The sequence below is a fragment of the Candidatus Spongiihabitans sp. genome, assembly GCF_965237845.1.
Classification (GTDB): domain Bacteria; phylum Pseudomonadota; class Gammaproteobacteria; order Arenicellales; family Poriferihabitantaceae; genus Spongiihabitans.
Genome location: NZ_OZ250154.1, coordinates 1,036,456 through 1,094,126, shown reverse-complemented (window position 1 = coordinate 1,094,126; position 57,671 = coordinate 1,036,456). Strand labels below are relative to the sequence as shown.

Here is a 57,671-nt window from a genome sequence, read left to right as displayed (position 1 = left end):
CTATGTTGACCAAGGCGGCAAAGGCATCATCCAGGGCGCGGTTGACACCGACGCGTTCAGCAGCTTCATCCTCGCCGACGGCATGATCGGCGACTCGCTGATTAACGCGATCGGCGATGACTTGAATGGCACCATCGGCACCGTGCCCGGTGGCGCCGATGATGCGGCCACCCGCTTCCTCGACCACGCCAAACGCAACGGCGTTGACGGCGACGGCCCGTTCCGCGGCGAATCGTATGACGCCGCGGCGTTGTTGATGTTGGCGATGCAAGCCGCCGGCTCGTCCGAGCGCGCCGATATTCAGGCGAAAATGATGGCGGTAGCCAACGCCCCGGGCGAGGAAATCGCGGTCGGTGAACTGGCCAAGGGCTTGCAAATCCTGGCCGATGGCGGCGAGGTGGACTACACCGGCGCGACCAACGTTGAATTCAACGAAGTTGGCGAAGTGTTCGGCTCGTACAAGGAACTGGAAATCAAAAACGGCGAATTCGAGACCATCCGGGTGCGATAAACCGGGCCCGATAAGCCGACCGTAGCAACAAAAACCCGGCAACGTCCGCCGTTGTCGGGTTTTTTAGCGCCCTTTTATTTCAGATGGAATCTAACGCCGGTCGCACTTGCTGCATACAATAGCGAATGTCCCACCTCCGTGTCTGTGAACCTGGTTTTCTAGATTTTTATCAACCAATCACATAAAGAAACCACTTGATCTTCATTTGTCAGATTGGCTCCGTTTGATAAAACATGATTGCTTAATTGCTGATATATCTCTTTCGCCATAGCACTTTCTATTGCTGCACCTATGAAAAATGTATGAGGGTTGCAGTCCACACCGGCAAAGGCTGTCCGAATTCTCTCCAGTGCTGAATTCGCAGTTTTCCAATGCTCGTCCGCGCCCGCCGGGTCTATCCCACCTTTCAGTTCCCCCAATGCAAGATATTTTTTTGGTTTGTAGTGCGCGGAATTTTTATTTTCCCCAGAAATTATTTCATTTGGAGCGCAATCGAATAAGCAAAGATCAACATTCTTTCTTACTATAGGCACTGTCAGGTTGTAAGCCAGAGTACGTTTTGCTTTTCCAAATACCCAATATAATCCTTTAACGCGCTTCTCTATATCTGGCTCATCATGTGATGCCATCCATTCTCTGCTTCTTGAATCCAAATACTTAAACGTCACCCCTCTTACAGCGAATATGGATATAAGCATCCTTGTAAACCGCCATTCACCTAGTTTGCCTGCAAGATTCCTCATGCTACCGCCCAAGGAGTCTCCTCTTGTAAGCAAAAATCGATAAACCAACTCATCCACAAAATGCTTTCCAGAAGGCTTTAGAAATTCCTCTATGAGACCTGCAATGGCTTTGTTTTTATCTGATTCCAGAAGATGATTCTTTGCTTTATCAGAAATACCTGCTGCTACAAGCAAAGCATTTTGTATTTGACTTATAGCTAGCAAACCCTCTGGTTTTGTTGCTTTTACAGAAAATGCTCTCAGTGCTTTGGCCTCTTCAATAAAAGGCGTGGCCTTTCTGGTTTTCTCCAACGCCAAGGATATAAAACCGGCTCTTGTCTGTTCGTAGGGAGTAATGAGGTTTTTGTATGATTTTAAATGGTTTTTGAATGGCATTTACGCCACCTTTTTCCACACATAGACACATTTTCTTAACGCTTCTCGTCCATGCTTGCCCATTTGTTGAGAACTGTTTCCTTTCCCCTGAGGAAGAACAAGTATATTTTCAATGCAAAAACCCAAGTCTTCAGCTATTTTCGACAAAAGCGTGTCCACGGAAATTGCAGCCCCCGCATATCTAACATTGTCATTAACCATAAACATCAGACCATCTTTTTTCAGCACACGATAGCACTCTTGAACGACACAAGCCATTTCATGGAAATACCCCCTCACCATCCGAGCAATGCCATTGTTATTAAGTTCATTTCTACTTTTCTTATAATCTAAATAATCGAGTATTTCTTGCAATAAAGACTGGTTGTTGCAAACATCTATGGCTACTTTCCATTTTTCATTAAAAGAAAAAAGTTCTTTTGCCTTGTTTTCAACTGTGCAGCTTATCATCGCCTGTCGCAATGACCCTAATTCGCTTTCGGTGATTCCCAGCAATGCATGCTCTAATGCATAGGTTCGTGTGTAATCGTAGCGGTTGCAATAAGGGGGCGAAGTGATTATCCCTGAATAAGATCTGCTTTTCAGTGTAGGGAGAACGCCTAAACAAGATCCTTTTATTATGCCAACCTCTCCAGCCTGAATGTCTTGCGACTTAAATGAAAACAAATCCTTTCTATTATCACCAAGAGACATATCATTTTTTATTTCCTCTAGTTTGATTGATATGGCCTCATCGAATGACAGAATCTTTCCTTTGTCAAAAGTGTTTTTTCCATTTCCTCGACCGGATCTATAATCCCAACGAAGGAATTGCCCGTCTTTTCTTGTATAGCTTATTGATTCAAGAACGCACAGAAGCGCAAACAACAGTGTTTCTTTTAGTTCTGAGCCTTCGTATTCAAGTTCGTTTAAGTATCTTTTTATTTTATGGTGTGTTTCTTTTGAGTATGCGCCATCTGCTATGCGAAGCCTTTCAAAATCTTTAGTTTCGCCAGTAGCATTCCATGATTTCTGCAGTAGCCAACGCTCCAACCCCGAAACAATGTTCTGCTTATGCTTGCCTCTAGCAAGGATATTTGCTTCTATGATTTTTTGGCCTACAGGTAATACTTCTATACCTTCGGAGTTGTAGCCCAGCGAGGAACATGCAAACAATGCCGTTCCTGCACCAGCAAAAGGATCAAGTATTCGCCCTTTGCTGACACTATATTTGCGAAAAAGATATTCGACTAAATCAGCGGAGAATGCTTCCTTGTACTTGTACCATCTATAATGTGTGCGGGTTTTATTTGCTTGGAAACTGACGAGTTTCCGAGTCAATATCCTATCAACTACAAGTGCTTCAGAAAAGCGGCTAGATAAAGATGTATCCAGATCTTCTATTTGCGCCAGGAAATCATCGTCATCATAAACTTCTTTGGTGTTCTCTACATTTTGTGCTACATTGACTGACATTCTTAATGCATCTCCTTGACAGGCTACTATCTCTTTTTGGCGCAAGCCGCAAACTGTGTCGCCACGTGAAATTCATAAACAGCATTTAAGTATACCATCATACACCAAGCAAGAGGGTTTTGGTCTCTTGCTTCGGGATGCCCTACAGGGAGCAACATGCTTATTTTCTTACGATATGTGGACTGCGACACCTGCTATTCCAGTAGGCCGCGCAAAAATAGGGATGTTACTTCGCATCAAGGAAACCCCGGACTAACGCCGCCTGACCACTTCCGGTAATATCCCGCCGGGGCTGAAGCGCATCACCAGCAACAGCACCAAGCCCATCAGGAACAGGCGCATGTGCTGGGCGCTGTTCATCAGGTGGATTCTCACTGCATGGTCCTCGCCGAGCCAGTTGGTGGCGTTGTCGATCAGCCACAGTCCCGCCGGTTCGGCCTCGATCCAGAAAAACCAGACCAGGAATCCGCCCAGCACCGCGCCGAGGTTGTTGCCGGAACCGCCGACGATGACCATGACCCATATCAGGAAGGTGAAGCGTAGCGGGTGGTAGGTGCCGGGGGTGAATTGTCCGTCGAGCGTGGTCAACATGGCGCCGCCGATACCGATCACCGCCGAGCCGAGGATGAACACCTGGCGGTGGCGCGCGGTGATGTTTTTACCCATCGCGTTAGCCGACACTTCGTTGTCGCGAATCGCGCGCATCATCCGCCCCCACGGCGAGTTGAGCGCGGCGGAACTCAGCAACAAAATAATCACCAACACGCCGGCGAACAGTCCGGTGTAACATAACTTGACCAACAGACTCGAGTAGTCGATCACCAGTTTGTTGAGCGCGTCGAGGCGCGCACCGGCTGCCAGCGACACCAGTTCGGCGGCGTTCAATTTTTCCACCGCGTCGATAAACCACGGCGTTTGCTGCAGGTCGATTTCATATGGCACCGGACGCGCAAGCCCAGTGACATTTTTGACACCTCGGGTCAGCCAGTCTTCGTTTTTCAAAAACGCAATGATGATTTCGGAGATGCCGAGGGTGGCGATGGCGAGATAATCCGAGCGCAGTCCGAGGGCAACTTTGCCCACCACCCAAGCCGCACCAGCGGCAAACAAACCGCCCACCGCCCAGGAAACAATCACCGGCAGGCCGAGGCCACCGAGATAGCCGTGCTTGGCCGGGTTAACCGCCTCGATGGCCGCTACCGCCGGATCATAAAAATAGCGCACGGCAAAATAGCCGAGCGCGATGAGCACACCCATGCAAACCAGCCGCAACTTGCCCTTCGGCAAGCGTCGGCGCAATAAAACCGCGCCGGCGATGGTGGCGATGCCGCACGCCGCCGCCAGTAGCAAGCCACCACCGCCGGCCGCCCAGGCGCCCGCCACCGGCGCTTTGGAAACCAGCACCGCAGCGACACCGCCGAGCGCGGCGAAGCCCATGATGCCGACATTGAACAACCCGGCATAGCCCCACTGAATGTTCACGCCGAGCGACATGATCGCGGAAATCAGGCACAGGTTGAAAATCGCCAGCGCCAGCGACCACGATTGCCCGATGCCAACCAGCAACAGCAGCGCCGCCATGACCGCGAAGGCGATGCTCGCGCGCAGCCGATTGCTGGCGGCGGCGCTCATAGCGCTCACGCCGTTGACACTGTTCATCCTGCCCTCCCGCCAAAGATGCCGGTCGGGCGCACCAACAGCACCACCACTAAGATGATGAACGACACCGCGAACTTGTAGTCGGTGGACAGCAGTTGCATCAACCCTTGCGGCTGCCATTGCTCCGGCAGCAGGTAGATCAGAAATTTTTTATAGGCGTAGGTAATCATCACTTCGGAGAACGCGATGACGAAGCCGCCGACGATGGCGCCGACCGGTTGGCCGAGACCGCCGACGATGGCGGCGGCGAAAATCGGCAGGAGTAATTGGAAGTAGGTGAACGGCTTGAAACTTTTGTCGAGACCGTAAAGCGTGCCGGCGATGGTGGCCAGCGCAGCGGCCAGTATCCAGGTGACCATCACCACGCGCTCGGGGTTGATGCCCGACAATAGCGCTAGGTCTTCGTTATCCGAAAACGCTCGCATCGCCTTTCCGGTGCGGGTTTTTTGCAGAAACCAAAACAGCGCGATCACCAGCAGGATAGCAACGACGATAGTCAGTCCCTGAGAAGCCTTGATGCTCAAGCCTTCGCTCAGTCCGCTCATCTGCTTGAAATCCCGCGCCCTGATGATGAACCGTTCACCGTCGGCAAATTGCTGGTCGTTGGGGCCGATGATAAAGCGCACGATGCCGTTAATCATGAACATCACGCCGACCGAGGCGATCACGAATACCACCGGCGGGCTTTTGTTCAGGCGGTAATATCGGTATACGGTCTTGTCCACCACCACACAAAGCACCGCCGCGGCGGCGATGCCAAAGGGCAATCCGAGCAACGCCGTGGGCAATGGCGCAATACCGATTCCCTTGGACTGCAACCACCAGGTTGCGAGGATGGTTGCCATGGCGCCAAAAGCCATGGTGTCGCCGTGGGCAAAGTTGGAAAACCGCAAAACGCCGTAAACCAAGGTGACGCCGAGGGCGCCGAGGGCCAGTTGCGCACCGTAGGACAACGCCGGAATGATGACGAAGTTGGCCAGCAACACCAACGCGTTGAGAAAATCGCTCATTATCGACCAGCCACGGGAAAAGGCTTGCGCATTTCAGGTTTGAGCAACCGCAGCAGCGCGTTCAGCAGGGCGCCCAATTCCGGCATCGGCTATCCCCCGAGAAAAGACTTGCGCACTTCGGGGTTGGCGAGCAGCGCCGCACCGCTGTCGGTATGGCGGTTTTCGCCGATGACCAGCACATATCCGCGGTCGGCGATGTTCAGCGCCTGACGCGCATTCTGCTCAACCATGAGCACGGCGACGCCGGTTTCTCGCACCTCCAGGATGCGCTCGAACAGCTCATCCATCACGATCGGCGACACGCCGGCGGTCGGCTCGTCCAACATCAACACCGACGGCTGCGTCATCAGCGCACGCCCGACCGCCACTTGCTGTCGCTGACCGCCGGACAACTCGCCGGCCGGTTGGCGGCGCTTTTGCGCGAGCACCGGGAACAGTGCAAACACCTGCTCCATAGTGTCTGTGAAATCATCGTGCCGCAGATACGCGCCCATCTCCAAGTTCTCCTGCACCGTCAAGGAGACGAATACATTGGCGGTCTGCGGCACGAAGGCAATGCCGCGCGCCACGCGCGCCTGCGGGGTGAGGCGGATGATGTCTTCGCCTGCGAGTTTGACGTTGCCCTCGCGCAGTTTCAGTAGCCCGAGCATGGCTTTCATGGCGGTCGATTTGCCGGCGCCGTTGGGTCCGACGATGACCGCGATCTCGCCCTGGTCCACGCCAACCGTGCAGCCTTTGAGGATATCGGCGCCGCCATAGCCGCCGGTCATGTTTTCGCCGCTGAGAAAACTCATGCCGGCTCCGGTTCGGGTTCCGACCGTGTCGGCGGTAGAGGCGGAGACGGCTTCGCAGGTTTGTTCTTGAGTCCGCGGCCGAGGTAGGCTTCAATGACCTGCTCGTTGGATTTGACCTGCTCGGCGCTGCCTTCGGTCAGCACCGAGCCTTCGGCCATCACGATCACCGGGTCACACAGGCGGGAAATGAACGCCATGTCGTGTTCGATCATGCAAAAGGTATAACCGCGCTCGCGGTTGAGGCGGATGATGGCATCGCCGATGTCGTTCAGCAGGGTTCGATTAATGCCCGCCCCGACTTCGTCCAGCAGCACCACCTTGGCATCCACCATCATGGTGCGGCCAAGTTCGAGGAGTTTTTTCTGGCCGCCGGAGAGGTTGCCGGCGCGGGCATCGGCAACCTGCGACAGGTTCAAAAACTCGATCACCGACTCCGCCTGCTTGCGAATCTTCGCATCCTGCCGACACACCTTGGGGCGTTGCAGCCAGGCGTTGGGCAAACGCTCGCCGGCCTGCCCGGCCGGCACCATCATGAGGTTTTCCAGCACCGTCAGGCTTGAGAATTCGTGCGCGATCTGGAAGGTTCTGAGCAGCCCCCTGGCGAATAATTGGTGCGGTTTAAGGCCGGTGATGTCTTCCCCATCAAGATAGATATGGCCAGATGTCGGGGCGTAAACCCCGGCGATAACATTAAACAAGGTGGTCTTGCCGGCGCCGTTGGGGCCGATCAATCCGGTGATCGTCCCCTGCTGTATCTCAAGGGTGGCGTTATCGACGGCCTTCAAGCCGCCGAAATGCTTGGAGATGGAATCTATCCGAATCATGCGTGGGTGGTTTGGCCCTGGGGCCGGTTTTTTATCCTCTTAACAGTCTCACATGTATATGAGCCCGGACAGCCACAAATTATTTATTAGAATCGTCGATATTAGCTTATGCGCAGGCACTACTTAAAATATGTAGTTTTATATCTTCCCATACACACCGTACTTTGTCTTGCCAATTTTTTCTATGTGCTTTGGGGTAAAACAACCTGGAACAAAATGTTGATCTATCGTTTACAAATTCGCCAACAATGAATGAAAAATCTTGATCATTCACATCATGATCTAGAGACTGCAATACAACATCTTTACTTTCACAATTACTTAATATTTTTTGGGTATACATTATAATTTTCAGATAATCATCTTTTTCCAAAGATTTGCATGCAAAAAAGCCGGCTAAATGTGGGGTGATTCTATGAACAATGGAATATTGATATTCAAAGTCTATTAACAGCTGATCAAATATAGACATTTTCAGATATTTTTCCGTCAATATATGACGTTGCATTCCAGTAATTTCTTCAATATGCCATTCTTTAGTCAAATCTTTTTTGAATTTTTTTGTTCCCAGAAAGAAGGGGGGTTTTTTGGAGTTACACAACCAAAATGAATTAAAGCACTCAGCAAAGTTTACCGAATTTACATCCGCCAAACTAACTAATATTTTTTCCAAGTCTGATATTGATTGTATTCGAGATTCGATCAAGTAGCCCCGAACCGATATAAATATATCACTCAGAGAGCATGGCGTATAGTTTATAAATGATGCCTTTGCTAAATTTGCATCATTTACGGTCACCCACTCTAAAAAATCTTCAGCTTCCATTTATACTCTCCTTTTAATATAATCGGTCATCATTTCGAATGGGTTTTTACTGTCAGGCAAAAACATTTTTTGGTAGTCATATTCTTGGAATTTTTCTTCCTTCCTTCCACCTTAGAAACTCTTCGTATGGGGGCGGAGGATTCCGAGGACGACCTCCAAGACTAATCAGCGGGGTCATTGGTTCAATATGCCTCCTATAGGCTTCCGCATTTTGCTTGGAATCAAAAAGTTTGGAACTAATCGCCATATATCGGCTATTATTCCTATATGTAACGAGACACCATTTGGCATCAACTGGAGATTCTTCATGATAAATGGTCGTTGAAACTCGATCACCTTCAATGGTTGTGATACCTTTACAGATGTACAGGACATGCATCCTGTCATCTCTGTATAGTTCGCCGTCAAATTCGGTAAATTTCATCGTTCTATTCGGGTTAGTTACAATCATTCTGACTTGACATTTCATGGGCTGTGGCTCGCAAAATCGCTTTGCCCTTTTCTATCAACTCACGCTCATCAAAAGGCTCATATTGTTGCTTAATCGCCTCCAATTCTGGTGTGAGAGGTTGTTTCCAACCTTGGCGGTTGCCTTGCTGTTGGTCGACATGGGAATCGAAAGAGTCGCGGTAATTTCTTAAAGTGTGGACATTAACTTTTAGTTTATCCGCCAAATAGGAAAGGGCTTCCGACTGATTGAAGTTGTTTCCCGTGATTGAATTGACAAATGGGTAATCATATTTGGACATGCTGTAGGCAAAAAACAGTATGTTTTTCCTCGCCTCCCCACTGGTTCTGGCACTCCTCTTGCGCGCAGTATGTCTCGCTGGTAGCGCTTCTTGCCAACTCCCCTGCAGAGTATTTAGGCATTCGTCTAGGTTAGACTTGATGCGCTTAATATGCTGGGAGGCAACCTTGTCTTGCAAGACGTGATCGAGCAGTTCTGACCGACAATCTTCGAGCAATCGTTGTATGTGGGTCTGTACGGTTGGGGTGTTCATGGTATGCCTCCTTCAAGGAAAAAGTTTAGAAAAGTTCAGTAATTACATAGAATACATTGTTCAATACATTATTTCAATACATATTTACATAAAAATTACATTATTCATAGCAAATACGTCACCAACACCCGCCTATGTCCGGCGTGACCAGCGCGGCGTCGAGCCCGAGGGTGGCGTTTATAACCCTCTCCTCTACGGAACCCTCCCTTACACATCCTACGGAACATCCCCTGCGGATTAGGGTCCGCACTCAGGGGTTGCACAGACGCATATAGCGGTACTCAAAAACGGACCCAAATTTGCCGCTTTCAATCAACCTGTTATAAAATCTGGATTAACCATGTGGTAGGCTCTGGTACTACAATAATCAGACTGGAATTATTATTTTTCCTTCTCGACAAATTCCCTGCCATTTGTTACTAAGCGCCTGTTCAAAATGATCGAGGAAATAACATGCTAGTAGGTATCCCAAAAGAAATCAAAAACCATGAATATCGGGTTGGCATGACGCCAACCAGTGTTCGTGAAATTATCAAGCATGGCCATCAAGTCGTGGTTGAAACCAAGGCGGGCGTCGGCATCGGCGTGGCGGATAGTGACTATTCCACTGCGGGCGCCACCATCCTTGATAGTGCAGCGGAAATTTTTGCCAAAGCGGATATGATCATCAAGGTCAAGGAGCCTCAGGCCGTAGAGCGCGCGATGTTGCGCGAGGGTCAAATACTCTATACCTATCTGCATCTGGCGCCTGATCCAGCACAAACCAAAGACCTAGTGGAGAGCGGCGCAACCTGTGTGGCTTATGAAACGGTGACCTCAGCATATGGCGGACTGCCCCTGCTGGCGCCGATGTCCAAGGTGGCCGGGCGCATGTCGATTCAGGCCGGGGCCTATTGTCTCGAACAACCCCACGGCGGATTGGGTATGTTGCTGGGCGGTGTTCCCGGCGTTGATCCGGCCAAAGTTGTTGTTCTGGGCGCTGGCGTGGTCGGCACCCATGCTTGTCATATCGCGGTGGGCATGGGCGCAGACGTTTGGGTGTTGGACAATAACCCAATTTCCATCGAAAAACATTGGCAGCAGTTTGGGCGTTCAACCAATTCGGTATTTTCGACCGTCGATGCGCTTGAGCAACACGTTGTTAGTGCAGACCTGGTCATCGGCGGGGTACTCATCCCCGGCGCCGAAGCACCGAAGTTGGTGAGCGCGGCGATGGTGCGCGACATGAAACCAGGCTCGGTCATCGTCGATGTCGCCATTGACCAGGGTGGTTGTTGCGAGACCTCGCGGGCAACCACCCATGCCGACCCGACCTATGTAGTGGATGATGTCGTACACTATTGTGTTGCCAATATGCCGGGCGGCGTGCCGCGCACATCAACCTACGCGCTCAACAATGTTACCCTGCCGTTTGCGATTGCATTGGCAAACAAAGGGGCAAAACAGGCGATGCTGGACGACCTTCATTTGCGTAACGGCTTGAATGTACACGCGGGAAAAATCACCTGCCGCGAAGTAGCGGAAGATTTAGGATATGAATACGTAGAGGCGGGCGCGGCGTTGCAGGGTTAGGCGCCGCACTAAACCGCATTATAAAGAATAGTCAACTAATTTTTGAGGAAATAACAAATGACGAAAATGACCACTTCCGAAGCCTTTGTGGAAACCATGGCGGCGCACGGCGTGACCGATATATTTGGAATCATGGGCTCGGCTTTTATGGATGCGATGGATATATTCGCGCCTGCCGGCATCCGCCTGGTGTCGGTGGTCCACGAGCAGGGGGCCGGCCATATGGCTGATGGCTATTCCCGGGTAAGCGGCCGACATGGCGTGGTCATCGGCCAGAACGGTCCGGGCATCAGCAACTGCGTTACCGCTATCGCCGCGGCCTATTGGGCGCATTCGCCGGTGGTGATGATTACCCCGGAAACCGGCACCATGGGTCAAGGCTTGGGCGGCTTCCAGGAAGCGAATCAGCTGCCGATGTTTCAGGAATTTGTGAAGTATCAGGGTCATGTCAACAATCCGAATCGTATGGCTGAATATACCTCCCGCTGTTTTGATCGCGCTCATTCCGAACTCGGGCCGACCCAATTAAATATTCCTCGTGACTATTTTTATGGGGATGTGGATATTGATATTCCACAACCCATGCGGCTGGATCGCGGCCCAGGCGGAGAAGACACCTTGAACGAGGCCGCGCAAATGCTGACCAACGCGAAATTTCCAGTGATCATTTCCGGCGGCGGCGTGGTCATGGCTGACGCCGTTGCACAATGCAAGGCGTTGGCAGAGCGTCTTGGCGCGCCAGTCGTCAACAGCTATCTGCATAATGATTCATTCCCGGCAAGCCATCCACTCTGGTGCGGCCCACTCGGCTACCACGGTTCCAAAGCGGCCATGTCGCTGATCAGCAAAGCCGATGTGGTGGTGGCCTTGGGCACTCGTCTTGGACCTTTCGGCACCCTTCCCCAGTACGGCATCGACTACTGGCCGAAGGATGCAAAAATCATTCAGATCGATGCCGACCACAAAATGCTGGGATTGGTTAAGAAAATTTCAGTCGGCATTTGTGGCGATGCCGGCGCTTCAGCGCAGGCGCTGCTTGCTCGAATCAATGACCGAAAGCTGACCTGCGATGCCAGCAAAGATGCGCGCGCCACTGAGATTGATGCCGATAAGGCTTCCTGGGAAGCCGAGTTGAATGAATGGATTCACGAAAAAGACGGCTATAGCCTGGACATGATTAAAGAACAAGAGGGTGAAGCGGGTAATTGGCTGCATCCGCGGCAAGTGTTGCGTGAACTCGAAAATGCCATGCCGACTGATGCTATGGTCTCTACCGACATCGGAAACATCAATGCCGTTGCCAACAGTTACCTTCGGTTTGAAGAACCGCGCAGTTTCCTGGCGCCGATGAGTTTCGGTAATTGTGGTTACGCGCTGCCGACCATAATCGGCGCTAAATGCGCCACCCTCTCCGAAAACAAAAATCGCCCGGCCATCGCCTACTCCGGCGACGGCGCATGGACCATGAGCATGACGGAAATTATCACTGCGGTTCGCCACAACATACCGGTGACTGGCGTGGTGTTCAATAACCGCCAATGGGGCGCCGAGAAAAAGAACCAGGTGGATTTCTATGGTCGCCGTTTTGTCGCCGACGATTTGAAAAATCACAGTTTCGCCGGAATCGGGCGCGCTATGGGTGCCGAAGGCATCACCGTAGATCAACTTGAAGATGTCGGCCCGGCATTGACCAAAGCGGTTGACCTGCAAATGAACCACGGAAAAACCACGGTCATCGAAATCATGTGCACTCGGGAACTCGGCGATCCATTCAGGCGAGATGCGCTAAGCAAACCGATTCGGCATTTGGCGAAGTACAGGGATTATGTGTAGCGGCGCGGGTGGCGAAAGGCGGTAAAAAATATCCCTAACAAACTTTTCACATTGACGCCCGCGCGTATCCGGGCCGCCTTCCTGCCGGCGCTGTTGTCGGCGTTGCTCGCGGTCGGCGGTTGCGTCGCCAATCCGGTGACCGGCAAGAAGGAACTCGTACTCATCTCCACCGAGACCGAAATTGAGACGGGTCGGGAACACTACCTTCCGGCACAGCAAGCCGAGGGCGGGCGCTATACGGCGGATGCGGTGCTCGGCGAATATGTGACTTTCGTCGGCGAGCGCATGGCGGCGGTGAGCGATCGTGCGTTGCCCTATCAATTCGTGGTTCTCAACAACAGCACGCCAAACGCATGGGCGTTGCCCGGCGGAAAAATCGCGGTCAACCGCGGCTTGCTGGTGGAACTGGATAACGAAGCCGAACTCGCCGCGGTGCTCGGTCACGAAGTCGTGCATGCCGCAGCAAGACACGGGGCACGTGCCATGCAGCGCGATATTCTTTTCTCGACTATCCAACTTGGGGTTGCGCTCGCCAGCGAAGATTCCAAAAACGCCGATTACGCCGTCGGTGCCGCTCAATTGGCGCTCGGACTCACCAATTTAAAATATGGCCGCGATGCCGAACGTGATTCGGACTACTACGGCATGAAATACATGCATGCCGCTGGCTATGACACCGCAAGCGCGGTGACCTTGCAGGAAAAATTTGTTGCGCTCTCCAAAAGCCGCAAAGACAACTGGATTAGCGGACTGTTTGCCAGCCACCCGCCCTCCGCCGAACGGGTCGCGGACAATCGCCGGGCGTTGGCGACGTTCCCCGGCGGCGGCATGGTCGGGCGTGCGCGTTACCGGGAACATCTTGCGCATCTGCTCAGCCGCAAGGACGCTTACGAACAAGCCGACCGCGCCCGGGAACTGCTCGATTCGGATCCACGCGCCGCGCTTCAAACGATCAACGCCGCAATCCAAAAAGAACCTCGCGAGCAACTATTTCACGGCATAAAGGGACATGCCCTGGCGTATCAGGAGCATTATCAGGAGGCACTGCGTGCATATGACACCGCCATCCAATACGACCCGCATCCGGGCTACTATGAACACTTTTTGGGGCGCGGCCTCGCGTATAAAAACCTCGGGCAAAACACCCGCGCGCAGGCTGACCTTGAACGCAGCAACCAACTGTTGCCAAACGTCCTGGCGAATTTTCATCTGGGCCATATCGCGGCGAAAAAAGGTGACCGCGAAAACGCCAAGAAGTATTTCCTGACGGCCGGTGACGCGGGCGGCGAGATTGGCGAAAGTGCACACAGGATTTTCACCATGCTGGACATCGCCGACGCGCCGTGGCGGTATGTGGACGCCGAAATTCTCTTTGGAGAAGACGAATTGTTCATCGAGGTGCACAATAAAACGCCGTATCCGCTTCAACACATATCGCTGGGCGTCAACGCCGACATAAACGGCCGGACCCACCGGCGCAAACCATCCCTTGCTCGCCTTGCGCCTAACGCCAAAAAGAAAATTTCCGGCGGCGTTCGCTACCGTGAAGAAGACGAAGTGGAAGTCGGGGTAGAGATTCTCGGGGCGAAGATTGCAAACTAACGGGCGAGTGCAACAGGCGTGGCTGATGGTCGGGTGATCTGATGTCCAAAAGAAATCATTCACAAAACCAGCGGCGTTCTGACCTCGCTGGCGGCTTTTGTCGCCGTCGTGAGCGGCATTACCGTTTCCGAAAGCTTGGCGGCCGAGCGCAAAATTTTGCGTGAACGATTATTTAAGCAGCCGTTAACCCTTTTCAACCAAAACTGTCTCAGGCGTGGGTTTTTGTGTCTGATTCTGCGCGGAAATCGCGCTTGCAATCATCAGCAATATGATAAGCCGATAAATGAAAAAAGCATTTAATGAATTCAATCAGCCACATTATCAAGCAAGCCAAGGCAAATCCGAAAAGGATTGTTCTGCCCGAGGCCGGCGACCTTAGGGTTATTGAAGCCGCTTCATTAATCTCTCAGCAAGGGCTGGCGCAAGTCATTTTAATTGGAAACCGCTATGACGTGTCGCAGTTGGCGGATAGCCATAATATCGACCTGTCCAATGTAGAGATCGAGAATCCCGAAAAAAAAGGCGGGCAAAGCGAGAACGCCGAAAAATATATCGATGCCCTTTTTCAAGCGCGCCAGCATAAAAAAGAGCGGATTAAAAAAAGCGGGCACAAAAACCTCACGCTAGACCAAGCACGCGAACAGGTTGCCGACCCGCTGATTTTTGCCGCGCTCAAAGTGATTAGCGGCGATGCCGACGGGTTTGTCGCCGGCGCGATAAACACAACCTCCGATGTGGTAAAAACAGCGTTGCAACTGATTGGCATGAAACCGACCTGCAAATTGGCGTCCAGTTTTTTTTTAATGCAGCATGACTTGGCCCATCAGGCCATCCAAGGCACCGCCATTTACGCAGACTGCGCATTGGTCATTGACCCTGATGCCGAGCAGTTGGCCAGCATTGCCATCGCCTCGGCGGATAGCGCAAAAAATCTGGCCGGGTTGGAGCCAAAAGTTGCGCTGCTTTCTTTTTCAACGGCAGGCAGTGCTAAGCATGCGCATGTGGACAAGGTAATCGAAGCGGGAACAATAATCAGCCAAAAAAGACCCGATATCACGCTGATGACAGAAGTGCAATTTGATGCGGCAATTGTTGCCAATATCCTGAAACAAAAAGCACCGAATATCTCCGTTGATGCGCCTGCAAATGTGTTTATTTTTCCCGAATTACAGTCCGCAAATATCGGCTATAAAATAGCGCAGCGCATTGGCGGCGTGAACGCGGTGGGGCCGATACTGCAAGGGCTTAAACACCCGGTTAATGATCTTTCTCGCGGATGCGGCGTACAAGATATTGTGCAATTGGTTGCGGTCACCTCGGTGCAAGCCTGCTCAAATGAAAATCGAATTTAAGACCCTGCATCTTGAGAAGCGTTTCCCCCTGGCTATCAGTCGCGGAGTAAGCGCCGGCTCTGTCAATCTTTTTGTTTCTGTCACTCATCAGGGAATTACCGGTTGGGGTGAATTATCTCCCGGAAAAAGCGAGGGCGCCGCCACCGCAGAGCAGGCGCAAAATATGTTGACCGAGTTTTTCGATGAGGATTTAAGTGGATTATCCATTCATCAAATCCAGCAACGCGGTCGCGAGCAAAACATCGCCGCCTGCGCGTTAGCTGGGCTGGATATCGCGCTTTGGGACTGGCTTGGTAAAAAAGCCAATCTACCCTTGTATCGACTGCTCGGCATCAGCAAACCCAGCGTACCGACATCGGTAACGATTGGCATAAATCCTCCGCAGGTAGTCAAACAGCGTGTTCCCCTGTTACTCCAAGGCACCGGAATTAAATCACTAAAGATTAAACTCGGTTCTCCCGAAGGCATTGAAGCAGACCAGACTATGTTTATGCAGGTCGCAGAAAGCACAAAACCTTATGACGTTAACGTGCGTGTCGATGCCAACGGCGGCTGGAGCGTCAAAGATGCTATCTTTATGATGAAATGGCTGGCCGAGCGCAATACCGATTACGTCGAGCAACCGTTAGCCGAGGGACAGGAAAGCGAACTCCATGCCATTTTTAAAAATCGGCCGTTGCCTGTTTATCTGGATGAGTCCTGTCGCTACTCCAAGGATATCGTCAAATGGGCCGATGCCGTGGACGGCGTTAATCTGAAATTGATGAAGTGCGGCGGTATCACTGAAGCATTACGCATAATTTCCGTGGCGCGCGCGTTTAACTTAAAAACCATGATCGGTTGCATGGGCGAATCATCGATGTCTATTTCCGCTGGCGCGTCGATAACCGGGCTTTTGGATCACATTGATCTGGACTCCCACCTGAACCTGGCGCCTGACCCTTGCTCTGGTGTCGAGTTAATTGACGGCATTGTTGTCCCTAATGACTTGCCCGGGCATGGCGCCAGTATCAATCCCTGAAAACTGTATCTCTAAAAATGCTGGGGGGAAATCAAAAAATCGCGATTTACATGGAAAGCAATCTGAACAGCGACTATGGAAAAATGGGTGTTGGTGTTATGCGCTATATGGAAAATCCGATTGTCTGCGTAATCGACTCAACCCACGCCGACAAGAAAGTTAATCAAGTATGCGAGTTGCCTTTCGGATACCCGGTGGTAGATTCCGTTGACGCCGCCTCAGAGTTGGGCGCCGAAGTCTTAATTCTCGGCACTGCGCCGTCGGGCGGGCAGATACCGCTGGAATGGGATGCGCCACTGCGTCGCGCCATCGAATTGGGCATGTCCATCGTCAATGGGCTACATGACAAATTAACCGACAAATTCGGCTGCTTATTAAAAGGCGAGCAATGGATTTGGGACGTTCGACAACCGACGTTCACGCCCAAAATCGGCACTGGCCAGGCTGCCAGATTGAATAATAAGCGCGTATTGCTGGTGGGAACCGACATGGCCATTGGCAAGATGACCGCGGGCTTGGAACTGTATCGATGGGTGCGCGAAGTTGGAAAAAGCCGGGGTATTAGTACCGAATTCATCGCCACCGGTCAGATCGGCATCACCATTACCGGCAGAGGCATTCCATTGGACGCTTTTAAAGTCGATCATGCCTGCGGCGCCGTGGAAACCCTGGTTATGGACGCCGCCGATAGCGATATTGTTTTTATTGAAGGCCAGGGATCGTTGTTGCATCCGGGCAGCAGTGCAACCTTGTCATTGATGCGCGGCAGTTGCCCGACTCATCTGGTGATGTGTCACCGGGCCGACATGAAAAGGTTGAGAAGCCCGGAAAATGTAAAAATTCCACCGCTAAAGGAATTCATCGAGTTGAATGAGGCATTGGTGAGCGTGTGTGGTTCCTTATCCAAGGCAACCACCGTCGGCATCGCATTGAATACGTCATTGGTATCGGAATCTGAAGCAAAATCCGCAATCGCGTGCCTGCAAGATCAAACCGCGTTACCGGTCACCGATGTTGTTCGTTTTGGCGCAGAAAAACTGGGCAAGGCGTTGTTGACCGGGCTAGTCAGATAGTTTTAATATGACGCATGTGACACAATCACTATACCAACCTCATCTTGCTCAAATGCCAAAAAACTGGAACCATGCAGCGGGTATTCTTTGGCCAGTACTCATTGCACTTGCTGCCAAGAATAGTCGTACAACGTATGGGGAGTTAGCACCACGAATAAGCACCAGCAACAGAAATGTGAGACTGGCTCTTGGTCCTATCCAGGATTTTTGCAGAGAAAATAGTCTGCCTCCTCTGACTGTGCTTGTTGTTAATACAGAGACAGGAAAACCCGGGGCGGGATTCATCGGTTCGGGTATCGTTGATCTAAAAGAAATAGAAAAAGTGGTACACGACTTCAAGTGGAAAAATGTGCAGAATCCATTTGGCGGTTTCGGACCAGAAGACACCATTCAGTCATTCGCTCAAACACTGATAGACAAGCCAGAGCAGGCAGCCGATATTTACGCACGAGTAAAAGTCAGAGGTCCGGCTCAAAAAATATTCCGCCACGTTTTGCTTAAGGCTTATAACAGGCAGTGTGCCATGTGCGGTTTTAGCTTTGTCGAAGCATTAGAGGCCGCACATATTGTTCCGTGGAGCAAATGTAAACAGGCTGCACAACGTATATCACCAAAGAACGGGATACTGCTTTGTGCTAATCATCACAAGTTATTTGACAAAAGGCGGATAACCGTTACACAAGAATATAAAATTGAGTGGCCAGATAAAAAGGATAGGTAGGCATCAATCCTGCTAAACGGCAAGCAGTTACGTTTGCCCAAAGATGAAAAACTTTATCCAGACCCCGACCTGTTACGAACAAGGAAAGATCGCAAATGAACCACGCCCTGCTACTGCTGTCTCAGTGCCTTTGCCTGTTTACGTCTCGCATGCAAAACCTGCTCTGTATAACCATTCGCCATTTCCCTGCCTTTGAACACCAGTTCCAAGGCTGCCTGAAAGGCGATGCTGGCATCGAAGTCATCCGCCATCGCCTGATACATCGGATCGGACGAGTTTTGCCGATCGACGATGCCAGCCATCTTTTCAAACACCTTTTTCACTTGTTTTTCTGTAGTCAAGCCGTGATGTAGCCAATTCGCAATGTGCTGACTTGATATTCTGAGTGTGGCTCTGTCCTCCATAAGCGCCACACCGTTTATATCGGCAACCTTGGAACATCCGATACCCTGATCAATCCATTTGACCACATAACCCAGGATTCCCTGAGCGTTGTTTTCCAACTCCTTTACCAACTGGCCGTGACGGAGGCAGCCAATATCATCAGGCCCGAAAACCGGAATGGTCAGAATATCATCGATACTTGCCCGCATACATGTTTTAAGCTCGCGCTGGCGAGTGGCGACGTTAACCTGATGGTAATGAATCGCATGTAATGTGGCGGCCGTAGGGGATGGCACCCAAGCGGTATTTGCGCCTGCGCGGGGATGGGCAATTTTTTGCTCCATCATGGCCATCATGTTGTCCGGCGCCGCCCACATGCCTTTGCCGATCTGCCCATGGCCCAGCATTCCGGCTTCCAATCCCAGGTCCACATTTCGGTCTTCGTAAGCCAGCAGCCAGGGCGACAATTTCATATCATTTTTTGGAATTACCGGGCCTGCTTCCATGCAACTGTGAATTTCATCACCGGTTCGGTCGAGAAAGCCGGTGTTAATAAATACCACGCGCGCGCTTGCGGCGCGGATACATTCTTTTAAGTTGACTGTGGTTCTGCGTTCCTCATCCATAATGCCGATCTTGATGGTGTTGCTCCCGAGCCCAAGGGCATCCTCCACTAACGCGAATAATTCCACCGCCGCTGCGATTTCGTCTGGCCCGTGCATCTTTGGTTTGACCACATAAACACTGCCGACTCGACTATTGCGGTATCTGCCTTGGCCGCGCAAATCAAGCATAGCGGCGGCCACAGTAACCATGGCATCCAAAAATGTTTCGGGGATTTGTTCGCCATTACAGGTAACCGCATCGCTATACATATGGGTGCCGACATGGCGCACGAACATCATGCTGCGCCCATGCAATCTGAAGGGTTTCCCATCAGGCGCCAGGTATTCCCGATCGGGCTCTAATTCCCGATGCAAAGTCTTTCCCGATTTTCGGATTGTAGTTTTAAGATCGCCGCGCATGAGTCCAGCCCAATTTCGATAGACCCGGACTTTATCCTCGGCATCCACTGCAGCAACGGAATCTTCGCAATCCATGATAGTGGTCAGTGCTGATTCAATTTTTACATCGTAAATATTGGCAAGGTCGCCCCGACCAATAAACAAACCTTCCCCAATACAAATATCAATATGCAGGTTGTTATGTTTTAATAAAATGTTGGACGGCGATTCCGGGTCGCCCCGATACCCCGCGAAACACTCTCGCCACCCCAACCCGGCTTCGCTGCCATCCCCCATCACCACAGCCAGGTTTCCCGACTTAACTGTATACTTTACCGCATAGGCGTGGCTGCCGATGGCCAAAGGTACAGCCTGGTCCAGAAACTCCCGAACATATCGAATAACATGAGCGCCGCGAACCGGGTTGTATTTTGCAGTTTTCTTACACCCTTCCACTTCCAAAATAATATCTGTGCCATACAACGCGTCATACAAACTATTCCATCTCGCATTTGCCGCATTCAGTGCATATCTTGCATTGTCAACCGGCACCACCAACTGCGGCGCGGCGACAGTGGATATCTCTTCATCCACATTTTCAGTGGTAATTTCAAATGCCCCCTCTTCCGGCAACAAGTAACCAATATTTTTCAGAAAAGTCTTGTACGCTTGCACATCCACGGCAGCATCCACAGGCTGCTGGTTGCTTTTGTGCCATTCGTCCAATTTTTGCTGCAATTCATCACGCTTTTCCAACAGCGTTTTGTTCCTGCCGCCGAGCTGTTTTACGATATTTTCAAACCCACTCCAAAACCGATCAACACTGACTCCGCTGCCCGGCAAAATTTCGGTTTTAATCAATTCATAAAGCGACTGGTCCACGCTCAGGTCATTGATATTAATTCGATTTGTCATTATTAGTATCTGATATTCGTGTTGGATTGATGCTGCGCGAACTATATCAAGCTGACCACCAGCGTCAATCTTATGTAACTTGCCGCTCCCGTTCAAGATACGCTGAGGTCATGTTTATTTGATCTAGTGCATGTTTGCTCATTTTTCTGCGCCTCCGAAATGATTGCGCCAGCCAATACCAAGGGAACAATGCAAGAATTGAATACCCTTTGCGGTAACCCGCACACGGCGGCCTGGGACGCACTCACAATAATCATTTAGTAGCATAAAATTTAAAATAGCATGCCCCAGTTCTCCAGCAATATGTGGCTCTTGATGTGAATGGTCAAGGCAGGATTTTGTGATAACTTGACGAATCCCATCCAATTTTGAATCGTTGTGCACGGCTATTGCGTGAACCATGCACCAGCGATAACCTTTTGTTGTGATGGAAAAGCAGTGTTTGTCTTGCACTATGGCGTTGTTCACAAGTCCCGTGGACAGGAAGCTACGAGTGATAGCAACGCCAAGCTCTCCGGCAAGGTGCTTATAACATGTGCGCGCATAGGTCAGTTCTTTGGAAAGACTCATGATCGAAATCTCCGGTTACTGCAAATACTCAGCAGCTTTGTCAATGGGTAAACCATTCTGTTTGTACTTTTGTCCACCTTCCCAACTTGGCAAAGCTATTTTTACTGCATTAATAGCATGAGTTTCAGCATATGTCCGAGGGCTAATGATTCCACATAGAAATAAAATAATTGTGATAAATTTTGCATAACTGAGTATAGTCATTATCTCTCCTCCTGCGTTGAAGGAGTTTTGCTTGGCGCGGGATTTTCTGTTTTTCTCATCGTAAGATACATCACCGTTGCACTGAGAATAACCACACCGCCGATGACCGTTTTATATCCGGCTTCTTCATCGAATAATAACCATGCCCATATCGGCGCTATGGGTATTTCCATCAGGCCAACCAGAGCAGCGGTGACCGCTGTGGTGCGTTGCACACCAAATAAATAAACACCAAACCCAAGCCCCAAATTAGCGATTCCGTACATAGCAAGCCAAGCATAGTCAATCAACAGTGTATCACCGAACGAACTGAAAGGCATGGTTATCAAAGCACCTAGAAAACCTGACAGGTATGTGGATTTTGTGGTATCCGCTTCCGGAAAATACTTCGCGGCGATGGTTAGTGAAGCCATGAAAAAAGTCATGCCGAACGCCAGCATAATGCCAAATATATCATTAAATTCCTGAACCCCCCACATGATAATCATCACACCGATGGCACACATCACGCATGAAACAAGGGATAACAAATCGACCTTCACCCCGAGAAATATCATGGCCAGAATAAATGTCACAAGAGGCATCGTGCCATAGATAAAGGATACATTGGCTATCGTGGTATAAAAGAATGAGGAAATGAAACACACCATTCCAAGAGTCGATAGTGCGCCAATAACAAATTCTCCCCGAGAAAAAGAAAAACATTTTTTAATATCAATTTTATCTTCACGAAAAACATAGATTAACAATACACATAAACCACCAATGAGCGATCTCCAGAACAGCGTGGTGGGAATATCAGTAGAAACCACACGGGTAAAAAGTCCCGCCGTACTCCATGCCATTGCTGCGATGAAGACCATGGTGATGCCGAGCTTTTGATTCATTTGTGATTCTTCTCTTTTAAAAATTGATAGATGCTTTGAAAAACGAATTTTGATTTTCTCATTTGATCAAAATACATGTTATAAATTATGTCATCTATGGACCTTTCTATTTCGTTCAATCGAAGAATTCGACTATATTGCTCCTTATCGAAACTGCATAAAATCATCACGCCCTGTGCTGTTAAAAGCCCACAACCAATAGGAGGGATAGTGCCAAGAATAAGTATATTTCCTGCCTTATCCATCCAAGCATATATTGCTTCTTTGTGTGGGAAACGCGGGAGATAATTTGCCTGCATACGAACCAGTGTATCAATGTTTTCCGGCGTTAACTCTACATTTTCTTCTAAACCAAGCAATTGCTCATAAGTCATGCCATCTCGTGCAAATCTATAAGTAGCCGCACCCCACCCCCATATACAGCCACACAACATGGACTTCGTGTGCACGTGGGCTCGGTAAGCTTTATGTTCTAATCATTTTTTAATTTTGGTTTTCTTATGCTCAAGCACGTATTCCAGTTTATTTGAACAGCATAATCCAGAAACTCCAGAGCATATAGAAATACCTCGGCTACGCGAACTATATCAAGTTAATCACCAGCGTCAATGCAATGGCCCACATGATCACGCCGATTATGAAATCGAGTAAGCGCCAAGTTACCGGATTTCGGAACCAGGGCTGCAACCATTGTCCACCTAGCGCTAAACTGAAAAACCAAACGAATGATGCGGTAACTGCACCGACTCCAAAAATAATTTGATTGCTCGGCATCTCCTGAACGGCAACGCTTCCCAACAACACAACGGTATCCAGGTAGACATGCGGGTTAAGCAAACTAAGTGCCAGCATTGCCAATACTGCGGTTTTAAAACCGACCTCGTCCCCGCAGCCGCGCAAGTGCCCGGGAGCAAACATCCTTTTGAAAGACAATCCACCATAAATGAACAAAAATAATGCCCCGCCGATGGCTGTCGCAGTTAGCAGATTTGGGAATTGTTGAATCAGTCTCCCCATTCCCAGAATGCCTGCGGCGATCAACAAAGCATCGATCAAACCACCAATTAAAGCGACCACCCAATGATGGTTGCGACATATCCCACGAGTCAATACATAAGCATTTTGTGCGCCAATGGCGACGATCAAACCAAATCCAACTCCGAATCCCTTTAAAAATGCGGTGATACTCATGCGCAGTGATGCAGTTTATATGCGTTGAAATCCGTGATAGCCGTTGTCGGCTGTTACGTAAATCCGCTTCGCTGCAATCTGGAGATTCCCCTTCCGGCTACGCTGTCAGGGGGAACCTAAAACAAACAAAAGTGCGGCACCCCTGCTGGTGCAACTGCTCTTCGAGAGCATGGGCGAGCGTGGATTTGCCTCTGCCGGACAACCCGGTGAACCATAGAACAACGCCCCGATGACCGTTTTTCCGCTCGCGCCGACGACGGGTAACCGTGGCATGATGCCATACGGCATGGGATAATTTGGTTGTGCTTGTCATGGCACGGATTATACCTATATCATGCGGAACCTGAAAAACCCAACAGCACCACATCGGCAGGAACACGCAAGCCGGTTGGTCGACGATGCCAACCCTGTTAACGGCGTCGAGAATCTGGTATCGAGAATTTCTGAAACCAGGCCAAGCGACGCTTCAGGCGCTTCAACAGGTATCCCAAAGAGATTCCACCTGTTTATTGAACCCGATACCCAGCGCGCAATCGAGCCAAAACTACGCACCGGGGCGGGATGCCAAATTTGGCATTTGAGTGAAAGCGAAAATTGCGCTGAGTATTTTGATGATAAAATTGTGCCTGTATGCGGCTTACTTGCTTTTGAATCTATGCCCCACCTGATGATTCAAATTTAACATTGTTGCTATAATATTGGTGATAAAGTCAATGGAATTTTTCTGCCTGATCTGGCTGTTCGAGCATCAATCCCAACAGGGTTAATAAACGCAGAACCTTTGTATCTCACCTTGGTGAAATGGAATTGGCGCTTCATCACAAAAAACATATGCGCCGCTTTGCGCCGCGCTTTTGACTTGTTCCGATTCCTCCGCCTTTCCTCACCCGATAACTTGCGGCGTCCCGCCCCCTTCTTGCGGGTATCGTCCCTTGCCTTCGGCGCACACCGGCTGAGCGCCTTTTTCCGACAGCTATAATCCGCGCCATCCGCAACAGAAACTTTTCTTTCCTGGTTTGCTTCGCATGCTTTGTGAAACCGCCTTCGCTCAGGGTGGTTCGACGCATCGCTCTCGTTGCCTGCAATCAGTTGTTTTGTGGACTTGATTATTTCACGTTTCCCGGTTTTAATCAGAGTTTCCTTAAATTTCACCAATGAAAAATGTCCCGAAATGCCAGCAGAATCCTGACTTGTAAAGGTAACAAACTATTAAGGCAGCCATTAAGGTAGGATGTGCGCTCTATTTTTATGTTCAGGTCGATTACAATTATGACAGAGAGTCAATCCATACTATCCATACCATTAGGGCATTATCTGGAAACCGCTATCCACGCAGCGGATCAAGCCCGCGCCGTTACCCAAAAATGGTTTCGGGCGGACCTGAAAGTGGCAAGCAAGCAAGACAAAACCCCGGTCACCATCGCTGACCGACAAACCGAACAGGCCATCAAAGATATCGTTCTGCAACGGTATCCGGATCACAGTTTTTTCGGTGAGGAAACCGGTCAACAATTAAACAATGATCAGTGGCAATGGGTCATCGATCCTATAGATGGGACCAAATGTTTCGCCACCGGTATGCCCACTTTTGGCACCTTGATTTGCCTGCTGCATAAGCAAGCGCCGGTCATAGGCATAATCGATCATCCCATTTTGGATGAAAGATGGATAGGGATTCAGGGATGCCAAACAACCCATAACGGCAAGGTTTGTTGCACGCGATCCACTGATTCACTCGATAACGCAACAGTGTATACCACCTCTATGGACATGTTTGATGGGGTTAGTGGCAAGCAAGCCCGCGCACTCACTAAAAATTGTCAGTTCAGGGTGTTCGGTGGCGACTGTTACAGTTATGGATTACTGGCTTCGGGATACAACGATATGGTTTGCGAGGCGGATTTAAAACCTTATGATTATTTTGCGTTGATCGTGGTGGTAACGGGCGCCGGTGGCATAATAACCGACTGGCAAGGCAATCAACTGACGTTGGAATCCAACGGCGAGGTACTGGCATCGGCAAATGAATCGTTGCACCAACAGGCCATCGCAAAACTTAACGAGTTCTAAAAAGGATCAGCTTTAGGACATTCGGCACTCATCGGTATTCGCAACTAACGGCTAGAGCTGGCGGTTGACCGAGGAATGACAAAAACAGAATAATAAAGCCAGAATAATAAAACAGCGCAACAAGACTGGGGTCGAGAAATTACCTCTAATCTAGCATGCCCTAGATGAATTCAGCCACAGTGGGTTTCTGACTGCCCACCGCCACCGCTTCTTCGATCGACACCTGTTCATTGAACAGCGCCCAACCCACCACCACGCCGAAAATATTCGGCAGATTCGATAGAATGGAAATATCATCCAGGTTGCGCACCGTACCGCTGGAGATGACCGGGCAACTTAATTCAGTACCCATCTGAGTCGTGTTGGCCATGCTGCTTTCCGGCAATTCATCGTAACGATCGATATCCGTGTATATGATCGCCGCAACTCCTGAACGCTCGAAACGTTTTGCCAATTCCATTGCGGTAAAAGCGGAAATGTTTTTCCAACCGTGTGAAACAACTTTACCGTCCCGAGCATCGATGCTGACTACAACTTTTTCTGGATATTTGACGCACACCTCTTCGACCAGTCTTTGATCAGCCACCGCGGCAGTGCCCATCACCACCCTGGATGCGCCATTGTCCATCCACCAATCCACCGAACTGGACGAGCGTATTCCTCCGCCCACCTGCACCGGGATATTGGAATCAGCAATAATCTGTTTAATAATTTCCGAGTTTTCCCCATGATATTCAAATACCCCATCTAAATCAACTACATGCAACCATTGTGCACCCCCCTGTTCAAATTTTTTTGCCGCATCCAGAGGTTTGATTTCAAATACTTGAGGTTGTGCTATGCTGCCGTGCTTCAAAGTCACACATTGTCCTTTGTGAATTTCAATGTCGGGATAAATAATCATCGTTTTGCTCTAATCGGTGGCACTATCGCCCATTATACTACAAATACGCCGCTCTTGGTAAGGCGTGTATAAGCCCACCCCCTTTGGCACTCGGGTTGATTATGGATCAGGACGGTGTTGCAGTCGACCAGCCAGTCGGCCAGTTTGCGGTTAAAGCCGGGCAGGTCATGGAATAGTTGATCCTCGTGATAATCGACGAACTGCTCTTGGATGGTGCGGTTGAAGCGCTCGGCACAGGGGTTCATTTTGTTCGTATCATCCCTGAAACGAATCCGCTTCGCGGACTACGCGCCATTTCGCTCCCGTCGAAATGGTGGGCGATTTGGGATAAGTCCGCCAGTGGGTGATGCCGTGGGCATCGAGGCGTTGCTGGAGGCGGCCCATGAACTTGGAGCCGTTATCTTCGATTCTGAAGCGCGGCGGTTGTGGCAGCAGTTGACACAGCGCATCAAGGGCGATGGCAGCCTGCTGGCTGGACTGGGCGACGACGGAGGCGATGTCAAAGCGGGAGTGAGGGTCGATGAAAGTGAACAGGTGGCGGCGCAGTCCATCGCGCCGGCGCACCACAGCATCGCAGGCGAACACTTCAAGCGGCTGATACTTGAAGCCTTTGGGCTTGCGGGGGATGGGTTTGTGGTGGCATCGGGCACTCAGTCTGGTGGGGGCATGGCGCATTTTGTTTGGGTCGCGAGCGATGAAGCGGCCGATGGCGGAGACGTTGGGCAGCGCGATGTCTTGCTGCCTGCACCAGGGTCGCAGCAAGACCCGCAGTTTGGCTTTGCCGCGGTTGGGGAATTGCTCTCGCAGTTGGCGGATTTCCCTAACCAGCATCGGTGCTGTGACTGTCGCCGGCGCTTGGGGGCGCAGGATTTGGCAGTCAGGGCGGCCGGGGCGTCGTCGGCTTGGCGCACTGTTTCCAGCGATAAAGCGTTCTGCGACTGACCTTGAAGGCATCACAGGTCGCGGCTGCGCCATGATCCGCGAAGAAACCGAGGATTTTGAGGCGTTGTTGAGCATGTTTAGAAGTCATCTCCCAAAAATGCCCTAAAGCCGCTACCCGATAAAAGCCTTTGAGCCATAACCTATATGCTGATAGTGCACTGCTTTGCCCCCTGTCGTGGTGCCATATGTTTCTGAACCTATACAAGACGTAGTGACGATGCGCGATGACCAAATATGACCGAAACAGCCGCCATCACCGCAGCAAATCCTAAAGCCAACGTATAATTTCCTGAGCGATCAAACAATAACCCCGCCAATCCAGGGCCCGCTAATCCGGCTACGGCCCAGGCAGTAAAAACACGTCCATAAACGACAGCGCCCTGCATCGAACCAAAGCGTTTGGCAATCAGTGCCGGGTAAATGGCTATCACACCGCCATAAGTAAACCCAATTATCGCCAGCCCTGCCATTGCCACAACAGGCTGCAGCAGTAATGCCATCACTATCAAACTGCCACAAGACAATGCCGGCAATGCAATCAGTGGCACTCTGGCAGAAAATTTATCCGCCAACACACCGCCACTGACACTGCCCACTAAATTGAACAGCGCAATCAGTGTCGGCGCCAGCACGACCCAGCGTGGCGACATACCACTGGCATCGGCAATACCGGTCGCATGGCCGATAACCATCAGGCCTGCTATCACCGCGCTACAATAAGCCAACCACCATATGCTAAGCACAGACCCGCTGATATTCGTCTGTACGCTGACGTTTGTCTCGTCAGTTTGATAGTGTGCAGATGCTCTTGACAACAGCAAGGCGCTGACCAAAGCCAACAGCAACACGGCAACCGCCAGTAAGGTACACGCCATCCGCCACCCGCCCGTTCCAGAAGCCCACACCAATAACAAAGGAAACAGGATTGCCCCCAGCGCATAAGCCGCCGTCACTGCCCCCATGGCCAATCCTTTATGTTCAGGCATCGCTTGTGCGGGAAGCTGTAATGCAAAACCATATCCCAACCCATTGGCACCACCAAACAGCAGGCTGTAGCCCAAGTAAACAACAACCATAGACGATGCTGTGCCCGCCAGAAGACAACCCACACTGGCAATCAACCCCACCCCCATAACAAATACGGCCGCAGACCAACGCGGGTAAAACCGGGGTCCGAGCAATACGCAGGCAGCTAACGTCACTAACGCAAGCGAATAGACAAGGCTGGCTTGTGAACGAGGGATATCAAACGTGGTTTCCAGCGGTACCAGTAATACCGAAAAGGCATGAATGGAACCCAACGCGCAGGCCAATAGCATGGCTGCCGACCACACCAATACAGGATGCTTGGTGTTATGGTACATCATTATTTGCGCCGCGATTTGATAAAGGCTTTCAAGGCGACTTGCGTTTCCGCTGAACGAAAACAATCAGAATCGCAAACCTCTTCAAGCGTCAGTGTCGTGGCAAAATCGGCATCCGCCGCAGTATAAAACGAGCGCTTAATATTGCGCAGGCCTGTATCGGGAAAAGCGGCAATACGCTGCGCCAACGTACACGTGGCTTCCAACAAATCGTCGTCTTCAACCACACGGCTGACCAGCCCCACGCGCCGACTCTCTTCTGCATCCAACATATCCGCGGTCAGTGCCATATCCATAGCTACAGTTAACCCTACCATGCGGGTTAGCAACCAGGTCAGACCACCCGTTGGGCTAAACCCCAGTTCGGCGTCTGGCAACCCCAGTTTGGCTGAGCGCGCCGCAATGCGTACATCACACATCAGAGCAATTTCCAATCCTCCCCCCAATGCATAACCATTAATGGCGCCGAGAATGGGTTTATCAAGGTTGCGTGCTGCCAAAGCTAACGCCTGGTACAACGAAGCCGCCTTAGCAAAATCGGCTTCCGACATTTTATCCATCGCTTTAATATCGGCGCCAACACTGAAGGCCCGGCCCACCCCCGTAATCACCAACACGCTTGCTACGGTATCGCTTTTAACCTGTTGGAATAGCGCTAACAATGCTTGTAAATCAGGGATATCAAAGGCATTTAACGCTTCGGGGCGATTGATGGTTACCCAAGCAACACCACTGTCAACAGTGCAATCAATGGCCATAATTCACCTGCTCCTCTTGATTATTCGTAAAGACGCAACACGCGCCGGGTTTTATGTTCAGAGGCAATGCTGCCTTGCGGCACCAGTTCAACGCGGACACTGAAACCGGCCTTTTGTTTGATAACACCTTCTACTTCACTAATGAGTGCATGGCGATGCTGCTCCGGTATCTCCCTGGAGACTTCAAGCAATAAGCGGGGTGCGTAATCAAACGGGGGCGGTTGATCCAAAGCGATTTGAAATTCACCGGTAATGCGTGGCCGTAGACGGGTCAAAATATCCTGCACGTTGGTAGGAAAAATATTCACGCCTTTCACCACAAACATATCGTCGCTGCGACCAAGAGTGCGAAAACGAAAACTCTGTCGCCCGCAAGCGCAGGGATCGGTAAACACCTGCACGTAGTCGTGAGAACGCAAACGCAATAATGGTGATGCTTCACGCTGAATGGCGGTATAAACCAGCTCGCCCGTTTCACCTGCTGCCATCGACTTAACAGCACCCGTATCCGGGTTAATCAATTCAGCAATCACCAGCCCGGCACCACAAAAATGCATGCCTGCCCGGTGTTCACATTCCGCGCTTTGGCAACCCAATTCGGCAACGCCGTAGAGGTCGTGTGTACGCATACCCCACAGACTCTCTATGCGGTCACGATAGCCCGGCACCTGCAAACCCGCTTCCCCGGAGAAAAAGCCCTTGCGCAGATTCAATGCCTGCGGATCGATACCGGCCTCCGCCGCCACTTCGGCCAAACGCACAGCATAAGACGGTGTGGAGTACAAGCATTTATCACCGGGTATATCCGCCAGTAGATCAAGCAATTGCCGCGACTTGCCCACGCCATATGCCAGTACCGCTGCACCCAGTGTCTCAAAAGCCATATGATCCATTACCCCGCCGGCATAAATTGAATAGTTAAAACAGTTCACCACCAGATCGTCGAGACGACATCCCATAATCCACAAAGCCCGCGCTCCCATTTCGTTATAGACTGCGACATCAGCACGCGTCCAGGCCAGTCGCATCGGCTGGCCACTGGTGCCGCCGGTGCCAACAATGCGTACAATATGTTCACGCGGCGCACACTGATGCGGGCCAATGAGCTCACCTTCGCGCTGTGTCGCCGCTAACGTTTTTTTCTCCGTAAAAGGCACCGCAGCCAGTGCTTCTTGACAAGTAACCTGCGCAGGATTCACACCCGCGTCGTCCAGTAAATGGCGGTAGTATTCACTACTGTGATAAAGGTAATCCACTTGCTTTGCCAGCAAAGGCGCTTCGTAATCGCGCAGAGCATGAGGATGCAATGTTTCCAGCGCCTCATTCCAAAATAGCGATGTCATTTTTTGCGTCGCTTTTTTAAGGAATTCGATATTTCCGGATGGTAAATTGCCGGATGATAAATTGATGATCGTGAAGCCCAGAGAGAGTAAATGCCTTGTTTACTTTAAGCAAGCGAAAACCAAGCAGAGTTGCCGACCGGATTCCTCCGCCGACCTGCACCGACACATTTGCCTCAGCAATAATCTGTTTAATGATTTCCGAGTTTTCTCCATGGTATTCAAATACCCAGTCCCAAATCGACCATATGCAACTATTGTGCCCCCTGTTCAAATTTTTTTGCCGCCTCCAGAGGTTTGATTTCAAATACTTGAGGTTGTGCTATGCTGCCGTGCTTTAAAGTCACACATTGTCCTTTGTGAATTTCAATGTCGGGATAAATAATCATGCGCCTGCTCTTTCAATTCGCTCTTCGCAATTTGTTCTCGCAATTTAGTTCACGCAAAATTTGACCAATGCGTCTAGCTCCCACAGCGATGCTATGCGACCAGTCATACCATAAATACGACACGCTTTACAATTTACACGGTATCGGGAATAAGTCGCCCCAGCTAAAATCTAATGCCTAAAACCTTCTTCATGGTCTCGCCAAATTCAGCTGGCGACGGTACGATGCTGATGCCACATTGCGCGAGGATAGCTACTTTTTCTGCCGCGCTTTCGCCCGCGCTACTGACAATCGCTCCAGCGTGTCCCATTCTACGCCATTTTGGCGCGGTTAATCCAGCAATGTAAGCCACCACCGGTTTAGACATGTTCGCTTTAAAATATTCTGCAGCCTCGACTTCCTGTGGTCCGCCAATTTCGCCGATCATGATAACGGCATCCGTCTCAGGGTCTTCTTCAAATCGAATTAAATGATCCTTGAATGAACTGCCATTAATAGTATCACCCCCGATCCCCACACTGGTAGAAACCCCTATCCCTGCCGATTTAAGTTGGGAAGCCGCTTCATATCCCAACGTGCCGGATCGACCTATAATCCCAATTCGACCTTCCATATAGATATGTCCGGGCATGATTCCCAACATCGCCTTGCCTGGACTGATTGTTCCTGCACAATTCGGCCCGGCCAGACACATGCGCTGCTCTTTCTTGAAACGCCGCATATAACGCTTTACCCGCAACATATCCTGTGCAGGAATGCCATCGGTGATGGAAACGCAGTATCTTAAACCTGCTTCTGCGGCTTCCATTATGCTATCGGCGGCAAACGCGGGCGGAACGAACACGATACTGGCTTCAGCGTCCGTTTCGTACACCGCTTCTTTCACCGAATTAAATACCGGTTTGCCGAGGTGGGTTTCGCCGCCCTTGCCCGGGGTCACTCCGCCTACAACCTTACTGCCATAATCAATCATTTCCTTGGCATGGAACGATCCCATTTGCCCGGTGAATCCCTGAATCAGGATTTTGGTTTTTTTATCAATTAAAATCGCCATAGTTACCTTATTTTTTAATAGAATTAACCACCGCTTCGGCCGCCTGATCTAATGTATCCGCAGAAAGAATCCCAAGATCAGAATGATTGATTATCGCCTGCCCCAATGCCACATTGGTGCCAGACAGCCGCACCACCACCGGCACTTCAGGTTTTAGTTTCCGCACAGCCTGAACAACCCCTTCGGCAACCCAGTCGCATCGATTGATACCGGCAAAAATATTCACCAATATGGCATCGACTTTTTTGTCCGACAACACCAATCGAAATGCCTTGGCCACGCGCTCCGGAGAAGCGCCGCCACCAATATCGAGAAAATTCGCCGGCTCGCCGCCTTTCATCTTGATAATATCCATGGTCGCCATGGCAAGTCCTGCACCATTGATTATGCAGCCAATATTGCCGTCCAAACCGACGTAGCTCAATCCGCGGTCGGCTGCTTCCATTTCCCTGGGATCCTCCTGCGACTTATCACGATACTCCGAAATATTTGAGCGACGGAACAAGGCGTTGTCATCAAATGACATCTTGGCATCCAGGGCAACCACAGTATCCGCTTGCGTGATGGCAAGCGGATTGATTTCCAGCATCGTGGCATCAAGATCGCGAAACGCCCTATACGCGCTCAAAAACACATTTACCGCCTGCTGAACCTGCGCTCCCTTGAGCCTTAACTGAAAAGCCAGTTGCCGTGCCTGGAATACCTGCATACCGACCGCGTGCTCTACATTGATTCGTATCAACGACTCGGGATTTTTATCCGATACTTCTTCAATGTCCACGCCGCCCTGAGAGGAGCCTACCGCCACAATACACTCGTGGCTACGATCAAGCACCAGACCAAAATACAATTCACTTTTGATGTCGGTGGCGGGCTCAATGTATAAGCGGTACACGATCTTGCCGTCTGCACCGGTTTGATGGGTCACCAATTTTCGACCGAGCAGGAATTCCGCCGCATCCCATACCTCCTGAGTGCTGCCGCAAAATTTTATGCCGCCGGCCTTGCCGCGGGCGCCGGAGTGGATTTGTGCTTTAACCACCCATTTTTCGCCGCCAATTTCATTGGCACGATATACCGCCTGCTCTGGACTATAGGCCAATCCGCCGACCGGTATCGAGACCCCAAACTCTTTGAGTAATTGTTTGGCTTGGTATTCGTGAACTTCCACTGATTGACTCCGATTGGGCTAATTAAGATTTGAGCTAATTGACGAAATTAGCAGATTAGATGGCTCTGTTAATAAGGGTCCGAGCATAAGGGCTGGCACCGCCATCGCAGAAAAAGATCGCGGGAAAACCTTGGGAAAAATTCCGAAACAAACATTAAAATAACGGAGTCCATTAGTTTTTATCTATAAGCCCGGCCTGCATGACGATATTTTCTGCCATTCTTGCCGAAGCGGCATCAATCAATTTTCCATCCAGGGCAGCTGCGCCCTTGCCTGCTTTTGCCGCTTCGTCCAAAGCCGCCAGCACGCGTTTGGCGCGCTCGACTTGTTCCGCCAGTGGCGACATCACCTGATTTGCCAATTCAATTTGCGAGGGATGTATCGCCCATTTGCCTTCAAACCCCATGGCCGCAACTCGCTTGGCAGCGGCAATAAAACCGTCCGCATCTTTAAAGTCGCCGAAGGGTCCATCAATGGCGCGTAATCCATATGCCCGGCAGGCGACCAGCATGCGCTGCAAACTAGCATGCCATTGATCGCCAGGATAATCGGGATTCAGTCCGCCGATAACCACCGTGCGCGCACGGCAGCTTGCAGCATAGTCGGCAACGCCAAAATGCAATGCTTCCAGTCGTTTACTGCTCTGAGCGATGGCCTCGACATTGGCCATACCCAATGCGGTTTCGATTAACGCTTCCAGGCCGATGCGGTGTTTAATGCCCATGGCCGTTTCAATCTGGGTAACCAAACAGTCAACGGCATAAATATCTGAAGCGGTACCGGCTTTGGGGATTAAAATAGTGTCGAGTTTATGGCCTGCCTGTTCGACGATATCGACCACATCACGATACATATAATGGGTATCCAAACCGTTGATGCGCACCGAGATGGTTTTACCCTGGTCATGCCAATTGATGTCGTTCAGGGCTTCAATGATGTTTTTTCTTGCCTGTTCCTTGCCATCCGGTGCGACTGCATCTTCGCAATCCAGGAACACAAAATCCGCAGCGCTGTTGGCTGCTTTTTCAAACATCTCGGGGCTCGAACCCGGAACCGCCAATTCACTTCTCTGCAATCGTGCTCGGGCGGGAAAGACTTGGTGGAAACTCATGGTATTGTCAGGGTTAAGGTTTGGATAATTGGTATACGAATGGTAAATTCCAACTGAAATTTATAATACCTGCCCTGTAATATCTCTGCAAGTATAATTGATGGACGATTGGGCTATCTGACATAGAAACCGCGGCGGCGCATATTCATGGGCAAATCCTAAGAATTCCGATAGTGCGCTCCCAAATCTTTGTCGGCGCCTGCATCGGCGCGGCGGATTGGACAACTCTGGAATGGGATTCGGTCGAATCAGCAGCCCAAAACACACCTGGAATTTATCCAAAATTTATTCTACTACTGCCAGCCGGTCACTGCCGAGGCCAACCCTTAATCGAAACCTGCTCATCGGCGATGGTTTTATTCAACAGACAGACACAAGCGTAAATAGATTTCAAAGCCGGCACATCGGTAGCGGTCACTTCCGCCAGTTCGATGACCGCGCCTAACATGCCGTCGATCTCCAGAGGTTTGCCAGATTCCACATCCTGAAGCATGGAGGTCTTATGCTTGCCGACTTTTTCCGCGCCTTCTATACGGCGCTCCACCGTCACCCGGAAACTTGCCCCGAGTTTTTCGGCGACAGCCTGAGCTTCAAGCATCATGCTCGCCGCCAGCTCTCTGGTCAACGGATACTGACAAATGGCTTCCAGCGTTGCATGGGTGACGGCGCTGATTGGATTGAATGACAGGTTGCCCCATAGTTTTAACCAGATCTCCGAGCGAATATCAGGCAACACCGGCGACTTGAATCCAGCCTCGATGAACATTTCGCTAATCCGATTAACGCGAGCAGAATCAGCGCCATCCAACTCGCCGACCGGGAAACGCACCCCTTCAATATGCTGAATCACGCCGGGTTCGACGATAACCATCGCCGGGTAGGCAATGCAACCCAGAATCCGGTGCGCATCAATCGCGCTTTTCAGCACACCGCCTGGGTCAACGGTTTCCACCGTTCGATTCGCATATTCCCGGCTCAGATTCTGACCCATATTCTGAAAGTACCACCACGGAATTCCGTTCTGCACGGTCACCACTACCGTATCTTTGCCGAAAAGATGGGGCAGTTTGTCAACAATAGCGGCAATCTGGTGGGCTTTCAACGCCATGATGACGACATCCTGAGCACTCAATTCTGATATATTGCTTGTGGCTACCACATTATTGGCAATCAGTTGTTCGCCATCCTGAATCAGCTTAAGTCCGTTTGACTGGATTGCCGCCAAATGCGGCCCGCGGGCGATCAAAGATATATCGTGTCCGGCATGTGCCAGACGAACACCCAAAAAACCGCCAATCGCACCGGTGCCAACAACGCATACTTTCATCTTTCGTTCATCCCCAGCAAATTAAAGCCCATAAAATTAAGGGAATTATATACATAAGTGCATTTCATGTCTGAAACTCGATCCATGTATCATCGTATCGCGCCAATCGTAAAATGTGTTGAAACTCAATGATGGGCACGTTGTGCGATATTCTAAACTTGCTGGCCGCTGGCGGCGCTGATCTCGGTGAATAGTGAACTGTGAGCCGTGCGGCTGCCAAGTGAAACGCTTTGTGCCGGTTGCGATGTCAATGCCAATCAAGTTGTCTCTGTCATTTGTCTTCCATCGGTAATAATCTGGAATATATCGCTTCGCTTCGTCTTCAAACAAGACAAACTCCCGCGTCCCTATATTCCGCACAAGCACGGCAACGCGCAGGTCATCGTGTTCACCAAGCGCTTCGTTGACGCGGCTGTTCCAAATTGATAATACTGCTCTGCCGGTGGCTGCTATATCCCTTCTCGGGTCGGACATGCCGAGCGAGTAATCAGGGGAATTTCTGCCAGATATTAGCCGCAACGCTGATGCGGTAAATAGGTTACTGTTTTGCACTGTTTTGACCGACCAAGCACACCCATTCCAGACCACGTCGGCAATTCCGAGGGGTCTGCTACGGTGGTCTCCGCCAATGGCTTGCGCGAATATCCCGCCGAAGTCGTCTCCGGTGATATTGGCATGACCGACCGCGAGCCGGTGAACTATATGCTTACCCACCGCGATTGCAGTCTCGCGTGGTATCTCGCCGAGCGGATATGGTCCGCTACGCCTTGTTGCGCTGCCCCTTAGTCGCGGTGGATTGGTCATATACTTGTAAAACGCCTTGAATAGCGGTGTAAGCCAGCGGGACAGGCACGGCATTGCCGGCTTGTTTGCGGATCTGGCTGTCGTTGCTGATAATCTTGTATTCGTCCGGGAAACCCTGTAATCGCAACATCTCTCTCGGTGTCAAACGCCGCTCGCCGTTGACAAGCAAGTAGTTGTATGAAGCGCCGGCGCGCAAGGCGCACGAATACGGATGACTGCTTACATTGCCGCCCTTATTCTCGTGCCAAATTCCGATTTTGTGCGGAGACGAATGCGCTTTGCGTCGGGACTCCCGGATTTTATCCGACACAAAATACCGGCTGTCTGGATTCTTTTCCAGCACCCCGGAAAGCGGCTTCATCGGGGTTTTTCGATCAGGCCAAGGGAAAGCGTCAAATCGTTTGCGCGTGGCCACAATCAGAACCCTTTCGCGCTTTTGGGGCAAACCATAATCCAGTGCGTTGAGGATGCGGTGGTCTGTATAATAGCCCAACCCCGCAATATCCTGCAGAATGCGGTCAAAAACCGAACCGCCCTTAATTGAAACCAACTGGCGCACATTCTCTAATACCAATGCGGCGGGCCTCTTCTCTCGCGCAAGTCGGATTATTTCGCGGAATAAAGCGCCGCGCGGGTCTGCCAAGCCCTTGCGGTCGCCGATAATGGAAAATGGCTGGCAGAGAAAGCCAGCACAAAGCAGATCAAATTCAGGCAGTTCCGATGGTTTTGCCTGGATGATGTCGTTGCCCGGAGTAATGCCGAAATTCGCTTCGTAGGCTTTCCTTGCCTGCTCGTCAATGTCGCAAGCGTAAGCGCATTTCAAGCCGAGCGCCGACGCAGCAAGATGGAACCCGCCGATGCCGCAGAACAAATCGGCAAAGGTCATTATCGGACCGGGCCGGTAATCCACTGCCGCCCCGACCGCATCCTCAAATGCGCGCGGTAGTGGCTGGCTCATTCTGCGGTTAGCTCGGCGTAAGTGATGCGCTTCCCGCTCAATCTGTCGCAAAGGGCATCTATGCGGTCGTAGGTGTGCCGTTTGACATTCCCTTCGTTCAATCGAAAGGTAAACTCATTGATATACCTCTGCATGCGCTTCCTGCTCCAATGATGATATACACCGTTATAGCCACGCTTCATAACGGCCCAAATACTTTCAATCGTGTTGGTGTGTGCTTCGCCCCGGACATATTCGCCCGCACTGTGACTGACGGCGTGGTGGTCGTATCCTTTCAATTTGGAATAGCCGCGATGCTGGTCGGTGTATACCTTGCTCCCGCGCTTTACATTCTCCACAATGACGCATTTTAGGCGGCTGGCGTCCGCTTCGCCGTTCAGTGGCATTGCTCGTACCCTGCCGCCACGCTCTTTCATACCCAACACGCCTGCCTTGCCCACCGGGCCGCGCCCAAGTTTCAACCGCTTGCTGGCGTGGCGATTACGCTCCTTTCCACCGATATAAGTTTCATCAACCTCAACTTGCCCTTTCAGCAAACCGCTCCGGCTGTCGCAAGCTTCGCGGATGCGGTGAAGCATAAACCCCGCCGTCTTTTGAGTAACGCCGATTTCCTTCGACAATTGCAAACTGGATATTCCCTTGCGGGCGGTGGAAAGCAGATACATCGCATAAAGCCATATGCGTATTTCAATTCTGGAACGCGCCATGACCGTTCCGCTCTTTGCCGAAAATGGCCGGCGGCAATCATTGCAACGATAGAATCCAGCGCGCCCTTTGCGCGGGGCGTTATTTGTGCCGCTGCACAAATGGCAAACCACTCCATTCGGCCATCGGCGCGTTTCATAGTATTCGCAAGCCGATTGTTCGTCTGGAAATCGTGAGAAGAACTCAAATGCAACAACGGTTTTTTTGCACATGCTCGGTAACTCGTTGATTTGTGGATTACAGCGTATAATATATTAACCTGAATGACTTGCAAAATGCCTTCAAGTATATAATTCCCACAGATTAAAGATGGCCCAAAAACTAAAACAACCCTTCCACGTCACCCTTATTATTAATGCGAATGCGGTTGGCCGCGGGCTCTCTGGGCAAACCCGGCATGGTCATGATATCGCCGCAAACCACGACGATAAAACCGGCGCCGGCCGATAATCTGACTTCCCTGACCGGTAAAAAATGCCCGGTGGGCGCGCCCTTCTGGTTCGGGTCGGTCGAGAAACTGTACTGGGTTTTAGCGATGCAAACCGGCAAATTGCCAAATCCACCGTCCTGAAGAGCCTCAATATCATGGAGGGTTTTCTGATCGGCAGTAATGTCGTCGGCGCGATAAATTTTGGTTGCCACCGTTTTGATTTTGTCCCATAGCGGCATGTCGTCGGGATAGGCGGTGGTAAATTTGCTTTCACCGCTGTCGGCGACTCTTGCCACTTCTTGCGCGAGTTCCGTGGTGCCGGCACCGCCTTCGGCCCAATGGTTGGCATCGATGGCTTTCACGCCGTAGCTTCCGGTCAACTCCCGTACTGCTGCCATTTCGGCATCGGTATCGGCGCTGAATCGGTTAACCGCTACGACCACGGGCACACCATAGCATTTAACATTTTCAATATGGCGGGCAAGGTTCACGCAGCCATCTTTAACCGCTTGCACGTTTTCTTTGCCAAGATCGCCCCGGGCCACACCGCCGTGCATTTTCAATGCGCGTACTGTAGCAACCAGGACGACCGCATCGGGTGCTAAACCGGCACTACGGCACTTAATATCAAAGAATTTTTCCGCGCCCAAATCGGCGCCGAAACCGGCTTCGGTAATCACATATGGCGCAAGTTTCATCGCCGCACGGGTGGCAATCACCGAATTGCAGCCGTGGGCGATGTTTGCAAAGGGTCCGCCATGAATAAATGCCGGATTATGCTCCAGCGTCTGCACCAAATTCGGCGCGATAGCCTGTTTGAGCAACACCGTCATCGGGCCCGGCGCCTTCACCGCCGCCGCCCGTATCGGCTGCCGATCGCGGGTGTAACCAATCACAATTTGACCGAGGCGTTGCTCCAGGTCTTTGGCATCTTTGGAGAGGCAGAATATCGCCATCACTTCCGAGGCGACGGTGATATCGAATCCATCTTCTCGTGGGTAACCGTTAGCGACGCCACCGAGTGAGCTGGTTATTTGTCGCAATGAGCGATCATTCATGTCCACCACCCGACGCCAGGCTATTCGACGAGTATCAATGCCGGCTGCGTTGCCCCAATAAATATGATTATCTATCAATGCGGACAGTAAACTGTGCGCCGAAGTAATCGCATGAAAATCGCCGGTAAAATGCAAATTAATATCTTCCATCGGGATTACCTGAGCGTAACCGCCCCCCGCCGCTCCGCCTTTCATACCGAAACATGGGCCCAGAGAAGGCTCGCGCAAACACACCATGGTTTTTTTACCGATTTTATTGAGGCCATCAGTGAGTCCAACCGAAGTGGTGGTTTTTCCTTCCCCGGCCGGAGTCGGGGTAATCGCAGTAACCAGAATCAGCTTGCCATCAGGTCGATCTTTTAATGAATCAATATAATTCAGGCTGACCTTTGCTTTAGTATGACCAAAAGGCACCAATTCTTCGTTGGGAATACCCAGTTTAGCGGCTATTTCGAAAATCGGTTTGATCGGCGCGTTTTGCGCAATTTCAATATCACTCATCAGTATTCTTATTGGGTTAATCAGTTATTTTAGTTTGGGTCAGGCATCGCAGCCGCCTGGAAAAGTAATGCGTATGGTGTATTTTTACACCTCATTTATAAATTCTTTGCACGTGGCGCCGAGTATAGTTTTAAATAAGGTTAGGTGTTTAATAACGGCTCGCGCTCGAACCAAATAAAATATTAGTCCGAAGTGTGCCTATGTGCCGATTATATCTCCGACAGTCAACCTGCTGGTTGCGACATATTCAATGGCACCGACTTTACCACCGTCCGCCCTTACCCGTTTGATTCTAATAGCACCATCACCAGCAGCCACCACAAATCCCTGGTATTATTCTATGGCAACCGCCAGCTTCAGCGAGACATGAATCGAAAACCTTAAGTTCTTGCCGACCATATGTCGTCCAGGCACCCGGTTGTGGATTGCCAGCTCGAATCATATTATATATTTCCGCGACAGGTTTTGCCCAATTAATTATTTGCTTCGCTTCGACCAAACCATGATTCATATGAGCCTTTTGAAAGATCCAGTGCTAGTTTAGGCGCCTGACCCAGTTTAACCAGGTCTAGTGATTCAATCATCGCATCAACTCCCATAGGAAATAACTTTTTAAAATAAATGTCCCCAAGCGTCTCACCCACTCCAATTTCGCACTCTTTTTGCAGCAGCACCGGCCCCTGGTCAAGCCCATCGTTCGGCCAAAAAATGGATAGCCCGGTTTTGGTGGCAACTATCGCGATAGGCCAGTTGATTGATGAAGGCCCGCGGTGCATGGGCAGTAACGATGGATGATATTGAAACGACCCCAGTTTAGGTGCGTTTAGCACCGCTTCCGGCACAAACAACAGCACATATGCCATCATGCACAGATCGGCATCAAATGAGGTCATCAGGGCCAGCGATTCATCGGTTTTCCATGACGCGGGCTGATGTACCGCCAACCCATTCTGGGCCGCAAACTCCTTGAGTGGATTAACTTTGAGTGGATCAACTTTGATCGTATCGGGTTGCCGGTCTGGCGCAGTACATACCGCTACGATATTTTCATTGCGCTTAATAAGCCTTTCCAAAACTGCTTTGCCGAAAGCCTGCTGGCCATGAACAACAATTCGCATTATGACTATCCGCCGTTTTAAAGATTAACTAAACAGCGCCAGATTGTTTGATTGCGGCTACTTCTTCATCCGAATACCCCAGGATGGCGGTCAGTATTTCATCGGTATGCTCTCCTAAAAGCGGAGAACGATCCACCTCCACCGGTGAATCCGACATTTTTATTGGACAACCGACGGTCAGGTACTTGCCGCGCTCAGGATGATCGACTTCCACAATAGTGCCGGTATCTCGCAATGCGGGTTCTTCTGCCAATTCTTTCATCGACAGGATCGGGCCGACCGGAATATTTACGGCATTGCAAATATCCATCACTTCAAACTTGGTTTTAGTCATAGTCCATTGCTCGATTGTCTCAAAAATTGCGTTGAGTCGAGTCAATCTAGCTTTTGGAGTGGCATATTCAGAATCCTCTTTCCATTCCGGTTTTCCAATGACATCGCATACATTTTCCCATACTGCGGCCTGAGTAATAAAATAGGTATAGGCGTTAGCATCAGTTTCCCAGCCTTTGCATTTAAGTATTCGCCCCGGCTGCCCGCCGCCTGAGTCATTCCCGGCTCTAGGAGTGGCATCGCCAAAATCCATACCATCGGCAAACTGGGAATACTCGGTCAGCGGGCCGTGCTGCAAGCGCTGCTGGTCGCGTAATTTTACCCGGCATAAATTCAGCACGCAGTCTTGCATCGGCGCTAAAATTTTCTGGCCGCGCCCGGATTTTTCGCGCTGGTATAGCGCGGCGACCAGGCCCAGCGCCAGATGCAAACCGGTACCCGAATCAGCAATTTGCGCCCCGGTGACCAACGGCGGGCCATCCGGGAAACCGGTTGTGGAAGCCGACCCGCCGGCGCATTGGGCAACGTTTTCATAAACCTTGCAATCCTGGTACGGGCCTGGGCCAAATCCTTTGACCGAGCCCATAATCATGCGCGGATTTAATGCCTGGATTCGCTCCCAGGAAAATCCCATGCGTTGCAGAGCGCCCGGCGCAAAATTTTCCACCATCACATCGCATTCCTTGATTAACCGCTCCAGCACTGCCTTGCCAGTCTCATTCTTGGAGTTCAGGGTCAGCGAGCGCTTGTTATGATTGAGCATCGTGAAATACAACGAATCGGCGCCGTCCACATCAACCAACTGTTTGCGCGTTGCGTCGCCCACACCGGGACGTTCGACTTTAATCACATCGGCGCCCAACCAAGCAAGCAGCTGAGTACAGGTCGGGCCGGATTGAACGTGTGTGAAATCGAGAATCTTGACACCTTCAAGTGCTTTCATTTTTTCATTTCCGTCAAATATTTAAAATCAATTGCTCGTCATGGCCTTTTCGTTATCACCTGTGGCCACCGGAGATAGCTCTATTTATACATCGTCTGGGCTTTGGTGCCGGGAGCATATTCATCCTGGTCAACCCACACATTGACCACCGCGCATTTTCCAGTTTTAGCAATGGCCGCTCGGGCGCGTTGCAACGCCGGTTGAATTTCGCTGGCGTCGCGCACTTCCTCGCCGTAACCGCCAATCATTTCCGCAAACTTGCTGAACTGGACATCGCCGAGCTGGTTGCCAACATTGCCGCGCTCTGGACCATACTTGGTAATCTGGCCATAGCGGATTTGGTTCATGGCTGAATTGTTGCCAACAACCGCAAGGTACGGCGCGCCAAACCGTTGCGCGGTTTCCATAATGATGCCAATCCCTTCATCAAGGCAGCCATCGTATATGTCTCAGTACTCGCGCAACCAAATGACCGCCGGAGACGACATCGGCGGCGCGGCTCTTCCTGGCCAAGGTGTCTGTTGCCGTATCGGCTTGGCTTTTATTTTCTAGCGGCTTATTCATAAATAGGTTCGCCTATGCGGCATTATCATACTGCCTTGCCTCTGCGTAACCGGTCATAAGCCATCTTAAACAACGGCAGGCATAAAAGTAAAATCGCGACGATCGTGATCGGTGCTGCATAGGCGCGATTAAAGAAAATCGCGAACGAGCCATCGCTGATGATTAACGACTGTCGCAAGGCTGGCTCTGCCAATGGTCCAAGCACGATTGCCAATACTGCAGGTGCCAGCGGGTAATCGAGCTTGCGCATTAGATAACCGACGATACCGAACACCAACATTAGCCAGACATCATGCATATCTTGTGTCGGCGCATATCCGCCGATCAAGCATAAAATGAAAATGATGGGCGCCAGAATGGTGAACGGCGTTTTCAGAATCCTTATAAATACCGGTATAAAAGCCACGTTAATCAAAACCGCGAATACGTTGGCGGCGTACAATGAGGCAATCAAGCCCCAGACAAAATCACTATGATCAACGAACAATCTTGGGCCCGGTTCCAAACCCCAAATAACCATTCCGCCAAGTAATATCGCCGTGGTCGGCGAACCGGGAATGCCCAGCGTTAACATCGGCAGCATCGAGCCAGTGCTGGCTGCGTTATTGGCGGCCTCGGGAGCGCAAACGCCTTCCACCGCTCCCTTGCCGAATTTTTCCGGCTCCTTGGAAATCTGTTTTGCCACACCGTAGGCCATTAGCGAAGCTGGCGTAGCGCCTGCCGCTGGAAGTATGCCGACAAAATATCCCAAAAAAGATCCCATGACCGTGGTTTTCCAGGTTGAGACTAACTCACGCAAATTGGATAAGGTCCGCTTCACCGTGACATTCGCATCGGAAAGCATACTCTTGCCACCACCCAGGCTATGCTCTTCAACCGTCCAGATCATTTCACCAATGCCATAAATACCAATCGCCAATACCAGAAAATTAATACCATGCAAAAACCCGGTAATGTCCCACAAGACCAAACGAGGCTCGCCGGAAATAATATCGAAGCCAACAGCACTCAAAACCAGCCCGATACAAATTGAGAAAAGAGTCTTGAATATATCGTCGCCGCCCAGGCCTACGAAAGTGGCGAATGCCAACATCATCAGCGCAAACTCTTCGGGCGCGCCAAAAACCAGGGCAACATGTGCCAGTGGGGGTGCAAAAAAAGTAAATAGGACAATTGAAATTGTACCGCCGACAAAAGAAGCCACTGCGGCGGCGGTCAGGGCTTTGTCCGCCAGACCTTGCTTCGCCATTGGACGACCATCAAAAGTTGTGGCAACCGCGGTCGATGCGCCGGGTATGCCGAGCATAATAGATGAGATAGCGCCGCCGTACATGGCGCCATAATATATCGCCGCAAGAAAAATAATTGCCCCGGTGGGCGGCACCAGAAATGTCAGCGGCAACAAAATGGCCACACCATTTACCGAACCCAGGCCTGGCATCGCACCAATAAATAGCCCTAGCGCACAACCGGCAATGATTAACATCAAATTTTGCGGCTCAAATACGACCGCGAAGCCACTACCGAGAAGTCCTAGAATTTCAACCATATTCTTGTTTTTTTAAAACTGAAGGGTTACTTTACCCGATCAAAAAAACCCATTCAAAAAAACATCTTGTATAGCGGTATGAACAAGGGCTCGGTAATGCCTTTGGGGAGAATTATTTTTAGTGTTATTTCGAAAAAATAAAATGTGACTACCGGAATGGCGATGGCCAAGGTTATGGTCAATCGCCAGGCGTGTTTGCCGAGAAATCTTAGATAGAAAATAAGGAACATCGGTAAGGCGCCATAGATGCCGATAACCGAAAACAAGCCAACAGTCACAATCAATGCCACCATGACAGCGGTGACATCGGTCAATACATGCGGCTCTATGTAAACCTTTTCAGAGGTTGCAATCCGACCGTGCCTGCGAAACCAGTTGTAGCCGATTCCCATGCAGGAAATCAGCATGATGGCGGACAACCAGAATGGCCAGGCACCCCCTCCCGGGCCTTCGCCTTCTATCCAGCCGATTGGCAGCTCAGCGCTTTTGACCATAAGGTAGATGGAGAAACCCCCCATCATTATTGCCATTAACAATTCAGCAGTACGAACTGTCATGATTAGGCGTCTCCCCTATCTACACTTGTTATTTATGTCTTGTTATTTATGCACCAGAGAGACTGGATTGCACCTTAGTTAATCGCACCCATTTTTATGAGCATTTGACGATGTATATCACGCTCTTCTTTCCAGTAACTCATCAATGCCTCACCGGTCAACAGATCGCCTTGCAGGCTTTTCTTGGTGCGATATTCCTGCCATTTATCGGAGTTGAATACGCGCGTGAAAAGGTCGGTGTAGTAAGCGGCCGCTTGCGCGCTCATGCCTGGCGCGCCAACCACGGTACGTTGCATGAAATAGACAAAATCCTTGCCAAGTTCCTTAAAGGTAGGCGCATCGGGGAAAAGCGGCAACCGTTCCGGCGTGAATGTTGCCAACGCTTTAGTCAAGCCCGCTTCGTAGAATCCCAACTGCTCCGAAGGGTTGTTCACCGTTGAATCAGCATTCTTGCCAGCCAGCTCTTTGGCAACCTTGCCGCCGCCTTTATAAGGAACATATTTCATATCAAGGTCATAAGCGGAGTTAAGAAAATCGGTTAACAGGTTATCTTCCGAATTCTTGCCGGTTCCGGCCATAATCCACTGGTTGCCTTTGGCTTTAACCGCTTTAACAAAATCGGCGACATTGTTGATATCCTTACGATCGGTATGAACCCAGAGCAGGAAAGTGTCCTCGGCCATGCGAGCAACCGGCGTAAAAGTAGTGATATCAACGCCAAGCTTAGGCTGTCGCAAGGGGGTGGTGTAAAAACTATTCAGGGTGAACATGATGGTGTGGTTATCACCTTTTTTACCGTTCATATGAACCAGCGCTTCCGCACCCGAACCACCGGGCTTATTAACCGGCGTGAACGGCACCGGGGCCATATTATCTGACGCAATAATACTCTGCATCAATCTAACCGCCTTGTCCGCGCCACCGCCCTTGCCGGCCATAACAACAAATTCAACTGGTTTTTGCGGTTCCCAGGCCGATGCCGATTGAGAGTATGTGGTTACGATTGCCACCATCGCCAGTACAACAGAAAACATAAGCGCCTTAGTAAATCTTGTCGTAAATTTTATCATTTTATTTTCCAAAAGTTTGATGTCCCGAACGCTGCCTGGATGTTACCCCCCAGTAGCGATAACGCGACGTGATTTTTAACGAGTATGCCGATATTCAGCATACCATATACCAGCTATCAGAATACTCCTGTTACCTGACAAAGTACAACTATCCGCAAGTCCAGTGCAAATAAACCAGTGCAAATATAAATTTGAATACAGATAACTGCTATTTGCCTTCATGCTGCAACGTTTAATGCCTTGTTTTTGTCACGGGTGCAATTGTCAGCAAGCTCTATCGCAAAACCCGGCTCATGGTCGAGCCAATACTGACCGGGGAATCGGCCATGGCAACACCTGCCTCTGACAATCTCTTTATTTTATCCACGGCATTGCCGCAGCCATGCTCAATGATGGCGCTGGCGTGACCCATGCGCCGCTCCGCTGGGGCGTATTGACCGGCGATATAGGCCACCACCGGTTTCGGATAATCACATTCCTTTAAGTATTCCGCCGCTTGCTCTTCTTCCGAGCCGCCAATCTCACCAATCAACACCACCGCCTCGGTTTGCGCATCTTCCCTGAACAATTTCAGGCAATCAACAAAATTGACCCCGTGCACCGGGTCACCGCCAATGCCAATACACGTGGACTGTCCGAGGCCATTATCCGTTGTTTGCGACACCGCTTCGTAAGTTAGCGTGCTTGACCGCGAAACGATGCCGATGCTGCCAGGCCGGAATATTTCCACCGGCATAATGCCGATGCGGCATGCCTCAGGAGTGATGATTCCCGGACTATTTGGCCCAATCAATCGCGACTTGCCCGACTTATCCGACTTATCCTGCGCCAACGCACTGATCACCTTCACCATATCAAGCACCGGAATATGCTCGGTGATACAGACTATCAGGGGTATTTCTGCTTCGATTGCCTCAAGCATCGCGCTTGCGGCGCCCTCCTTGGGAACGAAGATTACCGTGGTATCGGCGCCGGTTTCCGATATTGCCTCGCTAACGCTATTGAAAACCGGCAACCCAAGATGCTGGATGCCACCCTTGCCCGGTCTCACCCCGCCCACCATTTGTGTGCCTGAGGTCATTGCGCGCTCCACATAGAAAGTTGCCTGGCGGCCGGTAATTCCCTGGCAAATAACTTTATTGGACTTGTTGACTAAAATCGACATAATTCAGGCATGCCTATTTTTTGTGCTTCATTGCCCGGGCGCCCACGAAGCGCTTAAATCCGCTCTTCCATGGAAAGGGCTGCCATGGAGATTGCGCGGTCTCCGAGCGGTCGCTTTTTATCGGGTTGGCGAGCGCCACTGCCTGGTCCGCCGCTTCAGCCATATTTTGCGCAAGAATGATATTGGGCGCGGATTCACGCAGGCGCCGAATCGCCAACGCCGCGTTGGTGCCGGCCAACCGCACGATTAAGGGAACGGTAATCGACGACGACTGGTTGACCAGCAGTATGGCATCGGCAATGGTGTCGCATCGCATAATGCCGCCGCCAAAAACATTGATGAGGACACTTTTAACCCGGTCACTGGAAAGCACCAGCTCGATGGCGCTACGGCTACGACTGACCTTGGAATCCGGTGGCAAGTCGAGAAAGTTAGCCGGTTCGCCGCCCAGGTATTTAATCGCGTCAATGGTCGCCATGGATAATCCGGCGCCAACCGCCAAGCAGCCAATATTGCCATCAAGTTTGAAATAGTTAAATCCGTCGCGGCTGGCCTGCAAACGACCATCGAGGCGATAATTGTCCTGCTCCAGGTATTGATTGTCCTGCTGCCTGAACATGGCGTTTTCATCCACAGCGATTTTTGCGTCCAGTGCGACAAGGTCATCGCCAACCACCGCCAATGGATTGATTTCAACCAAACTGGCATCGCGCTCGATAAACAACTTGTATATATTGTTTACAACCTGCTTTGCTTTTTCCGCCAAGGCCGCTTCAAGACCCAAATTTTTCACCAAAGATTCAAGCTGACCAGGCTGCGGGCCCTGCGGGTGATCAATTTCGAGGGTATGAATAGAGTTCGGGTGCCGGGCGGCAACGGATTCAATATTAGTTCCCCCCTTGTCCGAATACAGCAACACCGCTTTTTTAACTTTTGAATCAACCAACATTGCCATTGATAACTCTTTGCCGAATACCAATGCCTGTTCAATATAAACACGATCTACGCTGGCCCCTTCCGTTCCAGTCTGCCGGGTAATCAGTTTGTTGCCCAGCATATCATTGGTGAATCGACGAATGTTGGTTATGCTGTCTGCTTTGCGCACACCACTGGTCAGTTCGTTTCCTTCAATACGCCCTTCGCCTCGACCACCTGAACGAATTTGCGCCTTGACCATCCACTGCTCACCGCCGAGTCGGTTGCCGACCTCTTCAGCCTGTTCCGGTGTTATCGCAATTTCACCTTTAGGAATCGCAATACCATAGCCCGCGAGCAATCGCTTTCCTTGATACTCATACAAGTTCATCGTTTTCTCTCGTCATATTGCTGATTATACTGATTAGTGTGATGGATAATCATATTGTTATACCGCTAACATTATACAGCCAACACAATACATGACAATCCATTAGCTGCGATAGTGGCCAAGCGGGACAGGGCTGAAGCCATGGCAAACAAATTCCACTTCAACGCCTACGCAGCCAACCCGGCATACTGCGCACCGGACGCGCCGTGCTGAGGGCGATCAAGCAGTGCGACCTGCGGGAGCTCTGCGGATTATGCCAACTCGAAACGGAACTCCGGATAGAGCGCACTGCCGATTCGGTCGCCGGACTTTAGTCCCAGTTGCGTCATTATCTGCGAATGATCGGGGTCCATGCCCTCTTTTCGAAAGCAAATACGCACATCGTCTCCCAACCACTTGGTGCTGAATACTTTAAGATCCCGGTCTCGGGAAAGATTACCGGATCCCCCGTGAATCACTCGACCGTTGAATATCGTACAGTCGCCTGGCAGCATATCCCAGCTCAATATCTCGTACTTGCCCCGGTCGCCCTCAATATCCGGGAACAGTTCGTATTGGTCGTCGGGGGAGTCGATCCGCTGGTCGCGTTCGTCCCCGGTGAGCGCGCCGAAATCAGTCTGGCGAAAGCACCGATTCCAGCGGTGAGAGCCGCGCACAAACTCCAGCGCGCTCTCCTTTTCGACCGGGACCAGCGGCATCCAGATGGTGCAGGTATCGAAACCCTCCACAGACCAGTATGGCTCGTCCTGATGGAACGGCGTGCGAAATTGCGCGCCGGGAGTGCGCACGAAAACCGCATCGAAAAAGAAATTGACCCGATCGCTATTCATCACCCGCGCCGCTATTTCGGCAATCGGTGATTGTTCGACGAATTTGCGGTATTCGGCGATTCTCTGCCACGCCTGGCTATCGTAAAAACAGACACGCCCGTTGTCATCACGGTCCCAGATGCGCCCCCGCGCGGTAGGTTCGGCAATGTTTTTTTCGATTCCGATGCGCAATTTCTCGATCCAGGCTGGCGCAATCACCCGCCGCAACAGTACCACACCATGTTCGGCAAAATCCTGCACCACCTGCGGCGTGATGCGCTCAAAAATATCGTTTGTGGACAACCCCGCAAGCAACCGTTTTCCCTGATGATCAGACAAGTTCATAGTTTTTCTACGTCAGATTGTTCATCATTAATTAATATTTTTCTCAACGCGCATAGCATTCAAAATTTTAATGTATCGTTTAGAAAGCGGATTAAGTTCTTCGTGTGCAAGTTTAATCACTTCTTGCATCTGCTCAAAATTTTCTTGGTCTTTCAAAGGTGTATATTTATGTTTGTGCATATGTTCTTCAATCTTATTCAGACGTTTCGGCTCTGAAGATAAAAACTCTCGATAATCCATATATCCTCCTTTTTCGTTATTGCACTCTTTACAAGCTGGAACGAGATTTCCCAGGCGATGCTCGCCCAAGTGTGTTCGGTTTATCGGAACGGCATGATCCATCACTAACACTTTCGCTTCCTCGCAATACACACATTTTTGCCCGAATGATTTTTTAACTTCAATCCAATCTGAGTCAGAAAAAGATTCATTTCCCAAATTTCCAAGAATGCTACGCACGAAACCGTTTTGAGAATCACCTATCGCAGGCTTACGATAACGCTTATTAGAATATGAACTTTTTTGTTCGGCTTTGTGTACGTGTTGTGGATTTGACGTATTAATGGATTGCAATAAATCCGTGGCTCCCGTTTCGTTGATAATATTTTTATCAATAAGATACTGCACAAATTTTGGCTTGCTATTAGCAAACCAATTGTTTGTTACTCTAACCGTTTTCCCGCATACGGTGTACGTCTTCGCCCAAAACCTGCGGTTATTAGCTACATGCTCAATAGCCTTGCTTTCCATGCAAAACGGAAAATTCACTCCAAATATTCTGTTGGAATATTCTGCGTCCATCAGATTTTTCGACTCACCCGGATGTTGCTCGCAATAGGTGAAAATTTTAGGAGCGTATTTTGGTACTAATTTACCGATTTTCATTTGATTTTTCTAGGAGATAAAAAAACTACGGTGTTGGAAAATCACGCCACCGTCAACACGATTTTGCCAAAGTGGCTACTGTTTTCCATCGCACGATGGGCGGCGGCGGCTTTTTTCAGGGGATAGACTTCGGATATCAGCGGTGAAATTGTGCCGTTTGCCATCAATGGCAATACCGTTTTGGTGAACGCCGCAATGATGGCGGCTTTTTCGGGTAGCGGACGGGAACGCAAAACTGAGCCGATGATGCGTTGCCGCTTGACCATCGCCAATGCCAGGTTAAGTTCGGCGACGCTCCCGCCCATCACCCCAATCAACATCAGCGTTCCGCCCACCGCAAGACATTGCATGTTTGGCTTCAGGTAATCCGCGCCAATATGATCGAGAATCACATCCACGCCGCGCTGGTCGGTAATTTCCTTAACTTTATCCGCGAATGACTCGTTCTGATAATCGATCACATAATCGGCACCGAGCTGTTTCACCCGCTCCACCTTTGCGCTGGAGGCGGTAACGATGATGGCGCTGTCCGGCGCCAACTGTTTGCATAACTGGATAGCGGCGGTATTGACGCCGCCGCCACCGCCGTGAAGCAATACGGATTGATTGGCCGGCTGACCGGTTGACTGGCCAACCGATTGATCTCGCCCCAACCCGGCAATCATAAAAAGATTCAGGTACGCGGTCAGGTAGGTTTCACAAACGCAGGCGGCCTGGTTGAAATCCATGTTCTCGGGAATGGCCATGGCATGATCAGCATAGGCGACTGCATATTCGGCGTATCCACCGCCGCCAATAAGGGCCATCACCCGCTCGCCAATTTTCCACTGCGTTACCTGCGCGCCGAGCGCTGCCACGGTGCCAGCCACTTCCAGGCCGAGAATCTCGGATTCGCCTTTGGGCGGGGCATAGTTTCCCTGGCGTTGGATTACATCGGGACGATTGACCGAGGTCGCCGCCACTTTGATCAGAATTTGTCTTTCGCCAGCGAGCGGGCATTCGGCATCACCGAAAACCATCATTTCAGGGCCGCCAAAGTCATTCAGCAAGATCGCTTTCATGCTCGCTTTCATGTTGCCCGCCAAGCTGCACAACTCATGGTCAAAACTCCCCCACCAAACGGGTTGCGCCCGTTTGATCTTCGCTCAAGGATGGAGTGATAAATTGCGAAATCACGCCGCTTCCACCCTTGCCGCGCAAAACTTGAACTCGGGGATTTTTCCGACCGGGTCCAAAGCCGGATTGGTCAGTGTATTGGCGGCCGCTTCGGCATAACAAAATGGAATAAAAAGCATGTTGTCGGGCAAAGCGGTATCCACTCTGGCAATTAATTCGATGGCGCCTCTTCGTGTGGAAACCCTGATTTTTGCGCCGGGCGCAACCTTCAAATCACGCAGCGCCTGAGGTGAAATCGAGGCAATCGCTTCGGGTTCAATCTGATCCAGTACTTTGGTGCGGCGGGTCATGGAGCCGGTGTGCCAGTGTTCCAGTTGTCGCCCGGTGGACAGGATCATTGGATATTCATCGTCCGGCAATTCGTCTGGCGCAACCAGATTCACCGCAATAAGCTTTCCGCGTTTATTCGCCGTGGGAAAACCATTTTCAAATACAATATCATTGCCTGGTTTATCCGCTGCGTCGCACGGGTAGGTAACCGCGCTTTCCGCTGCCAGGCGAACCCAGCTAATGTTACTGAATGACGGCATCACCCCAGTCATTTCCGCAAAAATATCTCTTGGATGGGAATAGTTCCAATCCAGATCAAGACGTTTTGCGATTTCCTGAGTAATCCACCAATCCTGGCGGGCATCTCCGGGGAGTTCTAACGCGCTTCGACCCATCTGCACCTGGCGGTTGGTATTGGTCACCGTGCCGTCTTTTTCCGGCCATGCGGATGCGGGTAATATGACATCCGCATAAAACGCGGTTTCGGTTAAAAACAAATCCTGCACCACCAGATGATCCAGTTTCGCCAATGCATCCCTGGCGTGCTGCACATCGGGGTCGGACATCGCCGGGTTCTCCCCCATGATGTACATCCCCGATATTTTGTCATCGTGAATAGCATCCATAATCTCCACCACGGTTAATCCAGGCTGGGGATCCAGCTTCGCGCCCCAGGCATTCTCAAACTGCGCGCGCAGATTGTCCACAGCAACCAACTGATAATCAGGCAGCATCATCGGAATCAAACCCGCATCCGAAGCCCCCTGCACATTATTTTGACCGCGCAATGGATGCAGCCCGGTGCCGGGCCGACCGATCTGGCCGGTAATCAAGGAAAGCGCGATCAGGCAGCGCGCATTGTCGGTGCCGTGAATATGCTGAGAAATTCCCATGCCCCAGAAAATAATCGCGGCTTTGGCTTTTGAAAAAGTGCGGGCGACCAGGCGTAAAGTTTCTGCATCAATGCCGCAAATCGATTGCATCTTTTCCGGGGGGAAATCTGCGATATGTTTCTTTAGGTTTTCAAACCCTTCGGTATGTTGCTCGACATAACGTTGATCGTATAGATTTTCTTCGATGATGGTGTGGAGAATTCCATTGAGCAGTGCCACATCGGTGCCGGGCGTGAACTGCAGCATATAAGTCGCGTGTCGTTTTAAGGCGGTGCCGCGGGGGTCCATTACGATCAATGTGCCGTGTTTCGCGGCCTGCTTGAAAAAGGTCGCCGCGACCGGGTGATTGCCTACCGGATTTGCGCCGATCACCATCACACAATCAGCATCTTCAACTGCATTAAAGGGCGCCGAGACCGCGCCCGAACCGACGCCTTCCAATAGCGCGGCGACCGATGACGCATGACAAAGTCGGGTGCAGTGATCGACATTATTAGTGCCAAAACCAGTGCGTATCAGTTTTTGAAAAATATAGGCTTCTTCATTGCTGCATTTCGCCGAACCAAAACCGGCCAACGCGTTGCCGCCGTTGTCATGCCCATCACGGATTTTTTTCAACCCGCCAGCCGCAAAATCCAGCGCTTCATCCCAACTCGCTTCCCGAAAATGCGACAAAGGATTGGCAGGATCGAGGTCGATATCCCCAACCTTGTTGGTTTTATCCACACGGATAAGCGGTTTGGTCAACCGATGAGGATGTTTCACATAGTCAAAACCGAAGCGACCCTTGACGCATAACCGATTCCGGTTGGCCGGCCCTTGCTTGCCCTGAACGGCAATAATTTCATTGTCCGCAACCTGATAGGTTATTTGACAACCCACACCACAATAAGGGCAAACACTGTCAGTCTCAGTCAGTGGGTCAGCCAGTGAATCAATCTTGTCAACGCCATTTTCGTCCACCAAAGTGGCCTCCATGAGCGCGCCCGTTGGACATGCCTGAACACATTCGCCACAGGCAACGCAAGTGCTGGCGCCCATCGGATCATCCATATCAAAAACAATCTTCGAGTTGTGTCCCCGAAAAGCCATGCCAATAACATCATTAACCTGCACTTCACGGCATGCTCTTACACACAGGTTGCATTGAATACAGGCATCCAGGGCAATATGCATGGCCGGATGACTGGTGTCGGGCGTAGGTGTTTCACGGCGTGGAAACCGGCTCATCGACACCGACAGCTTATCGGCCCATTGCCAAAAATGGGAATTTTTCTGGTGCGCCACATCACGACTCGGTTGATCTGCGACCAATAATTCCATGACCAGGGTTTGCGCTTTCTTTGCTTTCGCAGTGTCGGTTTTGACCACCATGCCCTCGGCCGGTTTGCGCAAGCACGAGGCCGCCAATACCCGTTCGCCCTCAATCTCCACCATGCACGCGCGGCAATTGCCATCGGCGCGATAATCCGGTTGCGGGGCATAACAAAGATGCGGGATTTCCACCCCCTGCCGCTCGGCGACTTGCCAGATGGACTCGCCGTCAACTGCTGTGACTGGCTTGCCATTGAGAGTGAATGATATGGTGGAGTCGCTCATACTTGAAATCGCCTCGTTGTTTTGTACAGTGCTACGGTCAAGGAAACATCGTCATTTTGAGATTAACCCCGGCTATCTCACAAGCAATGAACAGATGTATTATTTTCTGGGGCGTACTTTTTACGCTCTCGTAGTACCACCCATCGTACCCCCACATTATATGGTTTATGCAGCCCCTGCTTTTTCCGAGAAAAAATTATACCCCAACCAAAGGCAGTTTTTATCCTTTCGTTTAGTTCACTAAAATCAAGGCGGTGATTTTCGGCAAGATATTTAAATACGCTTACCGCTTGATCCCGAGCGTTTCCAACGAACGACCTCCCATTAGGGAATATCGTTCGAATATGCTGAACAGTCTTATTCGGCGATTTCAACCACTCTATTGCTATTGTTTCAGACATTTTGCTCTCCGATTTAATTTAAAATTCTGTTGCCTGAAGTTTGAGGAGCGATAGTTTTGCAAAATTCATACGCTGATTTCAAAAAATACCAATTTGTTTGATTTCTGGTTTGTCGGGAATTCTATACATGTTTTTATCCAGTCTCTCTTTCGCAAACTGGTAATACTCTTTTACGATCTCAAAACCCGTAAACTTTCGATTCCACTCCTTACTGACCACAGCCACCTGCCCCGACCCCAGAAAAGGGTCCAGCACCAAGTCATTTTTCTCGCTGGCGTAGGCGAGTATCTTTTTAATCAACTCTGCTGGCAACTTGGTTGGGGTCTTTTTATCACCACGCCAGTATTCCCTCTTTATCACCCACACATCCTCCATGTCCTGGTAACGCCGGCTGCCGCCATTGTCGGTTTTTTCGTTCTTGTTATATCTGGAATCCGGGAAGAATTTTCTTTTTGCATCATTTTTGCATAGAAACAGGCAGTGATAATGTGATGTCACAAACTTGCGTTTACACACAACACCAAACTGATACTTCCATATAATATGATTAACCGTGACAAAACCAATTTCGTCCGCTGCAAATAATATATCCTTCAAATTATTCCATCCTGAAAAAATAAAAATGCTTCCCGTATCTTTTAGTACTCTGTGCGCTTGTTTCATCCATGACAGGGTAAAGACCGAGTAATCTGAAGCCGCAATCTCACTATACCCGGCCATCACCCTGTTTTGTGTTCGATTATAGTTTGAGCGATGCGCTTTGAAATCAATTGCGAAAGGAGGATCAGTAATAATCAAATCAACCATGCCATCAGGGAGCATGCCCATGCCTTCCACGCAATCCTCATTGTAGATTTTATTTATGGAAAAACGCGCTGGCATTACAAATCCTCCGGGAAATATTTCAGCACACAGTTTATCGGGTTGCCAGCGGCCTGCCCCAAACCACAGATTGAAGCATCAGTCATTACCGTGCTCAAATCAGCGAGTAATTCCACATCCCATTTTGGTTTGAGCATGACTTTGACCGCCTTTTCCGTTCCAACCCGGCAAGGCGTGCATTGACCGCAACTTTCATCCTCGAAGAACCGCATCAAATTTAACGCCACATCCTTCATATTATCCTGATCGCTGAACACCACCACCGCCGCAGAGCCGATAAAGCAACCGTATTCCTGGAGAGTGCCAAAATCCAGCGGCGCATGGTCAATAGAAGCGGGTAATATTCCGCCTGAAGCGCCGCCGGGCAAATAAGCCTTGAAGGTATGGCCATCAAGCATGCCATCGCAATAGTCATCGATTAAATCTTTAATGGATATGCCCGCCGGGGCAAGTTTGACGCCTGGGTTTTTTATTCGGCCGGATACCGAATAACTGCGAAAACCCTTGCAGCCATTGGTTCCGGCATTGGCAAACCAGGCCGACCCTTGTTCAACAATGTCCCTAACCCAAAACAAGGTTTCCACGTTATTCTCAAGCGTAGGCCGACCAAACAAGCCAACCTCGGCCACATATGGCGGACGATTACGAGGCAAACCGCGCTTACCCTCGATAGACTCAATCATTGCCGACTCTTCGCCGCAGATATATGCCCCGGCGCCGCGTCTGATTTCGATTTCCACGTGATCAGCCAGCCCGGCCGCTTTCACCTTGTCAATTTCAGTTTTAAGTAACGCGATAATCGCCGGATATTCGTCGCGCACATAGATATAGCATTTTTCGGTATCTACCGCCCAGGCGCCGATGAGCATGCCTTCAATAAAGCGATGGGGATCAGTTTCCAGATAATAACGATCCTTAAATGTTCCCGGTTCGCCTTCGTCGGCGTTCACCGCCATCAAACGCGGGCCGTCAAAGCCGCGCACGATATTCCATTTTCGACCAGTGGGAAATCCCGCGCCACCCAATCCCTTTAATTCTGAACATTCCAGTTTTTCGATCAGGTCCTCGGCGGTAAGCTCATCAGACAAACATGAGTTAAGCAATTTGTATCCACCCTCTTTGATGTAGCGCTGATAGTCAATATAGTCAGGGGAATGTGGCTCAGTCAGGCCATTGGCAGCGGCTTCCAGTAATTGCTGTTTGGTGGCGCGGCCAATATGATTATGCCCAACTTCTGCAACAGGCGCCATTTCGCAACGACCCATGCACGGTGCGCGCAGGACTCTGATGTCAGCGGTTGCGGATTTTTCCAGGCCATCCACCAGGGCATCGGCGCCGGCAAGTTGACAGGCGATACTGTCGCATACTCGAATAGTCGTGGCCGGCGGTTTCG

58 protein-coding genes and 2 pseudogenes (2 of these 60 only partly in view) are annotated in these 57,671 nt (G+C 50.6%); 11 read left to right on the top strand and 49 right to left on the bottom strand.

Translation table 11 applies throughout. The features are described from left to right. On the top strand, positions 1–511 hold the 3' portion of the coding sequence (locus ACPXXB_RS05350) for an ABC transporter substrate-binding protein (protein WP_423910985.1). 683 nt of this gene lie to the left of the window's left edge; only the last 511 of its 1,194 coding nucleotides appear in the window; the start codon falls outside the window, past its left edge; it ends in the stop codon at positions 509–511. 158 nt (positions 512–669) lie between these two features. Here ACPXXB_RS05350 and ACPXXB_RS05345 read toward each other — a convergent pair whose 3' ends face one another. The 9 genes from ACPXXB_RS05345 to ACPXXB_RS05305 all read right to left on the bottom strand — a co-directional run bounded on the left by ACPXXB_RS05345 (position 670) and on the right by ACPXXB_RS05305 (position 9,198). Further along, a complete protein-coding gene (locus ACPXXB_RS05345; RefSeq protein WP_423910237.1) occupies positions 670–1,629 on the bottom strand; it encodes an AvaI/BsoBI family type II restriction endonuclease in 960 nt (319 codons plus the stop codon). Next, complete coding sequence (locus ACPXXB_RS05340) at positions 1,630–3,129, bottom strand: DNA methyltransferase (RefSeq protein ID WP_423910235.1); 1,500 nt, start codon at positions 3,127–3,129, stop codon at positions 1,630–1,632. 207 nt (positions 3,130–3,336) lie between these two features. Further along, entirely contained in the window at positions 3,337–4,716 is a 1,380-nt protein-coding gene (locus tag ACPXXB_RS05335; protein WP_423910232.1) for a branched-chain amino acid ABC transporter permease, read from the bottom strand. A 23-nt stretch (positions 4,717–4,739) separates the two neighbouring features. Then, positions 4,740–5,753, bottom strand: coding sequence for a branched-chain amino acid ABC transporter permease (locus ACPXXB_RS05330; protein WP_423910229.1), 1,014 nt, complete (start codon positions 5,751–5,753; stop codon positions 4,740–4,742). An 89-nt stretch (positions 5,754–5,842) separates the two neighbouring features. After that, positions 5,843–6,547 carry an ABC transporter ATP-binding protein gene (locus ACPXXB_RS05325; RefSeq protein WP_423910226.1) on the bottom strand — a complete coding sequence of 235 codons (705 nt, stop codon included), beginning with the start codon at positions 6,545–6,547 and terminating at the stop codon, positions 5,843–5,845. After that, positions 6,544–7,371 carry an ABC transporter ATP-binding protein gene (locus ACPXXB_RS05320; protein ID WP_423910223.1) on the bottom strand — a complete coding sequence of 276 codons (828 nt, stop codon included), beginning with the start codon at positions 7,369–7,371 and terminating at the stop codon, positions 6,544–6,546. The genes ACPXXB_RS05325 and ACPXXB_RS05320 overlap by 4 nt, the downstream gene beginning before the upstream one ends. 106 nt (positions 7,372–7,477) lie before the next feature. Then, positions 7,478–8,197, bottom strand: coding sequence for a hypothetical protein (locus tag ACPXXB_RS05315; RefSeq protein ID WP_423910220.1), 720 nt, complete (start codon positions 8,195–8,197; stop codon positions 7,478–7,480). A 76-nt stretch (positions 8,198–8,273) separates the two neighbouring features. Beyond that, positions 8,274–8,621, bottom strand: a complete 348-nt coding sequence (locus ACPXXB_RS05310; RefSeq protein WP_423910218.1) for a hypothetical protein — start codon at positions 8,619–8,621, stop codon at positions 8,274–8,276. A gap of 13 nt (positions 8,622–8,634) precedes the next feature. Continuing rightward, positions 8,635–9,198, bottom strand: a complete 564-nt coding sequence (locus ACPXXB_RS05305; protein ID WP_423910215.1) for a hypothetical protein — start codon at positions 9,196–9,198, stop codon at positions 8,635–8,637. A gap of 453 nt (positions 9,199–9,651) precedes the next feature. Between ACPXXB_RS05305 and ald the strand changes: the two genes are divergently transcribed. The 7 genes from ald (at position 9,652) to ACPXXB_RS05270 (ending at position 18,372) form a co-directional block, all read left to right on the top strand. Next, on the top strand, positions 9,652–10,770 hold the full coding sequence (gene ald / locus ACPXXB_RS05300) for an alanine dehydrogenase (protein ID WP_423910213.1): 1,119 nt from the start codon (positions 9,652–9,654) through the stop codon (positions 10,768–10,770). A gap of 57 nt (positions 10,771–10,827) precedes the next feature. Beyond that, positions 10,828–12,603: a sulfoacetaldehyde acetyltransferase gene (gene xsc, locus ACPXXB_RS05295; protein ID WP_423910210.1), complete on the top strand. Its 1,776-nt coding sequence runs from the start codon at positions 10,828–10,830 to the stop codon at positions 12,601–12,603. Positions 12,604–12,654: 51 nt separating this feature from the next. Next, entirely contained in the window at positions 12,655–14,205 is a 1,551-nt protein-coding gene (locus tag ACPXXB_RS05290) for a M48 family metalloprotease (protein WP_423910207.1), read from the top strand. Between the two features lie 299 nt (positions 14,206–14,504). Next, positions 14,505–15,557, top strand: a complete 1,053-nt coding sequence (pta, locus tag ACPXXB_RS05285; RefSeq protein ID WP_423910204.1) for a phosphate acetyltransferase — start codon at positions 14,505–14,507, stop codon at positions 15,555–15,557. Then, positions 15,541–16,578, top strand: a complete 1,038-nt coding sequence (locus ACPXXB_RS05280) for a mandelate racemase/muconate lactonizing enzyme family protein (protein ID WP_423910201.1) — start codon at positions 15,541–15,543, stop codon at positions 16,576–16,578. The genes pta and ACPXXB_RS05280 overlap by 17 nt, the downstream gene beginning before the upstream one ends. A 50-nt stretch (positions 16,579–16,628) precedes the next feature. Next, positions 16,629–17,651 (top strand): DUF1611 domain-containing protein, encoded by a 1,023-nt coding sequence (locus tag ACPXXB_RS05275; protein WP_423910198.1) that lies wholly within the window; start codon positions 16,629–16,631, stop codon positions 17,649–17,651. Positions 17,652–17,658: 7 nt separating this feature from the next. Next, positions 17,659–18,372, top strand: a complete 714-nt coding sequence (locus ACPXXB_RS05270) for an HNH endonuclease (protein ID WP_423910196.1) — start codon at positions 17,659–17,661, stop codon at positions 18,370–18,372. A gap of 110 nt (positions 18,373–18,482) precedes the next feature. On the opposite strand, the gene ACPXXB_RS05265 is transcribed toward ACPXXB_RS05270, so the two are convergent. The 7 genes and pseudogenes from ACPXXB_RS05265 to ACPXXB_RS05235 form a co-directional block, all read right to left on the bottom strand. Further along, positions 18,483–20,675, bottom strand: a complete 2,193-nt coding sequence (locus tag ACPXXB_RS05265) for a malate synthase G (protein WP_423910193.1) — start codon at positions 20,673–20,675, stop codon at positions 18,483–18,485. A gap of 138 nt (positions 20,676–20,813) precedes the next feature. Then, on the bottom strand, positions 20,814–21,245 hold the full coding sequence (locus tag ACPXXB_RS05260; protein WP_423910190.1) for a hypothetical protein: 432 nt from the start codon (positions 21,243–21,245) through the stop codon (positions 20,814–20,816). Between the two features lie 15 nt (positions 21,246–21,260). Beyond that, complete coding sequence (locus tag ACPXXB_RS05255; RefSeq protein ID WP_423910187.1) at positions 21,261–21,449, bottom strand: hypothetical protein; 189 nt, start codon at positions 21,447–21,449, stop codon at positions 21,261–21,263. Continuing rightward, positions 21,449–22,336: a DMT family transporter gene (locus tag ACPXXB_RS05250; protein WP_423910184.1), complete on the bottom strand. Its 888-nt coding sequence runs from the start codon at positions 22,334–22,336 to the stop codon at positions 21,449–21,451. The genes ACPXXB_RS05255 and ACPXXB_RS05250 overlap by 1 nt, the downstream gene beginning before the upstream one ends. Beyond that, complete coding sequence (locus ACPXXB_RS05245) at positions 22,333–22,710, bottom strand: hypothetical protein (RefSeq protein ID WP_423910181.1); 378 nt, start codon at positions 22,708–22,710, stop codon at positions 22,333–22,335. The genes ACPXXB_RS05250 and ACPXXB_RS05245 overlap by 4 nt, the downstream gene beginning before the upstream one ends. A 208-nt stretch (positions 22,711–22,918) precedes the next feature. After that, positions 22,919–23,527: a LysE/ArgO family amino acid transporter gene (locus ACPXXB_RS05240; protein WP_423910178.1), complete on the bottom strand. Its 609-nt coding sequence runs from the start codon at positions 23,525–23,527 to the stop codon at positions 22,919–22,921. Positions 23,528–23,651: 124 nt separating this feature from the next. After that, a pseudogene (locus ACPXXB_RS05235) lies at positions 23,652–23,840 on the bottom strand (adenylyl-sulfate kinase); the annotation flags it as partial. Between the two features lie 21 nt (positions 23,841–23,861). On the opposite strand from ACPXXB_RS05235, the gene ACPXXB_RS05230 reads away from it, so the two are divergent. Continuing rightward, complete coding sequence (locus ACPXXB_RS05230) at positions 23,862–24,209, top strand: hypothetical protein (RefSeq protein WP_423910176.1); 348 nt, start codon at positions 23,862–23,864, stop codon at positions 24,207–24,209. 8 nt (positions 24,210–24,217) lie between these two features. Here the strand turns inward: ACPXXB_RS05230 and ACPXXB_RS05225 are convergent, their stop codons facing one another. Next, on the bottom strand, positions 24,218–24,679 hold the full coding sequence (locus ACPXXB_RS05225) for a hypothetical protein (protein ID WP_423910173.1): 462 nt from the start codon (positions 24,677–24,679) through the stop codon (positions 24,218–24,220). 117 nt (positions 24,680–24,796) lie between these two features. Here ACPXXB_RS05225 and ACPXXB_RS05220 point away from each other — a divergent pair, with 117 nt between their 5' ends. Further along, positions 24,797–25,597 carry an inositol monophosphatase family protein gene (locus ACPXXB_RS05220; protein WP_423910170.1) on the top strand — a complete coding sequence of 267 codons (801 nt, stop codon included), beginning with the start codon at positions 24,797–24,799 and terminating at the stop codon, positions 25,595–25,597. Between the two features lie 160 nt (positions 25,598–25,757). Here the strand turns inward: ACPXXB_RS05220 and ACPXXB_RS05215 are convergent, their stop codons facing one another. Together ACPXXB_RS05215 and ACPXXB_RS05210 are read right to left on the bottom strand one after the other, a co-directional pair. Then, positions 25,758–26,501 (bottom strand): HisA/HisF-related TIM barrel protein, encoded by a 744-nt coding sequence (locus ACPXXB_RS05215; RefSeq protein WP_423910167.1) that lies wholly within the window; start codon positions 26,499–26,501, stop codon positions 25,758–25,760. Positions 26,502–26,533: 32 nt separating this feature from the next. Further along, positions 26,534–26,746 (bottom strand): hypothetical protein, encoded by a 213-nt coding sequence (locus ACPXXB_RS05210; protein ID WP_423910164.1) that lies wholly within the window; start codon positions 26,744–26,746, stop codon positions 26,534–26,536. Between the two features lies 1 nt (position 26,747). On the opposite strand from ACPXXB_RS05210, the gene ACPXXB_RS05205 reads away from it, so the two are divergent. Further along, complete coding sequence (locus ACPXXB_RS05205; protein WP_423910162.1) at positions 26,748–27,443, top strand: hypothetical protein; 696 nt, start codon at positions 26,748–26,750, stop codon at positions 27,441–27,443. On the opposite strand, the gene ACPXXB_RS05200 is transcribed toward ACPXXB_RS05205, so the two are convergent. The 30 genes and pseudogenes from ACPXXB_RS05200 to ACPXXB_RS05055 all read right to left on the bottom strand — a co-directional run. Beyond that, positions 27,379–27,531: a helix-turn-helix domain-containing protein gene (locus ACPXXB_RS05200; RefSeq protein WP_423910159.1), complete on the bottom strand. Its 153-nt coding sequence runs from the start codon at positions 27,529–27,531 to the stop codon at positions 27,379–27,381. The two genes, ACPXXB_RS05205 and ACPXXB_RS05200, sit on opposite strands and share 65 nt — an antisense overlap. Positions 27,532–27,640: 109 nt before the next feature. Continuing rightward, positions 27,641–28,810, bottom strand: a complete 1,170-nt coding sequence (locus tag ACPXXB_RS05195; protein WP_423910156.1) for an MFS transporter — start codon at positions 28,808–28,810, stop codon at positions 27,641–27,643. Then, on the bottom strand, positions 28,810–29,565 hold the full coding sequence (locus tag ACPXXB_RS05190) for an enoyl-CoA hydratase/isomerase family protein (protein ID WP_423910153.1): 756 nt from the start codon (positions 29,563–29,565) through the stop codon (positions 28,810–28,812). Before ACPXXB_RS05190 ends, ACPXXB_RS05195 begins: the two co-directional genes overlap by 1 nt. 20 nt (positions 29,566–29,585) lie before the next feature. Continuing rightward, positions 29,586–30,908 carry a phenylacetate--CoA ligase family protein gene (locus ACPXXB_RS05185; protein WP_423910150.1) on the bottom strand — a complete coding sequence of 441 codons (1,323 nt, stop codon included), beginning with the start codon at positions 30,906–30,908 and terminating at the stop codon, positions 29,586–29,588. Between the two features lie 251 nt (positions 30,909–31,159). Further along, the gene (locus ACPXXB_RS05180; RefSeq protein ID WP_423910147.1) at positions 31,160–31,294 is read right to left on the bottom strand and encodes a hypothetical protein; all 135 of its coding nucleotides are present in this window, start codon (positions 31,292–31,294) and stop codon (positions 31,160–31,162) included. A 163-nt stretch (positions 31,295–31,457) separates the two neighbouring features. After that, on the bottom strand, positions 31,458–32,348 hold the full coding sequence (sucD, locus tag ACPXXB_RS05175) for a succinate--CoA ligase subunit alpha (RefSeq protein ID WP_423910145.1): 891 nt from the start codon (positions 32,346–32,348) through the stop codon (positions 31,458–31,460). A gap of 7 nt (positions 32,349–32,355) precedes the next feature. Next, positions 32,356–33,519, bottom strand: coding sequence for a malate--CoA ligase subunit beta (locus tag ACPXXB_RS05170; RefSeq protein WP_423910142.1), 1,164 nt, complete (start codon positions 33,517–33,519; stop codon positions 32,356–32,358). Between the two features lie 172 nt (positions 33,520–33,691). Continuing rightward, on the bottom strand, positions 33,692–34,630 hold the full coding sequence (locus ACPXXB_RS05165; protein WP_423910139.1) for an HpcH/HpaI aldolase/citrate lyase family protein: 939 nt from the start codon (positions 34,628–34,630) through the stop codon (positions 33,692–33,694). A 307-nt stretch (positions 34,631–34,937) separates the two neighbouring features. Then, positions 34,938–35,957, bottom strand: a complete 1,020-nt coding sequence (locus ACPXXB_RS05160) for a 2-dehydropantoate 2-reductase (protein ID WP_423910136.1) — start codon at positions 35,955–35,957, stop codon at positions 34,938–34,940. A 45-nt stretch (positions 35,958–36,002) separates the two neighbouring features. Then, positions 36,003–36,671, bottom strand: a complete 669-nt coding sequence (locus ACPXXB_RS05155; RefSeq protein ID WP_423910133.1) for a hypothetical protein — start codon at positions 36,669–36,671, stop codon at positions 36,003–36,005. 46 nt (positions 36,672–36,717) lie between these two features. Further along, positions 36,718–37,719, bottom strand: a complete 1,002-nt coding sequence (locus tag ACPXXB_RS05150; RefSeq protein WP_423910130.1) for a DNA cytosine methyltransferase — start codon at positions 37,717–37,719, stop codon at positions 36,718–36,720. Then, positions 37,716–38,636: an IS1595 family transposase gene (locus ACPXXB_RS05145; RefSeq protein WP_423910128.1), complete on the bottom strand. Its 921-nt coding sequence runs from the start codon at positions 38,634–38,636 to the stop codon at positions 37,716–37,718. Before ACPXXB_RS05145 ends, ACPXXB_RS05150 begins: the two co-directional genes overlap by 4 nt. A gap of 109 nt (positions 38,637–38,745) precedes the next feature. Continuing rightward, positions 38,746–40,413 (bottom strand): formate--tetrahydrofolate ligase, encoded by a 1,668-nt coding sequence (locus ACPXXB_RS05140; RefSeq protein WP_423910126.1) that lies wholly within the window; start codon positions 40,411–40,413, stop codon positions 38,746–38,748. Between the two features lie 304 nt (positions 40,414–40,717). Then, complete coding sequence (locus tag ACPXXB_RS05135; protein ID WP_423910123.1) at positions 40,718–40,855, bottom strand: hypothetical protein; 138 nt, start codon at positions 40,853–40,855, stop codon at positions 40,718–40,720. Positions 40,856–40,886: 31 nt separating this feature from the next. Further along, a complete protein-coding gene (locus ACPXXB_RS05130) occupies positions 40,887–41,531 on the bottom strand; it encodes a methionyl-tRNA formyltransferase (protein ID WP_423910120.1) in 645 nt (214 codons plus the stop codon). Positions 41,532–41,559: 28 nt separating this feature from the next. Then, positions 41,560–42,807: a formyl-CoA transferase gene (gene frc / locus ACPXXB_RS05125; protein WP_423910117.1), complete on the bottom strand. Its 1,248-nt coding sequence runs from the start codon at positions 42,805–42,807 to the stop codon at positions 41,560–41,562. 80 nt (positions 42,808–42,887) lie between these two features. Next, positions 42,888–43,214, bottom strand: a pseudogene (locus ACPXXB_RS05120) (thiamine pyrophosphate-dependent enzyme); the annotation flags it as partial. 19 nt (positions 43,215–43,233) lie between these two features. Then, entirely contained in the window at positions 43,234–43,371 is a 138-nt protein-coding gene (locus tag ACPXXB_RS05115) for a hypothetical protein (protein WP_423910114.1), read from the bottom strand. Between the two features lie 25 nt (positions 43,372–43,396). Next, the gene (locus ACPXXB_RS05110; RefSeq protein WP_423910111.1) at positions 43,397–44,920 is read right to left on the bottom strand and encodes a tripartite tricarboxylate transporter permease; all 1,524 of its coding nucleotides are present in this window, start codon (positions 44,918–44,920) and stop codon (positions 43,397–43,399) included. A 53-nt stretch (positions 44,921–44,973) separates the two neighbouring features. After that, positions 44,974–45,477: a tripartite tricarboxylate transporter TctB family protein gene (locus ACPXXB_RS05105; RefSeq protein ID WP_423910108.1), complete on the bottom strand. Its 504-nt coding sequence runs from the start codon at positions 45,475–45,477 to the stop codon at positions 44,974–44,976. 74 nt (positions 45,478–45,551) lie between these two features. Further along, entirely contained in the window at positions 45,552–46,547 is a 996-nt protein-coding gene (locus ACPXXB_RS05100; RefSeq protein WP_423910105.1) for a Bug family tripartite tricarboxylate transporter substrate binding protein, read from the bottom strand. Positions 46,548–46,821: 274 nt separating this feature from the next. Then, positions 46,822–47,712 carry a succinate--CoA ligase subunit alpha gene (gene sucD, locus ACPXXB_RS05095; protein WP_423910102.1) on the bottom strand — a complete coding sequence of 297 codons (891 nt, stop codon included), beginning with the start codon at positions 47,710–47,712 and terminating at the stop codon, positions 46,822–46,824. A 13-nt stretch (positions 47,713–47,725) separates the two neighbouring features. Continuing rightward, positions 47,726–49,018, bottom strand: coding sequence for an ADP-forming succinate--CoA ligase subunit beta (sucC, locus tag ACPXXB_RS05090; protein ID WP_423910099.1), 1,293 nt, complete (start codon positions 49,016–49,018; stop codon positions 47,726–47,728). A 251-nt stretch (positions 49,019–49,269) separates the two neighbouring features. Further along, complete coding sequence (locus ACPXXB_RS05085; RefSeq protein WP_423910097.1) at positions 49,270–50,172, bottom strand: phytanoyl-CoA dioxygenase family protein; 903 nt, start codon at positions 50,170–50,172, stop codon at positions 49,270–49,272. A gap of 27 nt (positions 50,173–50,199) precedes the next feature. Further along, on the bottom strand, positions 50,200–51,057 hold the full coding sequence (locus ACPXXB_RS05080) for an HNH endonuclease (RefSeq protein WP_423910094.1): 858 nt from the start codon (positions 51,055–51,057) through the stop codon (positions 50,200–50,202). Between the two features lie 41 nt (positions 51,058–51,098). After that, positions 51,099–52,118, bottom strand: coding sequence for an NAD(P)H-quinone oxidoreductase (locus tag ACPXXB_RS05075; RefSeq protein ID WP_423910982.1), 1,020 nt, complete (start codon positions 52,116–52,118; stop codon positions 51,099–51,101). Between the two features lie 111 nt (positions 52,119–52,229). Next, positions 52,230–54,995, bottom strand: a complete 2,766-nt coding sequence (fdhF, locus tag ACPXXB_RS05070) for a formate dehydrogenase subunit alpha (protein ID WP_423910092.1) — start codon at positions 54,993–54,995, stop codon at positions 52,230–52,232. A 77-nt stretch (positions 54,996–55,072) separates the two neighbouring features. Then, positions 55,073–55,396, bottom strand: a complete 324-nt coding sequence (locus tag ACPXXB_RS05065; protein WP_423910090.1) for a hypothetical protein — start codon at positions 55,394–55,396, stop codon at positions 55,073–55,075. A 78-nt stretch (positions 55,397–55,474) separates the two neighbouring features. Next, entirely contained in the window at positions 55,475–56,278 is an 804-nt protein-coding gene (locus ACPXXB_RS05060) for a DNA-methyltransferase (protein ID WP_423910087.1), read from the bottom strand. Continuing rightward, positions 56,278–57,671 carry the 3' portion of an NAD(P)H-dependent oxidoreductase subunit E gene (locus ACPXXB_RS05055; protein ID WP_423910084.1) on the bottom strand. 319 nt of this gene lie beyond the right edge of the window, so only the last 1,394 of its 1,713 coding nucleotides appear in the window; the start codon falls outside the window, past its right edge — the gene reads right to left on this strand; the stop codon is at positions 56,278–56,280. Before ACPXXB_RS05055 ends, ACPXXB_RS05060 begins: the two co-directional genes overlap by 1 nt.

Coding starts and splice junctions, on each gene's coding strand:
- ACPXXB_RS05315 (WP_423910220.1), bottom strand. CDS start 8,197: ATGGAAGCTGAAGATTTTTTAGAGTGGGTGACCGTAAATGATGCAAAT.
- ACPXXB_RS05115 (WP_423910114.1), bottom strand. CDS start 43,371: ATGAATAAGCCGCTAGAAAATAAAAGCCAAGCCGATACGGCAACAGAC.
- ACPXXB_RS05255 (WP_423910187.1), bottom strand. CDS start 21,449: ATGACTATACTCAGTTATGCAAAATTTATCACAATTATTTTATTTCTA.
- ACPXXB_RS05230 (WP_423910176.1), top strand. CDS start 23,862: ATGCGGAACCTGAAAAACCCAACAGCACCACATCGGCAGGAACACGCA.
- ACPXXB_RS05320 (WP_423910223.1), bottom strand. CDS start 7,371: ATGATTCGGATAGATTCCATCTCCAAGCATTTCGGCGGCTTGAAGGCC.
- ACPXXB_RS05105 (WP_423910108.1), bottom strand. CDS start 45,477: ATGACAGTTCGTACTGCTGAATTGTTAATGGCAATAATGATGGGGGGT.
- ACPXXB_RS05345 (WP_423910237.1), bottom strand. CDS start 1,629: ATGCCATTCAAAAACCATTTAAAATCATACAAAAACCTCATTACTCCC.
- ACPXXB_RS05245 (WP_423910181.1), bottom strand. CDS start 22,710: ATGACTTATGAGCAATTGCTTGGTTTAGAAGAAAATGTAGAGTTAACG.
- ACPXXB_RS05140 (WP_423910126.1), bottom strand. CDS start 40,413: ATGAGTGATATTGAAATTGCGCAAAACGCGCCGATCAAACCGATTTTC.
- ACPXXB_RS05075 (WP_423910982.1), bottom strand. CDS start 52,118: ATGAAAGCGATCTTGCTGAATGACTTTGGCGGCCCTGAAATGATGGTT.
- ACPXXB_RS05145 (WP_423910128.1), bottom strand. CDS start 38,636: ATGTGCAAAAAAACCGTTGTTGCATTTGAGTTCTTCTCACGATTTCCA.
- ACPXXB_RS05265 (WP_423910193.1), bottom strand. CDS start 20,675: ATGACAAATCGAATTAATATCAATGACCTGAGCGTGGACCAGTCGCTT.
- ACPXXB_RS05220 (WP_423910170.1), top strand. CDS start 24,797: ATGACAGAGAGTCAATCCATACTATCCATACCATTAGGGCATTATCTG.
- ACPXXB_RS05200 (WP_423910159.1), bottom strand. CDS start 27,531: ATGACTTCTAAACATGCTCAACAACGCCTCAAAATCCTCGGTTTCTTC.
- ACPXXB_RS05210 (WP_423910164.1), bottom strand. CDS start 26,746: ATGAACCCCTGTGCCGAGCGCTTCAACCGCACCATCCAAGAGCAGTTC.
- ACPXXB_RS05160 (WP_423910136.1), bottom strand. CDS start 35,957: ATGAAAGTATGCGTTGTTGGCACCGGTGCGATTGGCGGTTTTTTGGGT.
- ACPXXB_RS05110 (WP_423910111.1), bottom strand. CDS start 44,920: ATGGTTGAAATTCTAGGACTTCTCGGTAGTGGCTTCGCGGTCGTATTT.
- ACPXXB_RS05215 (WP_423910167.1), bottom strand. CDS start 26,501: ATGATTATTTATCCCGACATTGAAATTCACAAAGGACAATGTGTGACT.
- ACPXXB_RS05250 (WP_423910184.1), bottom strand. CDS start 22,336: ATGAATCAAAAGCTCGGCATCACCATGGTCTTCATCGCAGCAATGGCA.
- ACPXXB_RS05085 (WP_423910097.1), bottom strand. CDS start 50,172: ATGAACTTGTCTGATCATCAGGGAAAACGGTTGCTTGCGGGGTTGTCC.
- ACPXXB_RS05100 (WP_423910105.1), bottom strand. CDS start 46,547: ATGATAAAATTTACGACAAGATTTACTAAGGCGCTTATGTTTTCTGTT.
- ACPXXB_RS05180 (WP_423910147.1), bottom strand. CDS start 31,294: ATGATTATTTATCCCGACATTGAAATTCACAAAGGACAATGTGTGACT.
- ACPXXB_RS05060 (WP_423910087.1), bottom strand. CDS start 56,278: ATGCCAGCGCGTTTTTCCATAAATAAAATCTACAATGAGGATTGCGTG.
- ACPXXB_RS05185 (WP_423910150.1), bottom strand. CDS start 30,908: ATGACATCGCTATTTTGGAATGAGGCGCTGGAAACATTGCATCCTCAT.
- ACPXXB_RS05325 (WP_423910226.1), bottom strand. CDS start 6,547: ATGAGTTTTCTCAGCGGCGAAAACATGACCGGCGGCTATGGCGGCGCC.
- ACPXXB_RS05335 (WP_423910232.1), bottom strand. CDS start 4,716: ATGAGCGCCGCCGCCAGCAATCGGCTGCGCGCGAGCATCGCCTTCGCG.
- xsc (WP_423910210.1), top strand. CDS start 10,828: ATGACGAAAATGACCACTTCCGAAGCCTTTGTGGAAACCATGGCGGCG.
- ACPXXB_RS05270 (WP_423910196.1), top strand. CDS start 17,659: ATGACGCATGTGACACAATCACTATACCAACCTCATCTTGCTCAAATG.
- pta (WP_423910204.1), top strand. CDS start 14,505: ATGAATTCAATCAGCCACATTATCAAGCAAGCCAAGGCAAATCCGAAA.
- ACPXXB_RS05195 (WP_423910156.1), bottom strand. CDS start 28,810: ATGATGTACCATAACACCAAGCATCCTGTATTGGTGTGGTCGGCAGCC.
- ACPXXB_RS05130 (WP_423910120.1), bottom strand. CDS start 41,531: ATGCGAATTGTTGTTCATGGCCAGCAGGCTTTCGGCAAAGCAGTTTTG.
- ACPXXB_RS05275 (WP_423910198.1), top strand. CDS start 16,629: ATGGAAAGCAATCTGAACAGCGACTATGGAAAAATGGGTGTTGGTGTT.
- ACPXXB_RS05280 (WP_423910201.1), top strand. CDS start 15,541: ATGAAAATCGAATTTAAGACCCTGCATCTTGAGAAGCGTTTCCCCCTG.
- sucD (WP_423910145.1), bottom strand. CDS start 32,348: ATGGCGATTTTAATTGATAAAAAAACCAAAATCCTGATTCAGGGATTC.
- ACPXXB_RS05150 (WP_423910130.1), bottom strand. CDS start 37,719: ATGAGCCAGCCACTACCGCGCGCATTTGAGGATGCGGTCGGGGCGGCA.
- ACPXXB_RS05305 (WP_423910215.1), bottom strand. CDS start 9,198: ATGAACACCCCAACCGTACAGACCCACATACAACGATTGCTCGAAGAT.
- sucC (WP_423910099.1), bottom strand. CDS start 49,018: ATGAACTTGTATGAGTATCAAGGAAAGCGATTGCTCGCGGGCTATGGT.
- ACPXXB_RS05080 (WP_423910094.1), bottom strand. CDS start 51,057: ATGAAAATCGGTAAATTAGTACCAAAATACGCTCCTAAAATTTTCACC.
- ACPXXB_RS05260 (WP_423910190.1), bottom strand. CDS start 21,245: ATGAGTCTTTCCAAAGAACTGACCTATGCGCGCACATGTTATAAGCAC.
- fdhF (WP_423910092.1), bottom strand. CDS start 54,995: ATGAGCGACTCCACCATATCATTCACTCTCAATGGCAAGCCAGTCACA.
- ACPXXB_RS05135 (WP_423910123.1), bottom strand. CDS start 40,855: ATGATTCGAGCTGGCAATCCACAACCGGGTGCCTGGACGACATATGGT.
- ACPXXB_RS05310 (WP_423910218.1), bottom strand. CDS start 8,621: ATGAAATTTACCGAATTTGACGGCGAACTATACAGAGATGACAGGATG.
- ACPXXB_RS05330 (WP_423910229.1), bottom strand. CDS start 5,753: ATGAGCGATTTTCTCAACGCGTTGGTGTTGCTGGCCAACTTCGTCATC.
- ald (WP_423910213.1), top strand. CDS start 9,652: ATGCTAGTAGGTATCCCAAAAGAAATCAAAAACCATGAATATCGGGTT.
- ACPXXB_RS05165 (WP_423910139.1), bottom strand. CDS start 34,630: ATGAGTTTCCACCAAGTCTTTCCCGCCCGAGCACGATTGCAGAGAAGT.
- ACPXXB_RS05065 (WP_423910090.1), bottom strand. CDS start 55,396: ATGTCTGAAACAATAGCAATAGAGTGGTTGAAATCGCCGAATAAGACT.
- ACPXXB_RS05240 (WP_423910178.1), bottom strand. CDS start 23,527: ATGAGTATCACCGCATTTTTAAAGGGATTCGGAGTTGGATTTGGTTTG.
- frc (WP_423910117.1), bottom strand. CDS start 42,807: ATGAAAGCACTTGAAGGTGTCAAGATTCTCGATTTCACACACGTTCAA.
- ACPXXB_RS05190 (WP_423910153.1), bottom strand. CDS start 29,565: ATGGCCATTGATTGCACTGTTGACAGTGGTGTTGCTTGGGTAACCATC.
- sucD (WP_423910102.1), bottom strand. CDS start 47,712: ATGTCGATTTTAGTCAACAAGTCCAATAAAGTTATTTGCCAGGGAATT.